The 54763-nt window shown below is 60.1% G+C and carries 59 protein-coding genes and 1 tRNA gene (2 of these 60 only partly in view); 32 read left to right on the forward strand and 28 right to left on the reverse strand.

Features of this window, described 5'->3' with window-relative positions; all coding sequences use genetic code 11:
- Positions 1 to 564, reverse strand: the 5' portion of a protein-coding gene (locus IFT66_RS14810) for a TadE/TadG family type IV pilus assembly protein (RefSeq protein ID WP_113109329.1). 90 nt of this gene lie to the left of the window's left edge; 564 of the gene's 654 nt are visible here — the first part of the coding sequence; its start codon is at positions 562 to 564; its stop codon lies beyond the left edge, outside the window.
- A gap of 157 nt (positions 565 to 721) precedes the next feature.
- Positions 722 to 1120 carry a pilus assembly protein N-terminal domain-containing protein gene (locus IFT66_RS14815; RefSeq protein ID WP_092664131.1) on the reverse strand — a complete coding sequence of 133 codons (399 nt, stop codon included), beginning with the start codon at positions 1118 to 1120 and terminating at the stop codon, positions 722 to 724.
- 415 nt (positions 1121 to 1535) lie between these two features.
- Between IFT66_RS14815 and IFT66_RS14820 the strand changes: the two genes are divergently transcribed.
- The 9 genes from IFT66_RS14820 to IFT66_RS14860 all read left to right on the forward strand — a co-directional run bounded on the left by IFT66_RS14820 (position 1536) and on the right by IFT66_RS14860 (position 10434).
- Positions 1536 to 1706: a Flp family type IVb pilin gene (locus IFT66_RS14820; RefSeq protein ID WP_062454124.1), complete on the forward strand. Its 171-nt coding sequence runs from the start codon at positions 1536 to 1538 to the stop codon at positions 1704 to 1706.
- 102 nt (positions 1707 to 1808) lie between these two features.
- Positions 1809 to 2327 carry an A24 family peptidase gene (locus IFT66_RS14825; RefSeq protein ID WP_192078087.1) on the forward strand — a complete coding sequence of 173 codons (519 nt, stop codon included), beginning with the start codon at positions 1809 to 1811 and terminating at the stop codon, positions 2325 to 2327.
- Between the two features lie 119 nt (positions 2328 to 2446).
- Positions 2447 to 3253 (forward strand): Flp pilus assembly protein CpaB, encoded by an 807-nt coding sequence (cpaB, locus tag IFT66_RS14830; protein WP_062454122.1) that lies wholly within the window; start codon positions 2447 to 2449, stop codon positions 3251 to 3253.
- A gap of 13 nt (positions 3254 to 3266) precedes the next feature.
- Positions 3267 to 4829, forward strand: a complete 1563-nt coding sequence (locus IFT66_RS14835; protein ID WP_062454121.1) for a type II and III secretion system protein family protein — start codon at positions 3267 to 3269, stop codon at positions 4827 to 4829.
- A gap of 13 nt (positions 4830 to 4842) precedes the next feature.
- A complete protein-coding gene (locus IFT66_RS14840; protein ID WP_062578688.1) occupies positions 4843 to 5559 on the forward strand; it encodes a CpaD family pilus assembly protein in 717 nt (238 codons plus the stop codon).
- A 25-nt stretch (positions 5560 to 5584) separates the two neighbouring features.
- Positions 5585 to 6874, forward strand: coding sequence for an AAA family ATPase (locus IFT66_RS14845; protein ID WP_113166918.1), 1290 nt, complete (start codon positions 5585 to 5587; stop codon positions 6872 to 6874).
- 27 nt (positions 6875 to 6901) lie between these two features.
- Entirely contained in the window at positions 6902 to 8398 is a 1497-nt protein-coding gene (locus tag IFT66_RS14850; protein ID WP_062578692.1) for a CpaF family protein, read from the forward strand.
- Positions 8399 to 8433: 35 nt separating this feature from the next.
- Complete coding sequence (locus tag IFT66_RS14855; RefSeq protein WP_113166919.1) at positions 8434 to 9447, forward strand: type II secretion system F family protein; 1014 nt, start codon at positions 8434 to 8436, stop codon at positions 9445 to 9447.
- A gap of 48 nt (positions 9448 to 9495) precedes the next feature.
- Positions 9496 to 10434: a type II secretion system F family protein gene (locus IFT66_RS14860; protein ID WP_062580105.1), complete on the forward strand. Its 939-nt coding sequence runs from the start codon at positions 9496 to 9498 to the stop codon at positions 10432 to 10434.
- A 5-nt stretch (positions 10435 to 10439) separates the two neighbouring features.
- Here the strand turns inward: IFT66_RS14860 and IFT66_RS14865 are convergent, their stop codons facing one another.
- Complete coding sequence (locus tag IFT66_RS14865) at positions 10440 to 10979, reverse strand: hypothetical protein (protein ID WP_156461795.1); 540 nt, start codon at positions 10977 to 10979, stop codon at positions 10440 to 10442.
- A gap of 175 nt (positions 10980 to 11154) precedes the next feature.
- The gene (locus tag IFT66_RS14870; RefSeq protein WP_162734904.1) at positions 11155 to 12006 is read right to left on the reverse strand and encodes a tetratricopeptide repeat protein; all 852 of its coding nucleotides are present in this window, start codon (positions 12004 to 12006) and stop codon (positions 11155 to 11157) included.
- 155 nt (positions 12007 to 12161) lie between these two features.
- Here IFT66_RS14870 and IFT66_RS14875 point away from each other — a divergent pair, with 155 nt between their 5' ends.
- The 4 genes from IFT66_RS14875 to IFT66_RS14890 all read left to right on the forward strand — a co-directional run bounded on the left by IFT66_RS14875 (position 12162) and on the right by IFT66_RS14890 (position 15367).
- Positions 12162 to 13556, forward strand: a complete 1395-nt coding sequence (locus IFT66_RS14875) for a leucyl aminopeptidase family protein (RefSeq protein WP_192078088.1) — start codon at positions 12162 to 12164, stop codon at positions 13554 to 13556.
- 88 nt (positions 13557 to 13644) lie between these two features.
- Complete coding sequence (locus tag IFT66_RS14880; protein WP_184654226.1) at positions 13645 to 13998, forward strand: MarR family transcriptional regulator; 354 nt, start codon at positions 13645 to 13647, stop codon at positions 13996 to 13998.
- Between the two features lie 48 nt (positions 13999 to 14046).
- Entirely contained in the window at positions 14047 to 14895 is an 849-nt protein-coding gene (locus IFT66_RS14885; protein WP_192078089.1) for a C40 family peptidase, read from the forward strand.
- Positions 14896 to 14998: 103 nt separating this feature from the next.
- Positions 14999 to 15367 carry a hypothetical protein gene (locus IFT66_RS14890; protein ID WP_192078090.1) on the forward strand — a complete coding sequence of 123 codons (369 nt, stop codon included), beginning with the start codon at positions 14999 to 15001 and terminating at the stop codon, positions 15365 to 15367.
- A 123-nt stretch (positions 15368 to 15490) separates the two neighbouring features.
- Here IFT66_RS14890 and IFT66_RS14895 read toward each other — a convergent pair.
- From IFT66_RS14895 to IFT66_RS14905, 3 genes are all read right to left on the reverse strand, one after another.
- A tRNA-Leu gene (locus IFT66_RS14895) sits at positions 15491 to 15577 on the reverse strand.
- Positions 15578 to 15668: 91 nt separating this feature from the next.
- The gene (locus IFT66_RS14900) at positions 15669 to 15980 is read right to left on the reverse strand and encodes a SelT/SelW/SelH family protein (protein ID WP_192078091.1); all 312 of its coding nucleotides are present in this window, start codon (positions 15978 to 15980) and stop codon (positions 15669 to 15671) included.
- 16 nt (positions 15981 to 15996) lie between these two features.
- Positions 15997 to 16905, reverse strand: a complete 909-nt coding sequence (locus IFT66_RS14905) for an NAD(P)-binding domain-containing protein (protein ID WP_192078092.1) — start codon at positions 16903 to 16905, stop codon at positions 15997 to 15999.
- 50 nt (positions 16906 to 16955) lie between these two features.
- Here IFT66_RS14905 and IFT66_RS14910 point away from each other — a divergent pair, with 50 nt between their 5' ends.
- The 3 genes from IFT66_RS14910 to IFT66_RS14920 all read left to right on the forward strand — a co-directional run bounded on the left by IFT66_RS14910 (position 16956) and on the right by IFT66_RS14920 (position 17972).
- Positions 16956 to 17144, forward strand: coding sequence for a YegP family protein (locus IFT66_RS14910; RefSeq protein ID WP_062454108.1), 189 nt, complete (start codon positions 16956 to 16958; stop codon positions 17142 to 17144).
- A gap of 126 nt (positions 17145 to 17270) precedes the next feature.
- Positions 17271 to 17564, forward strand: a complete 294-nt coding sequence (locus tag IFT66_RS14915) for a hypothetical protein (protein ID WP_192078093.1) — start codon at positions 17271 to 17273, stop codon at positions 17562 to 17564.
- Positions 17565 to 17720: 156 nt separating this feature from the next.
- Positions 17721 to 17972, forward strand: coding sequence for a hypothetical protein (locus tag IFT66_RS14920; protein WP_062454106.1), 252 nt, complete (start codon positions 17721 to 17723; stop codon positions 17970 to 17972).
- Between the two features lie 52 nt (positions 17973 to 18024).
- On the opposite strand, the gene IFT66_RS14925 is transcribed toward IFT66_RS14920, so the two are convergent.
- From IFT66_RS14925 to IFT66_RS14935, 3 genes are all read right to left on the reverse strand, one after another.
- The gene (locus IFT66_RS14925; RefSeq protein WP_192078094.1) at positions 18025 to 20970 is read right to left on the reverse strand and encodes a PAS domain-containing protein; all 2946 of its coding nucleotides are present in this window, start codon (positions 20968 to 20970) and stop codon (positions 18025 to 18027) included.
- A gap of 219 nt (positions 20971 to 21189) precedes the next feature.
- A complete protein-coding gene (gene lepA / locus IFT66_RS14930) occupies positions 21190 to 23013 on the reverse strand; it encodes a translation elongation factor 4 (RefSeq protein WP_062454104.1) in 1824 nt (607 codons plus the stop codon).
- 72 nt (positions 23014 to 23085) lie between these two features.
- On the reverse strand, positions 23086 to 24333 hold the full coding sequence (locus IFT66_RS14935; RefSeq protein WP_192078095.1) for an MFS transporter: 1248 nt from the start codon (positions 24331 to 24333) through the stop codon (positions 23086 to 23088).
- Between the two features lie 172 nt (positions 24334 to 24505).
- Here IFT66_RS14935 and IFT66_RS14940 point away from each other — a divergent pair, with 172 nt between their 5' ends.
- Together IFT66_RS14940 and IFT66_RS14945 are read left to right on the forward strand one after the other, a co-directional pair.
- Positions 24506 to 25084 carry a helix-turn-helix domain-containing protein gene (locus IFT66_RS14940; protein ID WP_062578713.1) on the forward strand — a complete coding sequence of 193 codons (579 nt, stop codon included), beginning with the start codon at positions 24506 to 24508 and terminating at the stop codon, positions 25082 to 25084.
- 18 nt (positions 25085 to 25102) lie between these two features.
- Positions 25103 to 25624, forward strand: coding sequence for a GNAT family N-acetyltransferase (locus tag IFT66_RS14945; protein WP_062578715.1), 522 nt, complete (start codon positions 25103 to 25105; stop codon positions 25622 to 25624).
- 40 nt (positions 25625 to 25664) lie between these two features.
- On the opposite strand, the gene IFT66_RS14950 is transcribed toward IFT66_RS14945, so the two are convergent.
- Together IFT66_RS14950 and IFT66_RS14955 are read right to left on the reverse strand one after the other, a co-directional pair.
- A complete protein-coding gene (locus tag IFT66_RS14950; protein ID WP_192078096.1) occupies positions 25665 to 26906 on the reverse strand; it encodes an MFS transporter in 1242 nt (413 codons plus the stop codon).
- Between the two features lie 48 nt (positions 26907 to 26954).
- Positions 26955 to 27572 (reverse strand): TetR/AcrR family transcriptional regulator, encoded by a 618-nt coding sequence (locus tag IFT66_RS14955; protein ID WP_192078097.1) that lies wholly within the window; start codon positions 27570 to 27572, stop codon positions 26955 to 26957.
- Positions 27573 to 27714: 142 nt separating this feature from the next.
- Between IFT66_RS14955 and IFT66_RS14960 the strand changes: the two genes are divergently transcribed.
- A complete protein-coding gene (locus IFT66_RS14960; RefSeq protein WP_165699867.1) occupies positions 27715 to 27882 on the forward strand; it encodes a hypothetical protein in 168 nt (55 codons plus the stop codon).
- 93 nt (positions 27883 to 27975) lie between these two features.
- Here IFT66_RS14960 and IFT66_RS14965 read toward each other — a convergent pair whose 3' ends face one another.
- Both IFT66_RS14965 and IFT66_RS14970 read right to left on the reverse strand, forming a co-directional pair.
- Positions 27976 to 29076: a TRAP transporter substrate-binding protein gene (locus IFT66_RS14965; protein ID WP_192078098.1), complete on the reverse strand. Its 1101-nt coding sequence runs from the start codon at positions 29074 to 29076 to the stop codon at positions 27976 to 27978.
- 161 nt (positions 29077 to 29237) lie between these two features.
- Positions 29238 to 30344, reverse strand: a complete 1107-nt coding sequence (locus tag IFT66_RS14970; RefSeq protein ID WP_192078099.1) for a TRAP transporter substrate-binding protein — start codon at positions 30342 to 30344, stop codon at positions 29238 to 29240.
- 254 nt (positions 30345 to 30598) lie between these two features.
- Between IFT66_RS14970 and mbfA the strand changes: the two genes are divergently transcribed.
- Complete coding sequence (gene mbfA / locus IFT66_RS14975; RefSeq protein WP_192078100.1) at positions 30599 to 31582, forward strand: iron exporter MbfA; 984 nt, start codon at positions 30599 to 30601, stop codon at positions 31580 to 31582.
- Between the two features lie 125 nt (positions 31583 to 31707).
- On the opposite strand, the gene IFT66_RS14980 is transcribed toward mbfA, so the two are convergent.
- Positions 31708 to 32322, reverse strand: a complete 615-nt coding sequence (locus IFT66_RS14980; protein ID WP_192078101.1) for a transglutaminase-like cysteine peptidase — start codon at positions 32320 to 32322, stop codon at positions 31708 to 31710.
- Between the two features lie 135 nt (positions 32323 to 32457).
- Complete coding sequence (locus IFT66_RS14985; protein WP_192078102.1) at positions 32458 to 33258, reverse strand: alpha/beta hydrolase; 801 nt, start codon at positions 33256 to 33258, stop codon at positions 32458 to 32460.
- A gap of 219 nt (positions 33259 to 33477) precedes the next feature.
- Here IFT66_RS14985 and infC point away from each other — a divergent pair, with 219 nt between their 5' ends.
- The 7 genes from infC to IFT66_RS15020 all read left to right on the forward strand — a co-directional run bounded on the left by infC (position 33478) and on the right by IFT66_RS15020 (position 39838).
- Complete coding sequence (infC, locus tag IFT66_RS14990) at positions 33478 to 34014, forward strand: translation initiation factor IF-3 (RefSeq protein WP_062454094.1); 537 nt, start codon at positions 33478 to 33480, stop codon at positions 34012 to 34014.
- Between the two features lie 197 nt (positions 34015 to 34211).
- The gene (rpmI, locus tag IFT66_RS14995; RefSeq protein WP_046793986.1) at positions 34212 to 34415 is read left to right on the forward strand and encodes a 50S ribosomal protein L35; all 204 of its coding nucleotides are present in this window, start codon (positions 34212 to 34214) and stop codon (positions 34413 to 34415) included.
- Between the two features lie 42 nt (positions 34416 to 34457).
- Complete coding sequence (gene rplT, locus IFT66_RS15000; RefSeq protein WP_062454093.1) at positions 34458 to 34862, forward strand: 50S ribosomal protein L20; 405 nt, start codon at positions 34458 to 34460, stop codon at positions 34860 to 34862.
- A gap of 152 nt (positions 34863 to 35014) precedes the next feature.
- Entirely contained in the window at positions 35015 to 36097 is a 1083-nt protein-coding gene (pheS, locus tag IFT66_RS15005) for a phenylalanine--tRNA ligase subunit alpha (protein WP_192078103.1), read from the forward strand.
- 26 nt (positions 36098 to 36123) lie between these two features.
- Positions 36124 to 36567, forward strand: a complete 444-nt coding sequence (locus IFT66_RS15010) for a GFA family protein (RefSeq protein WP_244508877.1) — start codon at positions 36124 to 36126, stop codon at positions 36565 to 36567.
- The gene (gene pheT, locus IFT66_RS15015) at positions 36564 to 38999 is read left to right on the forward strand and encodes a phenylalanine--tRNA ligase subunit beta (RefSeq protein ID WP_192078104.1); all 2436 of its coding nucleotides are present in this window, start codon (positions 36564 to 36566) and stop codon (positions 38997 to 38999) included. Before IFT66_RS15010 ends, pheT begins: the two co-directional genes overlap by 4 nt.
- A 221-nt stretch (positions 39000 to 39220) precedes the next feature.
- Positions 39221 to 39838 (forward strand): hypothetical protein, encoded by a 618-nt coding sequence (locus tag IFT66_RS15020; protein ID WP_192078105.1) that lies wholly within the window; start codon positions 39221 to 39223, stop codon positions 39836 to 39838.
- Between the two features lie 107 nt (positions 39839 to 39945).
- On the opposite strand, the gene IFT66_RS15025 is transcribed toward IFT66_RS15020, so the two are convergent.
- The 3 genes from IFT66_RS15025 to IFT66_RS15035 are packed head-to-tail and all read right to left on the reverse strand — an operon-like array spanning position 39946 to position 42226.
- Positions 39946 to 40170: a DUF3072 domain-containing protein gene (locus tag IFT66_RS15025; protein ID WP_062454087.1), complete on the reverse strand. Its 225-nt coding sequence runs from the start codon at positions 40168 to 40170 to the stop codon at positions 39946 to 39948.
- A gap of 54 nt (positions 40171 to 40224) precedes the next feature.
- Complete coding sequence (locus tag IFT66_RS15030; RefSeq protein WP_113109349.1) at positions 40225 to 41220, reverse strand: aldo/keto reductase; 996 nt, start codon at positions 41218 to 41220, stop codon at positions 40225 to 40227.
- A 55-nt stretch (positions 41221 to 41275) separates the two neighbouring features.
- Entirely contained in the window at positions 41276 to 42226 is a 951-nt protein-coding gene (locus IFT66_RS15035) for an aldo/keto reductase (protein ID WP_192078106.1), read from the reverse strand.
- Positions 42227 to 42417: 191 nt separating this feature from the next.
- Here IFT66_RS15035 and IFT66_RS15040 point away from each other — a divergent pair, with 191 nt between their 5' ends.
- On the forward strand, positions 42418 to 43404 hold the full coding sequence (locus tag IFT66_RS15040; protein WP_192078107.1) for a Gfo/Idh/MocA family protein: 987 nt from the start codon (positions 42418 to 42420) through the stop codon (positions 43402 to 43404).
- 1 nt (position 43405) lies between these two features.
- Here the strand turns inward: IFT66_RS15040 and IFT66_RS15045 are convergent, their stop codons facing one another.
- Positions 43406 to 43786 (reverse strand): GtrA family protein, encoded by a 381-nt coding sequence (locus tag IFT66_RS15045; RefSeq protein ID WP_192078108.1) that lies wholly within the window; start codon positions 43784 to 43786, stop codon positions 43406 to 43408.
- Positions 43783 to 44793, reverse strand: coding sequence for a glycosyltransferase (locus IFT66_RS15050; RefSeq protein ID WP_192078109.1), 1011 nt, complete (start codon positions 44791 to 44793; stop codon positions 43783 to 43785). Before IFT66_RS15050 ends, IFT66_RS15045 begins: the two co-directional genes overlap by 4 nt.
- Positions 44794 to 44945: 152 nt before the next feature.
- On the opposite strand from IFT66_RS15050, the gene IFT66_RS15055 reads away from it, so the two are divergent.
- The 3 genes from IFT66_RS15055 to IFT66_RS15065 all read left to right on the forward strand — a co-directional run bounded on the left by IFT66_RS15055 (position 44946) and on the right by IFT66_RS15065 (position 48895).
- Positions 44946 to 46751, forward strand: a complete 1806-nt coding sequence (locus tag IFT66_RS15055) for a hypothetical protein (RefSeq protein ID WP_192078110.1) — start codon at positions 44946 to 44948, stop codon at positions 46749 to 46751.
- A gap of 71 nt (positions 46752 to 46822) precedes the next feature.
- The gene (gene xseA / locus IFT66_RS15060; RefSeq protein ID WP_192078111.1) at positions 46823 to 48436 is read left to right on the forward strand and encodes an exodeoxyribonuclease VII large subunit; all 1614 of its coding nucleotides are present in this window, start codon (positions 46823 to 46825) and stop codon (positions 48434 to 48436) included.
- Between the two features lie 123 nt (positions 48437 to 48559).
- Positions 48560 to 48895 (forward strand): hypothetical protein, encoded by a 336-nt coding sequence (locus tag IFT66_RS15065; protein WP_062578748.1) that lies wholly within the window; start codon positions 48560 to 48562, stop codon positions 48893 to 48895.
- Between the two features lie 43 nt (positions 48896 to 48938).
- Here the strand turns inward: IFT66_RS15065 and IFT66_RS15070 are convergent, their stop codons facing one another.
- The 3 genes from IFT66_RS15070 to IFT66_RS15080 form a co-directional block, all read right to left on the reverse strand.
- The gene (locus tag IFT66_RS15070; protein WP_192078112.1) at positions 48939 to 50192 is read right to left on the reverse strand and encodes an aminopeptidase; all 1254 of its coding nucleotides are present in this window, start codon (positions 50190 to 50192) and stop codon (positions 48939 to 48941) included.
- 92 nt (positions 50193 to 50284) lie between these two features.
- Positions 50285 to 50758, reverse strand: coding sequence for a Cys-tRNA(Pro) deacylase (gene ybaK, locus IFT66_RS15075; protein ID WP_192078113.1), 474 nt, complete (start codon positions 50756 to 50758; stop codon positions 50285 to 50287).
- 5 nt (positions 50759 to 50763) lie between these two features.
- Entirely contained in the window at positions 50764 to 51117 is a 354-nt protein-coding gene (locus IFT66_RS15080; RefSeq protein ID WP_192078114.1) for an ArsC family reductase, read from the reverse strand.
- A gap of 170 nt (positions 51118 to 51287) precedes the next feature.
- Here IFT66_RS15080 and IFT66_RS15085 point away from each other — a divergent pair, with 170 nt between their 5' ends.
- On the forward strand, positions 51288 to 51452 hold the full coding sequence (locus tag IFT66_RS15085; protein ID WP_092663836.1) for a hypothetical protein: 165 nt from the start codon (positions 51288 to 51290) through the stop codon (positions 51450 to 51452).
- A gap of 256 nt (positions 51453 to 51708) precedes the next feature.
- Here the strand turns inward: IFT66_RS15085 and IFT66_RS15090 are convergent, their stop codons facing one another.
- From IFT66_RS15090 to IFT66_RS15105, 4 genes are all read right to left on the reverse strand, one after another.
- Positions 51709 to 52299 carry a YqaA family protein gene (locus tag IFT66_RS15090; protein WP_092663834.1) on the reverse strand — a complete coding sequence of 197 codons (591 nt, stop codon included), beginning with the start codon at positions 52297 to 52299 and terminating at the stop codon, positions 51709 to 51711.
- 65 nt (positions 52300 to 52364) lie between these two features.
- Entirely contained in the window at positions 52365 to 53954 is a 1590-nt protein-coding gene (gene guaA, locus IFT66_RS15095; protein WP_192078115.1) for a glutamine-hydrolyzing GMP synthase, read from the reverse strand.
- Between the two features lie 40 nt (positions 53955 to 53994).
- On the reverse strand, positions 53995 to 54633 hold the full coding sequence (locus IFT66_RS15100) for a 5'-methylthioadenosine/S-adenosylhomocysteine nucleosidase (RefSeq protein WP_192078116.1): 639 nt from the start codon (positions 54631 to 54633) through the stop codon (positions 53995 to 53997).
- Positions 54630 to 54763, reverse strand: the final stretch of a protein-coding gene (locus tag IFT66_RS15105) for a PaaI family thioesterase (RefSeq protein ID WP_092663828.1). It continues 316 nt past the right edge of the window; 134 of the gene's 450 nt are visible here — the last part of the coding sequence; its start codon lies off the right edge, out of view; it ends in the stop codon at positions 54630 to 54632. The genes IFT66_RS15100 and IFT66_RS15105 overlap by 4 nt, the downstream gene beginning before the upstream one ends.

The following is a 54763-nucleotide window of genomic DNA, read 5'->3' on the forward strand; positions in this document are numbered from 1 at the left end:
GTAGGGCCGCACCAGATCGGTGATGACCTCCCATTTGTAATAGGCCCTCAGCATATTGACGGTCTTTGGCCCGCCCGGCGAATAATAGTTGATGGAGGCCGTATCCAGTTCGCCGAAAGCGGTGTTTGCGGGCGTCCGGGGCACTGTCTTCGGGATCGCCGAAAAGCTCGTAAAGCTGCGAACGTCGAGCCAGAGTTTGTTCGGGGTGGCGATTTCCGATGCATCGCATTTGATGAGGATCGAGATCTCGTTGCAGAACGCGGTCCGGAATTTCGTCCGGTCATGGTAGGTTGTCCGGGTCGTATCAGTGGTGGTGATGTTGCCTGTTCTGATCTTGCGGGCCATCGTGTCGACGGCATTGGCAACCAGTTGCTCGCCGGCGAAGGCAACAAAGGTTTCGATGATGGCAAAGACGATCACGAAATAGGGGATGGCCAGGAGCGCAAATTCGATCGCCGCGGCACCATCCGTGGACCGGCTGAACCGGCGCCATGGACGCCGAGAGTGCGTCGCCGGCACGCGCGACGCGCCAGCGCCGTCAGTGTGCCTATCGTTCTGATGCATTGCCGCCCCCGGTCCATTCGAGCTGCGATACTAGGAGGGGAATATTGATATTCCGTTGCCGAATGGGATTAGAGTTTAGGCACCTGTGTCCACGTAGAGCAGGTCGGGCGACGCAGCTGAGCAATTTTCTGTCTGGCGTCGTGTCAGATCAAGGCCGTCAGGGCGTTGCACCAGCCGTATTCTTGAATTCCACATGCTGCTCGCAGTTGGGCGTGCAGGAGAGAACAGAGCGCTCGGTCTGACGGTACACGCGAACCGTATTGCCTTCGTCAATGGAGACGAGAATACGTTCGTCGGCAATTGCATTGCCGTCCTCATCGAGCAGGACGAGATTGGTCGTTCCAAACGCACGGCCCGTCAGGACGATGGTTGTCGGGTCGGCAACGGTCGCGTCGGCGACTTCCGCGTTGCCAACGATCACCTTGGCCACTGGCCTATCCAGTTTCAGCACCCGCGCGTGATTCATGAACACGCGTACAAGGCCGTCTTCCTGCGCCAATGCCGGGCCGCTAAGGCTTGTGGCAATGCCGCAAAGGCATGCGAAGGCAACGAGCATTTTGCGCACAACCATCGTGGTGGCCTTTGAATCGATGAACAGTCGTGTCTCAAAGATGGCGTGGAATGGTGAATGAAGCCTTAAGTAAACATCTCGAGGCTGAGCTTTCCGAAACGTTAACCAATGATGACAGGAGCAAGAGCGGCATTTCCGTGCAAAAATGCGGCTGCAAATATCCCATATCCGCATGTTTATGATATTTTATTAGGTAAATATAATGTTCGGGGACGCAGTTTTCGATTTGAATGATGCTGTTGGTGGGTTGTTTACCCAATGTGCCGTATCAGCGGAGTTAACACTTTGGAAAGGTTCTTCGTTAAGTCGATAGCAATCGTCTAGGGTTAGTTTGGGTTATCCGAACAGCGGAAAACAGTTGTCGGTAAGTGCTGAACCGTAGGTGGGAATAGGAGATTCCATGTCCAAGATTTTTGCTCGTTTTATGAAGGATGAGTCTGGTGCGACCGCCATCGAGTATGGCCTCATCGCAGCTCTCATTTCCGTGGCCCTGATCGCCGGTGCGACCACGCTCGGCGGCGCTCTGAACAACCAGTTCAAGAACCTCGCTACCAAGCTGAACCAGCAGTAAGTTCTTAAGAACCGTGATGTCTATGTGTAGACCGCCCCACCAGGGGCGGTTTTACAGCTTTAGGCCTTGATACATAAGATCGAGGGACGCGGCGCCAAAAGGATGCTTGAAATGGTTGTCATTGTAACCTTGATCGTTCCATTCTGTCTTGCGCTCGCTGCCATCAGCGATCTTTTCACCATGAAGATCCCGAATAAGCTGTCTGCCGCTATCCTCGTTTCGTTTCTCGTCTTCGCACCGCTGGTCGGTCTTGGATGGGCGGACTATGGGATGAGTATTGCCGCAGCTTCCGCCGTGTTTGCTGTGTGCTTCATGCTGTTTGCGATGAACGTGATGGGCGGCGGCGATGCCAAGCTTCTGACGGCAACGGCAATCTGGTTCGGATTTACGCCCGCCCTGATTTCGTTTCTGGTGACCGTCGCCTTCGTCGGCGGATTTATTACACTCATCTTCCTGCTGTTGAGAGCAAACGCCAATACAGCAATGGCAATGGGGATCCGCCTGCCGGCTTCGCTGGTGACAGAAAGCAAGATTCCCTATGGTATCGCGATCGCGATCGGCGGCTACTTGACCTTCCAGCAGTCGCCTGTCGTCAATTTTGTGCTTCTCGCCGCAAGCTAATCGACGCGCACGGCAGGGTAACATTGCGTTAACCCAAATCGTAAGCTTCCTATTAACCATAATTACACCATTCCGGCGCATGCTCTCGAGGATTGATTTGTATTCCTCCGAGGAAGCTCATGAAGCCCGCTCGTCTTATGATTCTCGCAGTCGCAGTTGTAGCGGCAGGTCTTGCCGGCCTGCTGGCGATGCGCCTTACTGGTCAGAAGGGCCCGGACCTCGTCGAGACGGTCATCCAGCGGGAGCCGACGACGAAAGTTCTCGTTTCGGCTGAGAACATTCCCGTCGGCAGCCGGCTCAATGACAAGTCGGTCCAGTGGGTAGAGTGGCCGAACGGCAGCGTCGTCGAAGGCTTTATCACGAGCGACGCCCGGCCGGATGCCATCGCCGATGTCGCCGGCTCCGTCGTGCGCCTGCCGATCTTCAAGGGCGAGCCGATCCGCGCCGAGAAGATTGCAGACTCCTCCAGCCGCATCATGTCCTCGCTGCTTCCGTCCGGAAAGCGCGCTGTCGCGACCGAAATTTCCGTCGCCACCGGGGCTGGCGGCTTCGTGCTCCCCAATGACCGCGTCGACGTGATCATGGTGCGCGAGAACAAGGACAGCGGCAATTTCATCACCGAAAACGTCCTCAACAACGTCCGGGTGCTCGCGATCGACCAGCAGATCCAGGAGGCGCCGGATGGCAGCAAGTCGGTGGTCGGAACGACCGCCACGCTGGAACTGACCCCCGATCAGGCAAAGATCATCACGGTGGCGCAGCAGATGGCAGAGCGCCTGACGCTTGCTCTCCGTTCGGTCGCGGATGCCCAGGAAGCCGATACGGTTGCAGCAGATTATCTGCTGCATGGCGGCGGCAAGGCAGAGGTCCAGGTCATCAAATCAGGGGCGATCGTCAAAAGTTCTGCCTCACAGCAGACGAAGTGAACGGGGCGGGCACATGAGCAAGCTAAGAGCCAGAATTCGTAGGTCCTCGGTCGCCGGGATAGCCCTCTGCCTGTCGGTATCGGGTTTTCCAGGCGGATACGCGCCGGTCGGTCTGTCGGTCCGCGATGCAGTGGCCGCTTCCGATGCCAACCTTATCCGCATCACCGAAGGCGGCCCTGGCGTGAAACGCCGAGTCCAACTCGGTTTGAACAAGGCGCTGGTTGTCGATCTCCCGGCCGATGCGCACGACATCCTGGTCGCAGATCCTTCGCTTGCCGATGCGGTCACGCGAACCTCGCGCCGCATCTACCTGTTCGGGAAGACTGTCGGCCAGACCAATATCTTTGTGTTCGGCCCGAACGGCGAGGAGATCGTCAGTCTCGACGTCGAGATCGAACGCGACATCTCCGGTCTGCAGCAGAACCTTCGCCGGTTCCTGCCGGAATCCGACATCAAGGTCGAGATCATCTCCGACAACATCGTGCTGTCGGGCACGGTGCGCACGCCGCAGGATTCGTCGCAGGCGGAAAAGCTCGCGCGCGCCTTCCTCAAGGGCGGTGAAGCAACCACCCGCAACATCACCGCACAGGGCAATAACGGCGATGCGGATATCTTCGCCGAAAACCGCCAGCAGTCGCAGATCGTCAACCTTTTGACTATCGAGGGCGAAGATCAGGTCACGCTCAAGGTCACGGTTGCGGAAGTCAGCCGCCAGGTCCTAAAACAGCTTGGTTTCAACGGCTCGATCAGCGGCAACAAGGGTAGCTTTTCCTTCTTCAATCCTGCGAATCTGGGGAATGCTGTCAGCCTGGGAAGCCAGGGGGCATTGTCTGGCTCCGTTGGTGCAGCCACTCTCGCCACAACCATGAATGCCATGGAACAGGCCGGCGTCATGCGCACGCTTGCCGAACCAAGCCTGACGGCGATTTCGGGTCAGCAGGCTAAATTCTATGTTGGCGGCGAGTATCGACTGCCAGCGGAGCAGGAAGTCAACGTTGACGACGAAACCCGCAAGACGACGGTCAACCGATCCATCACCACCGTGGACTATGGCATCGAGCTGAATTTCAAGCCGATCGTTCTGTCGCCTGGCCGTATCAGTTTGAATATCGAAACCAATGTTTCGGAGCCGACCTATGAGGGTTCCGTAACGACGGGCAACGGCACAAGCCTGAGCGTTCCGGGCAACACCTACATGTCGATCCGCAAGCGCGAAGCCTCAACCACGGTCGAGCTTCCCTCCGGCGGTTCGATCGTTATCGCCGGCCTCGTGCAGGACAATGTCCGCCAGGCGATGTCTGGACTGCCGGGCATCTCTAAGGTTCCTGTCTTCGGTACGCTGTTCCGCAGCAAGGACTTCATCCGCAACGAGACCGAACTCGTCATCATCGCGACGCCCTATCTCGTAAGGCCTGTGGCCCGCAACGAGATCGCCCGCCCGGATGACAACTTCAATCCTGAGAACGACGCGGCTTCCTTCTTCCTGAACCGCGTCAACAAGATCTACGGCCGCAATGAGCCGGCCAAAAGCGGTGGCAGCCAGTATCATGGCTCCGTCGGCTTCATCTACAAGTAAGCGGGGATCGATCATGACCATCACATCGACATCGGCCTCCGCTGCAAAGCGTCGCCAAATCAGGTCTGCCCTGGGCATTGCGGCACTTGCCGCGCTTTTGTCCTCCTGCGGCAACAACATGACGACCGGCTCGGTTCCAGACGACTACCGCACCCGCCATCCGATCGTTCTGGCGGAGGGTGAATCGTCGCTGGATATTCCGATTGGATCGGGCGACGTTCGCCTGACGATCGGACTGCGCGACACGGTGAAGGGTTTCGCACAGCGGTTCGTATCCTCGCCTGCCGGCGTCATCCAGGTCCAGGTTCCGCAGGGCTCATACAATGCCGGTGCTGCATCGCATCTGGCTGGCGACGTTCGCCGCACCCTGATCGCCAACGGCATCAAGCCGCAGCGCATCCTGATGACGAGCTATGGAGCCTCGCCGACCGGCGATGCGGCCCCGATCCGGCTTTCCTTCGTCACGACAAAGGCGATGACCGGCCAGTGCGGCAAATGGCCGGCAGACCTGTCGAACGATACCTACAACAACAGCAACTGGTACAATTTCGGCTGCGCCTCGCAAAACAATCTGGCCGCCCAGATCGCCAACCCGTCGGACCTGATTGCTCCACGCGGAATGACGCCGATCGATGCCACGCAGCGCGCCGGTGTGATCCGCAGTTACCGCGGCGAGACGACAAGCAGCGACAGTGGCAGCGGCACGACGATCAACATCAACGGCAACTGACGGCGGCCTTGAACCGGAGAGAACCATGAGCGCGATCAACTACGAAATTCGCGGTTCCGGCCAAGAGGACATCTCGGGCGCCGAGCCGGAGCGGAATGGCGACATGGAGGCCCTGCGGCCTCTTCCACGCATTTCCATCCACGCCTTTTGCGAAAGCGACACCATGCAGCGGATGATGGACCGCATGGGCCGCGACCGGCGCATGGCAAAGGTCAATCTGCGTGTCACAAGCGGCAGCGTTGCTGCAGCCGCCAACATGTTTGCGTCGTCACCAACCCCGAATCTGGTCATTCTCGAGACCGATGCGGAGCCAAGAAACCTGCTGCACGAGCTGACACCGCTTGCGGAAGTCTGCGACCCGTCGACCCGTGTGATCGTCATCGGGCGCTATAACGATATCCCGCTTTATCGCGAACTGATCCGCAACGGCATATCGGAATATCTTGTCGGTCCTGTCGAGATGGCGGACATGCTGGCATCGATTTCGGCCATTTTCGTCGATCCGGAAGCCGAACCTCTGGGCCGTTCGATCGCCTTTGTCGGCGCCAAGGGTGGCGTCGGTGCATCGACCATTGCGCATAACTGCGCATTCGGCATTTCCAGCCTGTTCTCCACCGAAACCATTCTTGCCGATCTCGACCTGCCGTTCGGGACCGCCAATATCGATTTCGATCAGGATCCGGCCCAGGGTATCGCCGAAGCGGTGTTTGCACCCGAGCGCCTCGACGAAGTTTTTCTCGATCGCCTGCTGACCAAATGCTCCGAACATCTCTCGCTTCTGGCCGCACCCTCGCTGCTCGACCGGGCCTATGATTTCGACAGCATGGCTTTCCAGCCGATCATCGAGGTCCTGCAGCGCTCGGCGCCCGTGGCTGTTCTCGATATCCCGCATGGCTGGTCGGAATGGACCCGTTCGGTTCTCGCGTCGGTGGACGAGGTGGTCATCTGCGCCGCTCCCGACCTTGCCAACCTGCGCAACACCAAGAACATGATCGATGCGCTGAAGAAGCTGCGTCCCAACGATCGCGCTCCGCATCTCATCCTCAACCAGGTCGGCATGCCGAAGCGCCCGGAGATTGCGCCTGCCGATTTCGTCGAGCCGCTTGAAATCGAACCGATCGCCATCCTGCCTTTCGATGCGCAGTTGTTCGGCAATGCCGCAAACAGCGGTCGGATGATCTCGGAGATCGACGCAAAATCTCCGATGGCCGAAACCTTCTCGCAGATCGCTCACATCGTCACCGGTCGGGTGGCCATGAAGAAGGCGAAAAAGGGCGGTCTCGGCAAGGTCATGCAGATTCTCGGCCGCAAATAGTCAGACGTTTAGGGACTGGATCAAATCATGTTTGGAAAGCGCGGAAACGAAGGTTCTGGGAAGAGCGTCGGCTTGATGCCGCCCGTCTCTGCGCCGCCTGCCATGACGCCGCAATCGGCCATGAAATCCACAGCACCGGAGATTCTGGCCGAGCCCGTGCGCGATACAGGCGGAGTACGCCAAGCCGTCGCACCGCCACCGCTTGCGCCACCGGCCGCCGGCCGTCGTCGCCAGGCCCGCACCGAACAGTATTACGATACCAAGAGCCAGGTTTTTTCAGCACTTATCGATACGATCGATCTGTCGCAACTTGCCAAGCTCGATGCCGAGAGCGCGCGCGAGGAAATCCGCGACATCGTCAACGACATCATCACGATCAAGAATTTCGCGATGTCGATTTCCGAGCAGGAGGAACTGCTCGAGGACATCTGCAACGACGTGCTGGGCTATGGTCCGCTGGAGCCGCTTCTGGCCCGCGACGACATTGCCGATATCATGGTCAACGGCGCCGGCCAGACCTTTATCGAAGTCGGCGGCAAGACGATCGAGTCGGAGATCCGCTTCCGCGACAACGCGCAGCTCCTGTCGATCTGCCAGCGCATCGTCAGCCAGGTCGGCCGCCGCGTCGACGAAAGCTCGCCGATCTGCGACGCCCGTCTGCCGGACGGTTCGCGCGTCAACGTCATCGCGCCGCCACTGGCGCTCGACGGGCCTGCTCTCACCATCCGCAAGTTCAAGAAGGACAAGCTGACGCTCGATCAGCTGGTCAAGTTCGGAGCGATCACGCCTGAAGGCGCAACTGTTCTGCAGATCATCGGCCGCGTCCGCTGCAATGTCGTCATTTCCGGCGGTACCGGCTCTGGCAAGACCACGCTTTTGAACTGCCTGACGAGCTATATCGACAAGGACGAGCGCGTCATCACCTGCGAGGATACGGCCGAACTGCAATTGCAGCAGCCGCATGTCGTGCGTCTCGAAACCCGGCCGCCAAACATCGAAGGTGAGGGCGAGATCACCATGCGCGACCTCGTCAAGAACTGCCTGCGTATGCGCCCGGAACGCATCATCGTCGGCGAAGTGCGCGGACCCGAAGTGTTCGACCTTCTGCAGGCGATGAACACGGGCCACGACGGATCGATGGGCACGATCCACTCCAACACACCGCGCGAATGCCTGAGCCGTATGGAATCGATGATCGCCATGGGCGGCTTCACCCTGCCGGCTAAGACCGTTCGCGAGATCATCACGGGATCGGTCGACATCATCATCCAGGCGGCACGTCTGCGCGACGGTTCCCGCCGCATCACCCAGATCACCGAGGTGATCGGCATGGAAGGCGACGTGATCGTCACCCAGGACCTGATGCGCTACGAAATCGAAGGCGAGGATGCCAATGGTCGCCTGATCGGCCGCCACGCATCGACCGGTATTGCCAAGCCGCATTTCTGGGATCGCGCACGCTACTTCGGCGAGGAGCGCCGTCTGGCGGCAGCTCTCGACGCGATGGAAATGGTAAAATCTTGAGAGCGGATCAGAGATAGGTCTCGCGGGAGCGACGGATGTTCGGACTGGATATGACCGTTGTGTTGATCATCGCTCTGGCGGCCGTAGCCGCCGGTGCGGTCTGCTATGCGCTGCTGTTTTCCCGCATCGAGGTCGAGAAAAAGACCGATGCGCGGTTGAGCCGGGTCAAGAGTGCGGAAACCGACCTGACCCGCATGAAGGCATCGCGGGATCGGGTCCAGGAGCTTTCCAAGCGCCGCAAGTCGGTCCAGGACAGTCTCAAGGACCTCGAAAAGCAGCAGCAGGAAAAAAACAAGAAGATGGGCGACCGCAGCCTGAAGGCGCGGCTGCCGCAGACCGGTCTGTCTCTCACCGTCCCACGCTTCTACGTCTACAGCGCCGTGTTCGGACTTTTCGTCTTTCTCGTGACGTTGATCGCCGGCTTGCCGCTGCTTGGCGCCACCGGTGCCGCGTTTGCGGCGAGCCTTGGGTTTCCGCGCTGGGTCGTCGGTTTCCTGATCAAACGCCGTCAGGCCAAGTTCCTGGACGAGTTCGCCAATTCGCTGGATGTCATGGTTCGCTCGATCAAGTCGGGACTGCCTCTCAATGATGCCATCCGGCTGATCGCGTCGGATGGTCAGGAGCCGGTCAAGACCGAGTTCCGGCGCGTGGTGGACTCCCAGCAGATCGGCCTCAGCATCCCCGAAGCCTGCGCACGCATGCTGCAGACGATGCCGCTTTCGGAAGTCAACTTTTTCGCCATCGTCATCGCCATCCAGAGCCAGGCTGGCGGCAATCTTTCCGAAGCGATCGGCAATCTTTCGCGCGTCCTGCGCGAGCGCAAGAAGATGAAGGCCAAGGTGAAGGCGCTGTCGATGGAAGCCAAGGCTTCCGCGTGGATCATCGGCTCATTGCCCTTCGTCGTGTCGACGCTCGTCTATCTGACCTCGCCGGACTACATATCGATCCTTTTTACAGACCCACGCGGCCATATCATCATGCTCTTCTCCGCAGTCTGGATGGGCATCGGAATTTTCGTGATGCGCAACATGATCAACTTCGAGATCTGAGGAGAACCGCACGTGAAGGATCTCGCCGCCACTTTAACCGATCCGGCCATGTTGTTTGCGCTTCTGGTCGCCGTCGCAGTGTTTGCGACCTGCTACACGCTGGCGATCCCCTTCATGGAAAAGGGAACGCTCGACAAGCGCATGAAAGCGGTTTCGACCGAGCGCGACGCAATCCGCGCCCGTGAGCGCGCGCGAATGAACGATCTGTCGAAGGCATCGCTGCGCACCCAGAACAACCGCTCTGCAAGTCACATCGTCGACCGGTTCAATCTGCGCGAAGCGCTTGTCGATGCCAATACGGTGAACAAGCTGCGCGCCGCAGGTCTGCGCACCCAGAACGCCCTCAACTTGTTCCTGGCGGCGCGTTTCATCCTGCCGTTCTGCTTCCTCGCAGCAGCCGCGGTGTGGATCTTCGTGCTTGGCAATCTGGAATCCAAACCGATTGCCATCCGCATGCTGGCGGCCATCGGGTTCGGCTATCTGGGCTTCTACGCTCCCAACATCTATATTTCCAACCGTATGAAAAAGCGGCAGCATTCGATCAAGAGAGCCTGGCCCGATTCGCTCGACCTGATGCTGATCTGCGTGGAGTCAGGGATCTCGATCGAAGCCTCCATGCGCCGGGCGGCCGAGGAGATCGGCACCCAATCGCCTGAATTGGCGGAAGAACTGGTGTTGACCACGGCGGAGCTGTCCTTCCTTCAGGATCGGCGCACGGCTCTCGAAAACCTCGGCATCCGCACTCAGCTTGATATTGTGAAGGCCGTGGCGCAGGCGCTGATCCAAGCAGAACGCTATGGTACGCCCATCGCGCAGGCTTTGCGCGTTCTGGCTCAGGAAGGCCGTGACGAGCGCATGAATGACGCAGAAAAGAAGGCCGCGGCACTTCCGCCAAAGCTGACGGTCCCGATGATCCTGTTCTTCCTGCCCGTCCTCATCGCCGTCATCCTCGGCCCGGCCGGCATCCAGGTCTCAGACAGGTTCTGAGAAAATTACCTGATCAATGTTTTTGCACGAGCAAGCTGCCAGAGTCTTTCGGCATCTTCGGAGTTGAAGGCTTTCCACGATGCAAACCGCAACCCGCCAGACTTGAGCCTCATGACCAGATGGGCTCGCGTCCTTGTTGCACGTTTGACCATCGACCATGGAATATAGAGCATGGCACCGGCAGCATCACTGGCAGTCATGCCGTTTTCATCAATGGCGTAGGCGATGGCCTTGTTCGCTTTCGGCAAGAACGCCCATTTCACGGTGCAGCAAACCGTTAACAATACAGGGTAACCGATCAAGCCCACGAGAAGGGGTTTCCACGCATTCTGTACAGATAGCCGGATTGCTTCCAACGGGAATTCGGAAATAGGCGCGATGCCGCTGACTGAGTAGTAATACAGTCCAATTCCAAGCACGGGCAAGGACATACAGACAGCAAATATCGCACTGTGGCGAACGATGGTGTGCCTCAGCATGTTCAGGTTATCAGTTTGTGTAAGTGTCGTGGATCCGTGGATTGGTCCAGGCTCGCCATTGTTCAAGAATACCTCCCATCTTCCGTCGTAATCTGTGAGCTTACGGGCTCGCCTTACAGAATTTCAATACGAGAGAAGAATTCGGGACACAATCTCAAATTGGACTTCCATCTCGGGCTGCAAACGTTTCTGAACACGCAATACCAGATTGGATTTGTAGCGTTATTTTGGGTTTCGCGGCTCAATTGACCGCCGTCGTGCCCTTGTCGCTGTCGGCGAGTTTGCGCCAGGAGTTCTGCTGGGAGAGCATGGAGCGCAGGTAGGTCACGTTGGCATCGGCCTGCTGCTGGGAGAGTTCGCGGCGGGCAATGCCTTCAGCCTCTGCGAAGCGACCCTGCAGACCGACGACGAGCGCCAGGTTCTGGCGAACGCGGCTGTCGGCACCCGGCTGCTGCGAGGCGTTCTTCATGTAGCTTTCGGCAGTCTTCAGATCGCCGGAGAGAACGTAGGACATGCCGAGGTTGGACATGACCGTCGGCTCGTTCGGCCGTGTGTTCAGGGCCTGGCGATATTTCGCGCGAGCTTCCTGCGAGCGGCCGAGCTGATCGAGAACGGCACCTTCCGCCGAATAGAGGCGCCAGTCGGGATGGTCAGGCGTCTGCGCGCGGTTGATCGTTGTCAGTGCCTGTTCGAGCTGGCCGGCACCTGCCTGTGCCTTGCCATATGCGGAAAGGACATCGCGATCTGCAGGATGCGCAATCGCCACCTGCTGCATTACGGCGAGTGCCTGGGTGTTCTTGCCGGTCATGCCGAGAACGTTGGCATAGCGCAGGCCGATATCCTTGTTGCTCGGGTTCTTGACATAAGCAGCGCCGATGGAGCGTTCCGCTTCAGCGAGTTCGCTTGCGTTCATGCCATCCAGCGGCGCAGCGGAGATCCTCTGGGGAATCGAGCCCGTCGTCAGCGTGTCGCGCTTGCTCGTGGTACACCCCGTCACAGACAGTGCCAGAAGAACGATCGCGGTTGCCTGCGCAAGCGGCGCGAGCGCGAACAGCCGGGACGAGCGAGACGGGGTGGCGACAGATGCAGTCATCGATGGCGATCTCGTTGGGGGCGTCGTTCAATCGTCGTCCGGTCTAGCAGCCGATTGTCGTCGGCGCTTTGCGAACACATTTGAAAGAAAGGAATAAACTGTTAACCCTAACAGACCGTTAAAATGAACGTTTCCAGATCCTTGCGAAGGTTGCCATGACCCCATACCAGCATACCGTCCGTCCAGCATTGTTCAGCCAGAAGGGCGCTACGACCCGGCCCGTCCACGCCGTCACGCCCGCGGATCTGGAGAACGGTCGTCTCGACGCGGCGGTCACCGACTGGGCGAAGGCTGCAGGCTTCAAGGCCGAAGCCGGCGCATTCACCTTGCTGCCGGGCAAGAACGGCGGCGTCGCCGGCGCGCTGTTCGGACTGGGCAAGAACGCGTCGGAGCAACCGTTCGTCGCGGGAAAGCTGTCAAAGCTGCTTCCGCCAGGTGATTGGCATCTGGAAGGCGAGGGCGTCTCGCCCGAGCAGTTCGCGCTCGGATTTGGTCTCGGCAGCTATTGCTTCAGCCGTTACAAGACTGAAAAGTCGAAGGATGTCCGCCTCGCCATTGGAGCTTCTGCGGATGCGGCAGATCTCGAGCGCCAGCTTGCCGGTGTGTTCCTCGCCCGCGATCTCGTCAACATCCCGACCAACGAGATGGGGCCGGACGAACTGGACGCAGCCTTCCGGGCGCTCGGCGCGCAGTACGGCGCAACCGTCACCACGATCGTCGGTGATGACCTGCTGACACAGAACTTCCCGCTCATCCACACGGTCGGTCGCGCCAGCGCCTCGCAGCCGCGTCTCCTCGAGATGCGCTGGGGCAAGAAGGGCGATCCGCGAGTCACGCTTGTCGGCAAAGGCGTATGCTTCGATACCGGCGGTCTCGACATCAAGGGCGCCGCCAACATGGCGCTGATGAAGAAGGATATGGGCGGTGCCGCCAATGTCATGGGTCTTGCGCTGATGATCATGGATGCAGGCCTGGCGATCGATCTTCAGGTTCTTGTCCCCGCGGTCGAAAACTCGATCTCATCCAACGCCTTCCGTCCCGGCGACATCTACAAGAGCCGCAAGGGCATCACCGTCCAGATCGACAATACCGATGCGGAAGGCCGGCTCGTGCTGGCCGATGCGCTCGCCTATGCGGACGAGACCCCGCCGGACCTGCTGATCGACATGGCGACCCTGACGGGTGCCGCACGCGTCGCGCTCGGCACCGAACTCGCCCCCTATTTCACCGATGACGAGGATCTTTCCACCAGACTTTCGGCAGCAGCAGGATCGCAGGCGGATCCGATGTGGCGACTGCCTTTGTGGATGGGCTACGACAAGGACATCCGGTCCCGCGCCGCCGACATCACGAACGCGCCTTCCGGCGGCATGGCCGGTGCGATTACCGCGGCGCTGTTTCTCAAACGCTTCGTCACGGCCGCAAAGAGCTGGGTGCATTTCGATATCTATGCCTGGGTTGCAGCGGACAAGCCGCATGCCTCCGTCGGCGGCGAAGCATTCGCGATCCGGGCGCTCTACAAGGTCATCAAGGACATGGCGGCGAGGTAAGGTCGCGGGCGCGGAAGATGCGGTGCCAAACGAAGCGGTAAGATCTCGCACCTAAGATGGACGCGACACAAGCAATCTTGGAGGCGGGATGGCCGCAGACTTAACCGCAACGCAGGCACTCGGCCTCTGGCATCGCGTTTCGCTGGAACAGGTGAAGCGCGACGAGCGGGATCTCACCTTGCGCCAGTTGTCGATCCTCCTGCATATATATCTCGTGCCGCCGCCCCACACGGTGCGTGGCTTGGCCGCCACCCTCGCCGTCACCAAGCCGGTAGTCACCCGCGCACTCGATACGATGGGTGCGCTCGGTCTTGTCGATCGAGTGAGAGACGAGCGCGATCGCCGCAATGTCGTGATAAAGCGGACCGTGGCCGGCGCCCTCTACCTCGAAAATCTCGGCGACCTCATCATCCGTGAAAGCCGCCGCACGGCTGCCGCATAGTGCGACGAACCTGCTGATAACTCCGATCTGACCTTGGAACACACAAAGATGACCGATCTCGACAAACGCCTCCATGCCTACCGTGCCGACCTTGCCGATGCGGCGCTCGAAGGTCGCGTCCATTCCGATCGATTTGTGCAGGGCGTCGCGGCACAAATCGCCGTGCCCGTTGCCCCGCTTCGACCTTCACCGAATCTGGAAAGTGGAATCGACACGCAACTTCTGTTCGGCGAAACCGTGCGCGTCTTCGACCGCAAGGACGGCTTCGTCTGGGTCCAGGCCGATCAGGATGGCTATGTCGGCTACCTGCCGGACGTGATGCTCGATGTCGTCGAGCAGGCGACGCACCGTATCGTGACGCAGCGCACCTTCGTCTATCCAGGCCCGGAATTGCGCAAGCCGCCGCTTCGCGCACTGTCGATGGGCAGCCGCGTGACGATCGTCGGCAAAAGCGAAACCCGCGGCACCCACTATTTCACGCTGGCCGGCGGCGGCGCCGTAATTGCCGACCACTGCCTGCCGATCTCGGAAGTTGCCGGCGACGACTATGTCGCGGTCGCTCTCCGGTTCCTGGAAACGCCCTATCTCTGGGGCGGCCGAACAGGCTTCGGCATCGACTGCTCCGGCCTCGTCCAGCTGTCGATGGCGATGATCGGCAAATCGGTACCGCGTGACAGCGACATGCAGGCAGCCTTTGGTGAGAGAATCGATGCGGAGGATCTCCGCCGCGGCGATCTCGTCTTCTGGAAGGGCCATGTCGGTATCATGGAAGACCCGGAAACCCTGCTCCACGCCAACGGCCACACGATGACTGTGGCGCGCGAAAATTTCAAAGCCGCTGTGGAGCGGATAGGCTGGCTCTATGGACAGCCGACAGATTACCGCCGCTTTCCATGATCCGGGCGCAACGATCACGCAAATGTGGGATCGCATCCGCTGGCACCTTGGCGATGCACCTCTTATTTCGTGAAAGCGATAGAGTGCCGACAGGGACAGAAAAATGCTGAAGGGTGCATGGATTTTACCAGCCGCGATGCTGATGGGGGTCGTCGTAACGGCCCTTGTTCCTGATGACACGATGGCTGCGGAAGGCGACGTGTTCACCCAGTCGCCCCAGACCTTCTTCAAGAACCTGCCCGGCGTGAAACCGACGGAGAGCCTCGTCAAGTCGGATCCCGATTCCTACTCATGCACCAGTGATATCGGCTACGTCTCGGAACTGAGGTCAGGGCAGGGCGCCCGCTTCTGGGATGACGTGCCGCGGCGGCTGTATCACTGCGAAACGAACAACGGCATTCGCTATACGGGCACGCAGATGCCGAATACGCACTGGGTCCCAGGCATCAACCCGCGGCATCTTCCGAAGTAGAGCGGAGGTGTTTACGCGTTCATTCCACCCGCAGGAACTACTTGAGATCCGAAAATTTCAACAGCAGAAAAGCCGCGTGTGAGGATCTCACACACGAGCTAACTGCATATTTCTAAATGGGAATGGTGCCCAGAAGAGGACTCGAACCTCCACACCCTTTCGGGTACCAGCACCTGAAGCTGGCGCGTCTACCAATTCCGCCATCTGGGCGACGGAGAGCGATGTACGAGGGACACCGGGTCAAGTCAACAGGGTTTTTGAAGTTTTCATGTCAGGCCCCGAAAAACTTTCAAAAACCGTCCTAACCCGCGGTGTCGACTTCGGTTTTGGCTTGGTGTCGGTCGATATGGCCAAGGTCCCGGTCGGGGTCGAGGATATCGCGAACCCGCTGCTTCAATTCCTGGGGACCAGGAAAACCGCCATCGCGTTTGCGCTCCCAGATCAACGCGCCGTCGATGCGGATTTCGAATGCACCGCCGGTGCCTGGGATAAGCCCGACCTCGCCCAGCGAATCACCGAATGTCTGCAGCAGTTCCTGCGCCATCCAGCCGGCCCGTAGCAGCCAGTTGCACTGGGTGCAGTATAAAATGGTGATATGCGGTTTGTCGGTCATGCAACTGAACTCCTGTTTAATCCGCGTCGGCAACCAGTTTGACCATGGTCGCAAGGTCTGCGGCGCCATAGCCTGCGGCGAGCGCCGCCTCGAAGCTTGCAAGCGACGCCGAGATCGCAGGGATGGAGATCCCGAGCTCCTTTGCGAAATCTCGCACCAGCCGCGCATCCTTCACCGCACCCGACACAGGAAACCCGACCGTGTCCGTCTCACCTGAAATGACAGGAAGCCTGCTCTTCATCGCCGGGCTCGCAGCCGGGCTTCCCGCAAGGATTTCGAGGATCTTCGCTGAAGAGAGGCCGGCGCTCTTGCCTAGCAGCAGTGCCTCCTTGAGATTCTGCCACAGTCCCATCAGCATCATGTTGTTGACGAGCTTGGCCGATGCGCCATCTCCGAGTTTTCCCACATGCAGCGCACGGTCGGAAAGCGTTTCCGCAACGGGCCGAAAGCGCTCGTGGTCTTCAGGCGAGCCGCCGATATAAAGCCCGACCTTTCCCTGAAGCAGCATCTCCGGGCCGCCGGCGATCGGCGCGTCGAGGAGGCCGGCACCCGATCGACCGATGGCCTCTTGGTGGCTCCGCAGAGTCATAGGGTTGACCGTGCTGGTATCGACGATCAGCTTGCCCGTAAGGTCCGTAGCCGCGAGTGTGTTAAGCACATCATGCACCGCCTGATCGTCGATCAGGGCAAGAATGATGACGTCGGAACGCTCTGCTAGGGAGGAAAGGTCTTCAACGGCATCAATGCCGAGAGCCCTCTGCCGCGCACCAAAAGCGTCGCTTCGGCTCCATCCGGTGACAGTGAAGCCCTGTTGTGCAAGGCGCGTCGCCATGGCGCTTCCCATCCGTCCAAGACCGACGATACCGACACGCTCTTTGTTCAAATCCGTTTCCTTCATGGCAGGCGCATATCCCTCTTGTTCCATCCCTTATCCAGTGGCATCTTCTTGTTTAGGGTCAGCTGAGGGAGGCTAAATTGTACAAGTTTCAGGTCTACAAGGACAAGACTGGCGAGTTCCGTTTCCGCTTCAAAGCGTCGAACGGCGAAACGATGTTTATCTCTGAAGGATACAAGCAGAAAGCGTCGGCAATCAACGCGATCGAATCGATCAAGAAGAATGCGCCTGGTGCCACAACCGAAGACGGTACAACCGCCACCGTTTGACGGTTTGAACGTTCGTCTGCCGCATTCCAACGTAAGGTTTTAGCGCAGACACAATGTCCGATCCGCAGATCTTTGGAACAAATTCCCTGTGGTCGCATTGTCTCTGCTGAAACGGAGGAAACAAACATGGCTTACGATCCAAACTCGAATAACACCCGCCCTGACCTTCGCACCACCCCGGAGACGCGCAAAAGCTCTTCCTGGATGGGCTGGGTAGCCATTCTGGCAGTTATCGTCGTCGGCGCGTTTGTCTGGTCGCAGATGGGTGGCTCGACCACCGATCCTGCCACGACATCCTCGACCGCAACGCCGCCTGCTGTCACGGAACCGGCAGCACCTGCTCCGGCAACGCCAGCCGCACCTGCTCCGGCCGCACCGCCTCCTGCTGCACCGGCAACAGGCGGTACGACCCAGCCGTAACAGGCAGGGAAAGACCATCGATCGAACCGCTCGTCCGCAAGGACGGGCGGTTTTTCGTTTGCGGGGGACGCCCCCCGCGTCGTTAACCCTTTGTTAACCAAATTTGCCGACCCTTCGATGACGCCTCAACCCCATCCGTCAGTCGAAGGAGAGAGCATGAAGCTCGTTACCATCGAAAACAAAATCGTCGAGAACAGCCATCATACGTTAATCGTGATGCGGGATGGCCCCACCTGCCAGGCGGTCCGGGTCCTCAACGATGACGGAATCGGCAGCGTGCGATCAAAGCTCTCCCTGATGGAGACGATCGCCAGCCGCAAACTGGACCATGGGGAAGTGGCATTCGACGGCTGCGTCTGGATCACACCGGCGGACCTTCCGCATCCCTTCCTCCCGGCGAAACATTGAAGGCGCCGGGGCGTGATGCAGGCAACAGGCCCCGGCCATGCGGGGATCCGTACTACGAACCCGCGTTGACGCCTGCCAGAACCGCCGCAAGGTCCATCTCGTTATAAGGCTTCTGCAGAAGGCGGGAGCCGGGTGGCGCGTTGTCCGGCTTGTGGCTCTCTCCCGTTGCGAACACGACGGTCAGGTCGGGCTTTTCCGCCACGGCACGCACCGCCAGATCACCGCCGACTGTATCCGGCAGGCCGATATCGGTGATCAGGACATCGATCGAATTGCTTTCGAGCTCGACCAGCGCTTCTTTTCCTGTCCCAGCCTCGATTACCTGATGGCCGAGTTCGGCAAGCATCTCGGCCGTGTTTCCCCGGATCAGAAAGTCGTCTTCGACCAGCAGGATCGTCAGCGTTTTTGGCGTCGCGGCGGCAACTTCGGCAACGGGCTTGACTGTTTCCGCCCTGGGGGCGGTCGCCTGGTCCACCTGCTTCTGGTTGGCGATGACATGGCGAATACGGCGCGCCAAAGCCTCGCGGGTATAGGGTTTGGACAAGAGCTCGACACCGGCATCCAGAATGCCGCCGTGGACGATGGAATTTTCAGTGTAGCCGGAGGTGAATAGCACCGCGAGATGCGGCAGGCGCTCCTTTGCGCGACGCGCCATTTCGCGGCTCTTCAGAGGGCCCGGCATCACGACGTCGGTAAAGATGACGTCGATTGGAATGCCGCTCTCGACCACGTTGAGGCCGGCCTGTGCATCCTTTGCCGTCAGGACGCGGTAGCCGAGATCGGTCAGCGTCTCGAAAACGGTGTTGCGTACCGCCTCGTCGTCTTCCACGACCAGCACGGTTTCCGAGCCGCCGACGACCGGGCCGGCCTGGACGACCACTTCGCGGTCCTCATCGGCGACGGACCGCGGCAGGTAGACCTTCACGGTCGTGCCCTCGTTCACCTCGCTGTAGATCTTCACATGCCCGCCGGACTGCTTGACGAAGCCGTAGACCATGGACAGTCCCAATCCGGTTCCCTTGCCCTCTGGCTTGGTGGAAAAGAACGGCTCGAACACTTTATCGAGAATATCTGGCGCCATGCCGGCGCCCGTGTCCGTCACGGCCAGCATCACGTATTGACCGGGCGTGACTTCAACATGGGTGCGGGCGTAATCCTGGTCGAGAAAGGCGTTACCCACCTCAACCGTCAACTTGCCGGACCCCTCCATCGCATCACGTGCGTTGATTGCGAGGTTCAGAAGCGCGTTTTCGACCTGCGTCGGGTCGGCATAGGTGTTCCAGAGCCCGCCGCTGGCAATTACCTCGACCTCAACCGCCTCACCGAGCGACCGGCGCAGCAGATCGTCCATTCCGGCAATAAAGCGGCTGATGTTGATGACGCGTGGCTCCAGCGCCTGCCGGCGGCCGAAAGCCAGCAACTGGCTGGCAAGCTTTGCACCGCGGCTGACGCCGGCAAGCGCATTGCCGACACGCCGTTCCGCCTGTGCATTGCCGACAATGTCCTTGGCCAGGAGCTGAAGATTGCCGGCAACGACCTGCAACAGGTTGTTGAAGTCATGCGCAACGCCCCCGGTCAGCTGACCGATCGATTCCATCTTCTGCGCCTGCTGCAATGCCCGTTCGGCCTGGCGCCTCTCCGCGATCTCCGATTCGACGCGCGCTTCCAGGCTTTCGTTCAGCTGTCTTAGCTGTTCCTCTGCCCGCAGGCGGTGGCGGACCTGCCGCTCCAGGTTGCTGGCATGGTCCTGCAGGTTCGATTCGGCTTCCCGCTGCTCGGTGATATCGGTATGGACACCGACCCATTCCTCGATGTCGCCCGAGGAACCGATGATCGGCACGCCGCGGATGGCAAAGGTACGATAGAGGCCGTCATGGCGGCGGACGCGATGTTCCCAGACATAGGTGGATTTGGACGCGACGGCTGCCTGCCAGCTGGCGACCGAACCTTCCCGATCGTCGGGATGCACGGCATCTGCCCAGCCGTAGTCCTGGTATTCCTCGAAACGCTGGCCGGTCAGCGTGGCCCAGGCCGTCTGTTCGCCCAGCATCCGGCCGTCGGCGGTGTTGGTCCACAGCACGCCATGGATGGCCGCGACCGCGGCCCGGAACCGTTCATTGCTGCGACGAAGTGCGTTCTCGGATTGTTTGCGGTCCTCGATATCGATGATCAGCACATAGATGCCGTCGATCTCACCCTTGGAGGTAAAGCGCGGAACGTAGCGGATTTCGGCTGTCCGTTCTTCTCCGTCAGGACGTTTGATCACCGTGTCCGTGATCACCCGTTCGCCGGAGAGCGCTTTTTGAAGCAATGGTATGCGGGCAGCGTAATAGGCGTTGCCGATCACCTCCGCGGCATGCTTGCCAATCACGTCGCTGGCGGCTAGTCCGAACCACTCCTGATAACCGTCATTGGCGAAGCGATAGACATGGTCGCGGTCGAGGAACCCGACGAGGATGGGGAGCGCGTTGGTAAGGCGGCTGAGCTCTTCCTGGCTCTGAGCCAAGGCGTTCAGCGCGTGCACCTTCTCGGTGTTTTCAAGCACCGTGCACAGGACACCGTCTACCTTGCCGGTTTCGTCGTAGATCGGCGTGTAGAACAGGTCGAAGACGACATCCTCAGGCGATCCATGACGGTTCAGCACCATGACTTGGTCGCGGAAGGACTGGACCTCTCCCCGAAAGCCGGCTTCAAGGATTGTCTTGTTCCATTCCCAGATTTCCGGCCAGACAGCGGAAACCTTGTCACCGAGCGCGCGTGGATGATAATCCCCGGCAATCTCCTTGTAGCCGTCATTGTAGATCATCACATGGTCGTCGCCCCACATCAAAACCTGCGGGATCGGCGAATTGACCATCGAGTTGACCTTGATCCGCAGATGCGAAGGCCAGTCTTTGATCAGCCCGAGAGACGTCTTCGTCCAGTCGAACTGGCGTATGAGCTCGCCGGTCTCGCCTCCGCCAATAGGCCAATGCGCGGATACGACCTGATAGTTCATGACGTCACCAAATGCGTGTGATGGAATAGGCGCCGGTAATATGCCGTCAATCGGCGGTTTTCAAAGCAATTTTTGCAGATTATCAAACTTTGGACGGCGCGATATGTTCGTTTATTGCGGTCCGGCCCAGATCTTTTGATTCCTGTCCCGAAATGATCCGGCTGACCGAGCATTCGGCGAGTAAAAGGGCCGGTTCTTTCGAACCAGCCCCTGTGCAAATCAATCGTCTTTCATCTTCAGCGCTGCAATGAATGCTTCCTGCGGAATGTCGACTTTGCCGAACTGCCGCATGCGCTTCTTGCCTTCCTTCTGCTTGTCGAGCAGCTTGCGCTTGCGGGTGGCGTCGCCGCCGTAGCACTTCGCCGTCACGTCCTTGCGCATCGCAGAAATCGTCTCGCGGGCAATCACGTTGCCGCCGATGGCTGCCTGGATCGGGATCTTGAACATGTGCCTTGGGATCAGATCCTTCAGCTTCTCGCACATGTCGCGGCCTCGCTTTTCGGCAGCAGTCCGGTGCACCAGCATCGACAGCGCGTCGACAGGCTCGCCATTCACCATGATCGACATCTTTACGAGGTTGCCCTCCTGATAGCCGTGCAGGTGGTAATCGAACGAGGCATAACCCTTGGAGATCGACTTCAGGCGGTCGTAGAAATCGAACACCACTTCGTTGAGCGGCAGTTCGTAGGTCAGCATGGCGCGCTTGCCCACATAGGTGAGCTCGGTCTGGATGCCGCGCCGATCCTGGCAAAGCTTCAGGATGCCGCCGAGATAGTCGTCCGGCGTCAGGATCGTCGCCTTGATCCAAGGTTCGCGGATTTCCGAGATCTTGACGACATCAGGCATGTCGGCCGGGTTGTGCAGCTCGCGCTCGGAACCGTCGGTCATGGTCAGCTGATAGACCACCGAAGGCGCGGTTGCGATCAGATCGAGGTTGAACTCGCGTTCCAGACGCTCCTGGATGATTTCGAGATGCAGCAGTCCGAGGAAGCCGCAACGGAAACCGAAGCCCAGAGCCGCAGACGATTCCATCTCGAACGAGAACGAAGCGTCGTTGAGGCGCAGCTTGCCCATCGCGGCACGCAGGTCTTCGAAATCGGCCGCATCGACCGGGAACAGGCCGCAGAACACGACCGGCTGCGCAGGCTTGAAGCCCGGAAGTGCCTTGGCGGTCGGCTTCTTGTCTTCGGTAATGGTATCGCCGACGCGCGTATCGGCCACTTCCTTGATCGAGCCGGTGAAGAAACCGATCTCGCCCGGGCCGAGACTATCGACGGCCAGCATCTTCGGCGTCAGAACGCCGACGCGTTCCACCTGATACTTGGCATCGGTGCCCATCATGCGGATGGTCTGGCCCTTGGTCAGCACGCCATCAAGGATGCGAACGAGAACCATGACGCCGAGATAGGTGTCGTACCAGCTGTCGACCAGCAGCGCCTTCAGCGGACCCTTGTCGCCCATCTCGCTCTTCGGCGGGGGCAGCTGGTGGACGATGGCTTCCAGAACGTCGGGAATGCCGAGGCCGGTCTTTGCCGAGATCAGCACGGCCTGGCTGGCGTCGATGCCGATCACTTCCTCGATCTGGTCGCGGATGCGGTCGGGCTCGGCGGCCGGCAGGTCGATCTTGTTGAGGACCGTGACGATCTCGTGATTGTTGTCGATCGCCTGATAGACGTTGGCAAGCGTCTGCGCTTCGACGCCCTGTGACGCATCGACGACCAGCAGCGAACCTTCGCAGGCCGACAGCGAACGCGACACTTCGTAGGCGAAGTCGACGTGGCCGGGCGTGTCGATCAGGTTGAGAACGTAGGTCTCGCCGTTGTTCGCCTTGTAGTGCAGGCGCACGGTCTGTGCCTTGATGGTGATGCCGCGCTCGCGCTCGATATCCATCGAATCGAGAACCTGCTCGGACATGTCGCGTTCGGCAAGGCCGCCGGTCGTCTGGATCAGACGGTCGGCGAGAGTCGATTTGCCGTGGTCGATATGGGCCACGATCGAGAAATTGCGGATATGGTCAAGCGGCGTGCGGGAATTGGTGCTCATGGCTCGCGCATATAGCAGCGCCCGTGTCTGCCGCAAAGAGGGAAGATAACCTTTCGTTGAGGATGAAAGGCGTTAATTTCCGGGATTTACGGCGCCGGGTTCGGTCAGCGCCGCTGCATTGGGAAGCTGGGCGCTGCGCACTTCATGGCTCTCACGCTCCGCCTCGGGTGCCGGACCGCGTTCTTTCAGGCGCTGCAGCACGAACAGGCCATAGACGACAGCCACCGCCATCGCCGCGACGATGAAGGTTTTTCCGCCGAGAGTAGGTGTCAGCATCGTGACCGCGAGCGGCACGATCGTCGCGGCCGTCGACCATGCAACGAGAAGGGTCGAGGAGAGCGGCACGAAATCGCCGGGGTCGGCGCGGTCGTTGGCGTGGGCGTTTGCCACCGAATACACCGTCTCGACAGAACCCCCGAAGATCAGGAACATGATCATCAGGAGATAGAGATGCGAGAAGGAGGAGAAAAACGCTCCGAAACCGGCAAACACGATGAGCACGCAGGTGATTAGAAGCACATAGCGTCGGTCCATCCGGTCCGACAGGATGCCGAGCGGATACTGCACGAACAAAAGCCCGGTCTGCATCACGAACATCAGCATCGCGACATCGGTCTGCGACACGTTGTTGGTCGAGGCATAGATCGGCAGGAAGCCCTGCACCACCATCGAAAGACCGCCCGAGGCAAGCACGCCGACCAGCCCGACCGGCGAGATCTTCCAGGCCATCTTGATATCGACATTGACGCGCGCCGGGGCCGGCGGGTTCGGCAGGCGGGTCAGCCCGATTGGCAGGATCGCAAGCGCGGTAAAGAAAACCACCGCCAACGGCGCAAGATTGCCGTCGGTCGGGATCTGGCCGAAGATCCAGTTGCCGCAGCCGAGGCCCAGAACATAGGCCATGTAGAAGAACGACATCGCCTTACCGCGCCACTCGTTGGAGGCAGCGTGATTGAGCCAGCTCTGGGCGATGATGAAGTTGACGTTGGCAGCGGCGCCATAAATGCCGCGTGCAAAAATCCAGATATAGGCCGGAAGGTCGGCGGCAATCAGCACGGCTGCAATGATGACCATTGCCATCGAGCAGGCAAACAGCCGCGCATGTCCAACGCGCTTGATCAGCGGTCCGCCGAGCACGCAACCGACGAGCCCGCCGAATGCGACGGCCGTCACCGCAGCACCTGCCGCCCAGGGCGTTTCCGACCTTGTCAGCATGAACGGCACATAGGCGAACATGATGCCGCTTCCGATCGCGGCGATCGTCATCGAGACGACGATGCTGGCGATTGAAAAGGGCGAGACAGCCGCTTGTCCGTTCATTGCGAAATCCCTGATTTTAGTGGACCCTCGGCGCTTCCGTCGCGGCTGCCTTGGTCGACGATCCATAGCGTATCGAATAGGACATTCGCTATCGCGGAAACGCCATCACCTGTAAAATTCATCCGGCCTTCGCAATTCGCTTGATTCCATTAAAAGAGAATTTATATCTTTGATGATGGAAAATTTAGACGGCGAAATCGAACTGGCAATTGGCGAAAGGCTGAAGGCGCTGCGGGCTTCCGCAGGACTGACGTTGGACGAACTGTCGCTGCGGTCCGGTGTCAGCCGAGCGATGATCTCGCGCATAGAACGGGCGGAGGCGAGCCCGACGGCGGCGCTTCTGGCACGGCTCTGCGAAGGCTTGGGTCAAAGCCTCTCCACCTTCTTTGCGCCAGACGAGCCGTCATCATCACCTCTGTCGAAGAAGACCGAGCAAAGGCTGTGGCGCGACCCGACGACCGGATATCTGCGTCGCTCCGTCTCGCCGCCAGGCATGCCGACACCGGTCGATATCGTCGAGGTGGAATTTCCGGCCGGCGCACGTGTGAGTTTTCCGCCGCGGGAGGAAAGCCGGATCATGACCCAGCATGTCTGGCTGTTCGAGGGGGAACTGAACATGGTGCTTCCGGACGTGACCCACCGTCTCATGCCCGGCGACTGCCTGTTCATGGATATCGGCGACGCCTTCGAATTCCACAATCCGAGTGATCGCCCCGCCCGCTACGCGGTGATCCTCAACCGCGGCCGCTGACCGCCACAGGAGCAAACAATGACCCCGACCATCCGTATTCTCGATGCCGACGCCACCCGCGAGGCGATCCCCGATCTCAGTGACATCCTGTCCGACTGCATCAATGGCGGCGCATCGCTGGGCTTCATGCTGCCATTCGCGCCTGAGGATGCCACCGGATACTGGAATGGTATCGCAGACGAGGTGGAAAAGGGTGCCATCATTCTGGCTGTCGCAGAGGTCGAGGGGCGGGCGGTCGGCACCGTCCAGATCGGTCTTGCGTCGAAGCCGAACCAGCCGCATCGGGGCGACCTGATGAAACTCCTCGTCCATCACGATGCCCGCGGCCTTGGCCTTTCGCGCAAGCTGATGGAGGCCGTCGAAGCGGAAGCTGCACGGCAGGGACGCACGCTTCTGGTGCTGGACACCGCAACCGGCAGCGACGCGGAACGCATCTATCCCCGGTTCGGCTGGGAACGCGTCGGCGTCATTCCCGACTACGCCCTGTGGCCGCAAGGCGGCCTCTGCGGCACGACGCTGTTTTACAAGCGGATCGGGTAAGCGCCATGAGTGGCCCGCAAAACACGCGGGCCATATCTCGTCATCGTTTTTCCGTGAGGAAATAAGCAAAGGCTGCGGCCGGCAGGGCGAGGCCGATCGCCGATGCGGCAAGCCAGCCGCCTTGCGCATAGGCCCAGGCGCCGATTGCCGAACCCAGTGCTCCGCCGACAAAGAAGGTTGCCATGAACAGGCCGTTCAAACGGCTGCGCAGCTCTGCATCAAGGCCGTAGATTGATCGCTGGCCGATCACCAGCGTCATCGACACGCCGAAATCGAGCGCGATGGCAGCCAGACCCAGCATCATCAGCGCAATGGTCGAACCTTCAGGCGCAATATGCGTCATCAGGAAGGCGGCAACGACGGCGAGGATGCCGAAGGCGGTTGCCGGCCTGCCAAGTCCGCGGTCGGCCAACCGTCCGGCGATCGGAGACGCAACGGCACCGGCGACGCCGACAAGCGCGAAGATTGCGATGGCGCCCTGTCCCAGCTGGAAAGCGGGCCCTGCCAGCAGCAGCGGCGTCACCGTCCAGAACAGGCTGAACGCGAAGAACTGGGCGAACTGGTAGAAGGACCGTCGGCGCAAAAGCGGCTGCGTCGTATAGATCCGTCCCATCGACGCGATCAGGCCCGGATAGCGGAGTGTCGTCTTCGGCATGCGTCTCGGCAGGCGGACGGACAGCACCAGACCGACGGCAACCATCACCGCAGCCGACAGGAAGAACACCGTATGCCACGACGAGAAGCCCGCGATAAAGCTCGCGACCGGCCGCGCCATCATGATGCCGATCATCAGCCCGCTCATGATGTTTCCGACCACCCGGCCTCGGCTCTCTTCCGGTGCAAGGTTTGCAGCAAACGGCACGATCATCTGGACCGCAGTGGAGGTGATGCCGATCGCAAGCGATGCCGCGAGGAAGGGAAGCGGCGTCGTCGAAAGCCCGGCCGCGATCAGGGCAACGCTCGTGGCGGAAATCATCAGGATGATCAGCCGGCGGTTCTCGACGAGATCACCGAGCGGCACCATGAACAGCAGGCCGAGACCATAGCCGATCTGCGTCAGCGTCACGATCAGGCCGGTGGCGCTTTCGGAAAGGCCGATCGATGCGGCAATCGGGCCTGCAAGCGGCTGCGCATAATAAAGGTTGGCGGCGATCAGACCGGCCGCGGCGGCCATGGTGAAGGCCATTACCGGGGAGAGGGTGGGCGCTGCGCTTGGCGATGTGGCCGCCGTTTCGGCGTCCGGCGAAGCCCGACGAGCGGGAGAAGAAACTGGGGATGTCATGGCTGGCTCTTGGGAGGAGAAAAGGGGAGGGAGAAAACAGACGTGCTGTCAGTCGAGAATTCTGAGCGCGGTTTCCACGGTGGCGATGGCGCGTTCCTGGCCCTGTCCGGCCTTTCCCGCGATCCGCAGTCCCTGGATCACGGCGTAGAAGAACTGCGCCGTCACCTCGGGATCGCTCCGATCCGAAATCGATCCGTCCGCCTGGCCCTCCCGAACCAGGTTTTCGAACAGACCTTCAATCCGGGCTTGCGATAGTTTCACGCGCTGATCCGTTTCGAGATCGAAAAGCGCAAGTTCGACGGCAGCGCCGACGACGAGGCATCCGCGTCGGCCTAGCTCGCCATGCGCCGAGTTTGCATAGTGATGCAGCGCAAGACGCATGCGGTCGCGGCCGTTGCCGCCAGCCGATATTGCCTCCGCAAGAGCTGCGTTGCGCACCTGCTTGTAGCGATCAAAGGAGGCGAGAAAGATCGCCTTCTTGTCTTTGAAAGCCTTGTAGAGACTTCCGGCCGTCAGCCCCATCGCGTCCTTGAGGTCCGCAATCGACGTCGCGTGATAACCCTGCTCGGAAAACACGACGATCGCTTTGTCCAGCGCCGCCTCGATTTCGAACTCGCGCGGGCGGCCTGCCATTCGCGCTGTATCGGTGAGGGTTTCGGTCGTCATAGCGGATTGCCTAATTAGGAAATGATCGTTTCCAAATGGGATCGGATTATGTTGTCGTCAAGCGAGATGTCGGTTTTTCGGGAACAGATCTTTGAGAGTTGAGTTGGAAACACCGTCACCACCCCAAAAGCTGGAGGACATTATGAGCAAGAGTGACGTAGAACAGACCGTAAAGCGCGCAGAACGCCAGGTGGAAAACACCAGTTCCGGCGGCCACCTCGGTGGTACCTATTACGGCCAGACCGCCGACGGGAAGACCGCGTCGACAAATACCAATGTCGGCAGCAATCGCCCCAACACCGGTAGCTAAGGTCATACAGGCCCATCTGAAGAGATAGGCCGAAGCTCTAAAAAGTTTTGAAAGCCCCGTCGCGCGCGGGGCTTTCGTCGTTTGGTCGGATGCTTAGAGCGTGCCTGCCCGCTGCTGCATCATCATGAACGTGTCGTAGCTGTATTCTGCCACCTGCGCCCAGAGATAGGAATCCTTCTTGAACGCCTGCTGGTGATCGTAGATCTTCTTGAAGGCCGGGCTCTTCTGGGAAAGCTCGGCATAGGTTTCTATCGCGGCCTTGAAACACACATCCAGAATGTCGCGGTTGAACGCTTTCAGGATCGCGCCTTCGCCAACCAGCTTCTTCAAAGCGACAGCGTTATGGGCGTCGTAATTGGCAAGCATGCTCATGTTGGCTGCCGCGCAGGCATCGGTCAGGATCTGCTGGTAGCTCTTCGGCAGGCTGTTGAATTTTTCGAGGTTGAAGAAGGCATGCATGGCCGGGCCGCCTTCCCACCATGCCGGGTAGTAGTAGTATTTGGCGACCTTGACGAAGCCGAGCTTCTGATCGTCATACGGACCGACGAATTCGGTCGCATCGATCGTGCCCTTTTCGAGCGCTGCATAGACATCGCCGCCGGCAATCTGCTGGGGCGTCACGCCGACCTTCTGCATCACCTGGCCGGCCAGGCCGGCAATGCGCATCTTCAGACCCTTCAGGTCGTCGATCGTGTTAATCTCCTTGCGGAACCAGCCGCCCATCTGCGTGCCGCTATTGCCGGCCGGCAGCGCATAAAGGCCGCGGGGCGCCAGGAACTCGTTGATCAGGTCGTTGCCGCCGTTCAGGAACCAGGCATTCGTCATGCGGGCATTGAGGCCGAACGGAATGGCGGTACCGAGCGCAAAGGCTGGATCCTGGCCGATGTAATAATAGGAGCATGTATGCGCCATCTCGACCGTGCCGTTGGCAACCGCATCGGCGGCCTGCAGAGCCGGCACCAGTTCACCGGCGCCATAGGTCTGGATGGTGAAATTGCCGTCCGTCGAGTTCTTGACGCTGTTGGCAATCTGGGTCGCCGCATCGAAGATGATGTTCAGGCTCTTTGGAAAGGACGAGGTCAGCCGCCAGGTGATCTTCGGACGCTCCTGGGCGATTGCCGGCGTGGCCAACGCGGCAGCCGCGGCGCCGATGCCGGCAGTGGTAGCATTGTGCAGGAAACGTCTGCGATCCATGAAATATCCTCCTGAGATGTCTGAAAAATCTCGTTCAAGCCGTCTTGGTCTTAAAGCTCTTTTCCCGGCTCCGACAAGAGGAATCGACAGTGTTTGCCTTGCCGCAAAAGGAAAACCCCGGGCTGGGCCGGGGTTCTCGATTGAGCAGGTGCGCTTGATGATCAAAGCTTGCCGTTGCGCTGCTGGATCATCATGAACGTGTCGTAGGTGTAATCGGCGATCTGCGCCCAGAGATAGGCATCCTTCTTGAAGGCCTGCTGGCTGTCGTAGATCTTCTTGAAGGCAGCGTTCTTGGCCGTGAGTTCCGCATAGGTTTCCTGCGCCGCAGCGAAGCTGGCATCTAGGATCTGCTGGTTGAAGGCCTTCAGCACGGCACCTTCCGACACAAGCTGGCGCAGCGCCTTGGCGTTGCTGGCATCGTAGCGAGCCAGCATGTTCATGTTGGCGTTGGCGCAGGCATCTTTCAGAATGCGCTGGTAGCTCTTCGGCAGATTGTTGAACTTGTCGCGGTTGAAGAAGGCGTGGACGGCCGGGCCACTTTCCCACCATGCGGGATAGTAGTAGTATTTCGCGACCTTCACGAAGCCAAGCTTCTGATCGTCATAGGGACCGACGAATTCGGTCGCATCGATCGTGCCCTTTTCCAGGGCCGCATAAACGTCGCCGCCGGCGATCTGCTGCGGCGTGACGCCAAGCTTCGTCATCACCTGGCCGGCAAGACCTGCGATGCGCATCTTCAGACCCTTCAGGTCATCGATCGTGTTGATCTCCTTGCGGAACCAGCCACCCATCTGGGCACCCGTATTGCCGGCCGGCAGCGCATAGAGATTGTAGGTGCCGAGGAATTCGTTGAGCAGGTCGTTGCCGCCGCCGATCGAGAACCAGGAGTTCGTCTGGCGGGCATTAAGACCGAAGGGCACCGACGTCCCGAGCGCGAATGTCGGATCCTTGCCAATGTAATAGTAGGAGCAGGTATGCGCCATTTCGACGGTTCCGTTGGAAACAGCGTCTGCCGCCTGAAGGCCGGGCACAATTTCGCCGGCCGCGAATGTGTGGATGGTGAAGTTGCCGTCCGTCGCTTCCTTGACGCTTTGCGCGATATCGGTGGATGCGGCCCAGAGGATGTCGGTGTTCTTGGTAAAGGAGGATGTCATCCTCCAGGTGAGCTTGGGGCTTTCCTGCGCGATCGCGGGAGCGGCCAAAGCCCCGGCTGCAACTGCGCCGATTCCGGCGGTCCCTGCCTGCCGAAAGAAATGTCTGCGGTTCATACGGGTCATGCCTTTCTGACTGGCCCTTGACGGCCGGTAACTTCATTTCACCGGTCCTCACCGGCGTCTGCTCTTAATCCGATCATTTCGTCACCGGCAAGTAAAAAGTGCAGGAAGTTGCGCTGCGCTGCAGCATTGGTTTGCGAATATTGCGCGCGAATTTTTTTCTCAAACGGATCAAAGGGCACGGTTTGGAGTGACTTGAACTTTCACACAAAAAAGTTAGGTTAGAATTATTCTAATAAGGAGCTTCGATGTTCACTCGTTTGGTGCCCGGGTCCCGCCGGGCGTTTTTGTCGCTGAGCGAAGAGGAAATCCTCGCTCTTGCCATCTCGTCGGAAGAGGAGGATGCGCGCATCTATCTCTCCTACGCGAAGAACCTGAAAGAGGCATATCCGAGCTCCGCAAAGGTGTTCGAGGACATGGCCGAGGTCGAGCAGACGCACAAGAACATGCTGATCCAGATGTTTCGCTCCCGCTTCGGCGAGAACATTCCGCTGATCCGCAGAGAGCATGTGCAGGGATTTTACGCCCGCAAGACCGACTGGCTGATGCGCAATCTGCCGCTCGACAAGATCCGCGAACAGACGGAAGCGATGGAGCGCCAGGCGGCACGGTTCTATCGCGAGGCCGCCAAAAGGGTATCGGATGCCTCGACGCGGCAGCTCCTGGGCGATCTGGCCTTGGCGGAGGACGGGCATGAAGACATCGCCCGGATGCTCGGCGAAAAGCACGTACCCGAGGAAACGCGTTCGGAAGAAGACCTGTCTGCCCGGCGTCAGTTTATCCTGACCTATGTCCAGCCAGGGCTTGCCGGCCTTATGGACGGTTCGGTTTCGACACTGGCGCCGATCTTTGCGGCAGCATTCGCCACGGGCGATACCTGGTCGACCTTCCTGATCGGTCTGTCCGCATCGGTCGGTGCGGGTATCTCGATGGGCTTTACCGAAGCGGCACACGACGATGGCAAGATTTCCGGTCGCGGCTCCCCCATCAAGCGCGGATTTGCCTCAGGCATCATGACCGCCATCGGCGGGCTTGGCCATACGCTGCCCTATCTCATTCCGCATTTCTGGACGGCCACTATCGTTGCGGCGATCATCGTCTTCTTCGAACTCTGGGCGATCGCCTTCATCCAGAACCGATACATGGAGACACCGTTCTTCAAGGCTGTCTTCCAGGTCGTGTTCGGCGGCTCGCTGGTCCTGGCCGCCGGTATCCTGATCGGCAACGGATAAGGCGCAGGTTATCGGTTCGCCGCAGCCGGCGCATCGACAGCAAAAAAGAAGACCCGCCGCTGCAAAAGCAGGGCGGGTCTTGTCATTTCGACCGGTTGATACGGCCCGTCGTCTGCAAGCCGGCTCTACCGGAGAGCGCCGACGAGAAGGTCGCGGCCATTTTCGATGGTGACCCAACGCCCTGCGTTGAACGAAGCCTGGCGCTTCAGGAACGTGTAATGCGTGGCTGTCCAGGGCAGGACATCGTTATCAAGATTGTCGAGAATGAAATCTCCATCCGCAGTGCGAAGCGTCAGAACGGCGTGACCTTCTCCATCCGGCTTGCGCACGACCGTCATCATAAGGTCGGAATAACTGAAGCCTGCTTCGGCCAGTTCCTTGCGCTTCTGCAACGCGAAATCCTCGCAGTCGGCGAAGATGGTCGGATAGGTCCAGAACTCTTCCCGACCGTAAGCATCCATGTCGGTCTTGGCGATATAGCGCTCGTTGACTTCCAGGTTGATCCGGCGAACCGTTTGCCAGCTGTCTTCGTTGAGTTTGGGAGCGGGCGCCGACCGGCTCTTCAGAGAACATTCCGCGGGCAGGCGCTGGCAGAACTCGAAATGGCCGATCGGTTGCGACGTCACGTCACCGGTCACCATCGATGCAATCGACCGCGGAGCCGGCATTGCGGCGCCCGCAGGCACCAGCGCGCACAAAAGGATCACCGCAAAGCGCCGTACCAGCAAGGCTTTCATCATGACCCGTCCCTTAAAGTCCTAACGAAAAGTTAAGGGCCGAATGGGGGTCAAGTCAATCGTTCAGGTTTTGTTAATCTTCATTAAAACTGCTTTATGGTTAACAATGCTGCATTCTCGCATCAGCCCAAAATTTACTCATTTATTTATTAGGCCCATGATTGCACCCCTCATTTTTTCGATATCCTGAGGTCTGGAAAGGCGGTGATCACCGTCACGTACAAGCGTCAGCGTCACGTCGTCGGCAGGCAGGAATTCCATGAGTTTCAGCGCGTGTTCATAAGGCACGTCGCGGTCGTTCATTCCCTGAAGGATATGCACGGGGCAACCGGTTTCGATAATGCCGGTCAGTACTCGGTTGCGTGCTCCATCCTCAAGCAGGTCGCGGGTGTAGATATCAGGTTCGCTGCTATATTCGGAGGGTTCCTCGACATAGCCGTTGACTGCAAGCGACTGCCGCTGCTCATCCGTCAGGTGTGGCTCGATCAGCTCCCCCGTAAAATCGGGGGCGGGGGCAATCAGCACCATACCCTCGACTTTGGGCGACCCGCCACGCTTGTTAAGCTCTTGAGCCACACGAAGCGCGATCCAGCCGCCCATCGACGAGCCGACCAGCACTACGCTCTTGGGTTTCGTGTGGTCGAGCACGGCAAGAGCCTCCTCCAGCCAGCGGGAAATCGTGCCGTCGCGAAACGCGCCGCCGGAGACGCCGTGGCCGGAATAGTCGAAGCGGATGCACTCGGTGCCGAGCGTCTCGGCCAGCGCGTCGAGTTCGACGGCTTTGGTGCCCGTCATGTCCGATCGGTAGCCGCCGAGCCAGACGAAAGCCGCGTTGTCGTTGGAAGCGGATGCCGGCCTGACGAGAATTGCGATCTCGCGCATTGTCTCTGCGGTGCCAACCGGAATGCGGATAAGGTCTGATGGGGCGGTCGCTGACATGTGGGTCTCCTTGACGTCGCAGCCTCCGATTGCGTCAAACAGAGGCATCCTGAAAGGCGGGCATCTATAAATCACATTGTCAGACGATTGCAGCAGGTGATTTTTCCCCGCGTATATGGTATTGACATCTATCCAGTGATGACGACATTCCGCTTTCGGCTGCAGCCAAGCGAGGAATTGTCGTTGCTGCGTGCTGAAATTATCTAGGAGAACACGACCATTCGCAGACCATTCAAAGCCGATGCCCCCGTCAAGGAAGGCCCGCGCTCAAACCGGGAAATCCGCGTTCCCAAGGTCCAGCTTATCGATGCCGAAGGCTTGAATCTCGGTGCGATACCGACCGACCAGGCCCTCAAGATGGCCGAGGACGCCGGACTCGATCTCGTCGAGATCTCGCCGAACAACGATCCGCCGGTATGCAAGATCCTCGATCTTGGTAAGCTGAAATACGCGAACCAGAAGAAGGCGTCCGAAGCGCGCAAGAAGCAGAAGATCGTCGAAATCAAAGAAATCAAGATGCGCCCGAACATCGACACCCATGACTATGAGGTGAAGATGAAGGCGATGAACCGGTTCTTTGAGGAAGGCGACAAGGTAAAGGTGACGCTGAAGTTCCGTGGCCGCGAAATGGCCCACCAGGAACTCGGCATGAAGCTTCTGCTGCAGGTCAAAGAAGACACTGTCGAGATCGCCAAGGTGGAAGCCGAGCCCAAGCTCGAAGGCCGCCAGATGATGATGGTGCTGGCGCCGAAGTAAGCGCCACGCCAATCGCCCCGTGCCTTTAGAAGGTCAGGGTATCGGCGTTGTCACGCCATTCTTCTTATCCCATTGCGCTTTCGATCCTCTGCGGTTATAAGCGCGCGTCCGAACGGTCCGGCAGGGCATGCCGTGGCAGTTCAAAATGCTTGGAATTCGCATCGTCTGCGGTTCCGATACAATTATGGAGTAGCAAAATGCCCAAGATGAAGACGAAATCGGCTGCCAAGAAGCGATTCAAGGTAACCGCGACCGGTAAGGTCGTTGCCGCCGCTGCTGGCAAGCGCCACGGCATGATCAAGCGTTCCAACAAGTTCATCCGCGATGCACGCGGCACGATGATCCTCGCTGAGCCTGACGGCAAGAAGGTTATCAAGAACTACCTGCCGAACGGTCTCTAAGACTCATTCGACGATTTGGAACAGTTTTAAGGAGATCATGACATGGCACGCGTAAAACGTGGCGTAACTTCCCGCGCCAAGCACACCAAGACACTCAAGGCAGCCAAGGGCTTCTACGGCCGCCGCAAAAATACCATCCGCGCCGCAAAGGCCGCAGTCGATCGTTCGCGCCAGTTCGCAACGCGCGACCGTCGCGTCAAGAAGCGCAACTTCCGCGCTCTCTGGATCCAGCGTATCAACGCCGCTGTGCGCGAATCCGGCCTGACCTACGGCCGCTTCATCGATGGCCTCAACAAGGCTGGCATTGAAGTCGACCGCAAGGTCCTGTCCGACCTGGCAATCCATGAGCCTGCAGCATTCGGCGCTCTCGTCGAAGCTTCCAAGACGGCTCTGGCCTACCTCAAGGACGCCGGCACGAAGAACGAGTTTGAAAGCGCGGTCAAGTAACCAGCGCTTCCCAAGCTTGTAGCTGATAGATTTTGGGGAACCCGCGCTGGCAGTGAGCTGGCGCGGGTTTTTCTTTTGTCGGCTTTCATGTTTTGTCTGCCAGCAGTCGCATTCGAATCCGCTTCATTGTCCGAGCATCAACGGAACACATCATGTCCGATCTGGAAAATCTGAAAACCTCGCTTCTGGCTGAAATCGAAGGTGCGAGCGATGAGGCGTCGATCGAAGCCGTGCGCGTCAACGCGCTTGGCAGGAAAGGCTCCGTCTCCGAGCTCCTGAAGACACTCGGTGGCATGTCGGCGGAAGAACGCCAGACCCGCGGCGCGGCGATCAACGCGCTGAAGACTGAGGTCACCGAGGCGATCACGAGCCGCAAGACGATGCTGAAGGACGCAGCGATCGACGCGCGTCTGAAGGCCGAGACGCTCGATGTGTCGCTGCCGGTGCGCTCTTCTCCTGCCGAGCGCGGCCGTATCCATCCCATCAGCCAGATCACCGACGAAATCACCGCGATCTTTGCAGACATGGGCTTCTCGATCGCCGAGGGCTCTGATGTCGAGACCGACTACTATAACTTCACCGCGCTGAATTTCCCCGAAGGCCATCCCGCCCGCGAAATGCACGACACGTTCTTCTTCCAGCCGGATGAAAAGGGTGAGCGCAAGGTGCTGCGCACCCACACCTCGCCGGTCCAGGTTCGCACCATGGAAGCGCAGGACCCGCCGATCCGCATCATCATTCCTGGCAAGACCTACCGCCAGGATTCCGACGCGACCCATTCGCCGATGTTCCATCAGGTCGAAGGCCTCGTGGTCGACAAGAAGGCGCATGTGGGCAATCTGCGCTATGTGCTGGAAGAGTTCTGCAAGACCTTCTTCGAAGTTCCGTCGGTGACGATGCGGTTCCGCCCATCCTTCTTCCCGTTCACCGAACCGTCCTTCGAAGTCGATATCCAGTGCGACCGTTCAGGCCCGATCGTGAAGTTCGGCGAAGGCACCGACTGGATGGAAATCCTCGGCTGCGGCATGGTGCATCCCAATGTGCTCCGCGCCGGTGGGCTCGATCCGGACGAGTATCAGGGCTTTGCCTGGGGCATGGGCCTCGATCGTATCGCCATGCTGAAATACGGCATGCCGGACCTGCGCGATTTCTTCAATGCCGATGTCCGCTGGATGAACCACTACGGTTTCCGTCCGCTCGACATGCCGACATTGTTTGGTGGGTTGAGCCAGTAACCGGAACCATTGCGGACGGAATTGCGATGAGTGAGATGGTGACGCGACAGGGGAGGGTGCACCGCGGTGGCTGCCGCTGCGGCGCGATCCTCTTTGCGGCCAGCGCTGACCCGATCTACGCCAGTTACTGCCACTGCAGCGACTGCCGGAAAGCAACCGGTTCGCCTGTCGCGGCCTTTGTCGGGTTCAAAACCGACGACGTGACTTTCGCAGGCGAGCCCGGCTCGGCCTACGGCATAGCACCCGTCAAGCGCAGCTTCTGCGCGACCTGCGGCGCACCGATCGCGTATACCGATGAGCGGCTCGCCGACCGGATCTACTTTATGCTTGGCGCCATGGATGCGCCGGAAAACTATCCGCCCAGCGTGCACGGTTACGTGCGCGAAGAGCTTCCTTTCTTCCATGTCGATGACGGCCTGCCACGGATGGAAACGATGACCGTGCAGAGACCTTCAGGAGAAAACCGATGAAATTCACGCTTTCCTGGCTCAAGGATCACCTTGAAACCGATGCCAATCTCGAGCAGATCTGCGAGCGCCTGACGGCGATCGGGCTGGAAGTCGAGGATGTCGATGACAAGGCAGCCTACAAGCCTTTCGTCATCGCAAAAGTCCTGTCGGCGGAAAAACATCCGGAAGCGGACCGCCTGAAGGTTCTTTCCGTCGATGCCGGTCCGGATGTCAACGGCGGCAAGCCGCTGCAGATCGTCTGCGGCGCGCCGAATGCCCGCGCCGGTCTGGTCGGTGCGCTTGCGCGTCCGGGCGATTACGTTCCGGGTATCGATGTGACGCTTGCCATCGGCAAGATCCGCGGCGTCGAAAGCCACGGCATGATGTGCTCCGAAAAGGAGCTGAACATGTCGGAAGATCATAACGGCATCATCGATCTTCCCGACGATGCGCCGGTCGGCACCTCGTTCGCCTCCTATGCCGGCCTCGACGATCCGATGATCGAGATCAACCTGACGCCGAACCGTCCCGATTGCACTTCGATCTATGGCATCGCCCGTGATCTTGCCGCATCCGGCCTCGGTACGCTGAAGCCGCGGGTTCAGCCTCAGCTCAATCTCGAAGGCAAGACACCGGTCGGCCTGTCGATCGATCTCGATGACGAAAACCTGTGCCCCGGTTTCGGCCTGCGCCTCGTGCGCGGCGTGAAAAACGGCGCAAGCCCGGCCTGGATGCAGACGCGCCTGAAGGCGATCGGCCTGCGTCCGATCAACGCGCTCGTCGACATCACCAACTACATGACCTTCGACCAGGGCCGGCCAATGCACGTCTTCGATGCCGCCAATGTCAAGGGCGATCTGGTCGTTCGCCGCGCCAGCGAAGGCGAAACGATCCTGGCGCTCGATACCCGCGAGTACAAGCTCACGCCCAGCAACGTCGTCATCGCCGATGACAACGGCGTCGAATCGATCGGCGGCATCATGGGCGGCGAACATTCCGGCTGCGACGAGAACACCGTCGATGTCCTGATCGAATCAGCTCTGTGGGACCCGATCAACATCGCGAAATCCGGTCGCGCTCTCGGCATCATCACCGATGCCCGCTACCGGTTCGAACGCGGCGTTGATCCTGACTATATGCTTCCCGGCCTCGACCGCACCACGCAACTGGTGCTGGAACTCTGCGGCGGCACGGCTGCCGAAGCAAAGGTCGTCGGCTACAAGGCATATGAGCCGAAGGTCGTCGATTTCCCCTTCACTGAAGTTAAGCGCCTCACCGGCCTTGAGATCTCCGCCGACGAAAGCCGCCAGATCCTCGATCGTCTGGGCTTCAAGGTCGAAGGCACTGGCGAGCGCGTATCGGTGAAGGTCCCGTCCTGGCGTCCGGATGTCGATGGCAAGGCTGATCTCGTCGAAGAAGTCATGCGCATCCACGGCGTCGATCACATCAAGCCGGAGCCGCTCGAAAGCATCGGCAGCGTCAACGGCAAGATCCTGACCACGTTGCAGATCCGCACTCGCACGGCAAAGCGTGCACTCGCTGCCCGCGGCATGCTGGAAGCGGTTACCTGGTCGTTCATTCCGGAGGCGCAGGCAAAGCTGTTCGGTGGCGGCGCGCCGTCGCTGAAGCTCGCCAACCCGATCGCCGCGGATATGTCGGATATGCGTCCCTCGCTGCTGCCGGGTCTGTTGACCGCTGCCCAGCGCAATGCTGACAAGGGTTTGGGCGATGTGGCGATCTTCGAAGTCTCCGGCACCTACGAGAACGACACGCCGGAAGGCCAGCGTCGCGTTGCCGGCGGTATCCGCCGCGGCACGGCCTCGATCAATGGCGCGGGGCGCCTCTGGTCGAACGGTGCCAAGGGCGGCGGCAAGCCGGTGGATGTCTATGACGCCAAGGCCGATGCGCTGGCCGTGATCGAAGCCTGCGGCTTGCCCATGTCGAACGTGCAGGTCGAACAGGGTGGTCCCGCCTGGTATCATCCGGGCCGCTGCGGCACGATCAAGATGGGTCCGAAGATCGTGCTCGGCACTTTCGGCGAATTCCATCCGAAGACGCTGTCGGCGCTCGATGTGTCAGGCGCACTGTGCGGCTTCGAGGTCTATCTCGACGCCATGGCCGAGCCGAAGAAGAAGGCGACCCGCACCAAGCCGCCGCTTGAGCTATCGCCCTTCCAGGCCGTCAAGCGCGACTTCGCCTTCGTGGTTGAATCCACTGTCGAAGCCGGCGCCATCGTCAAGGCCGCAACCAGTGCCGACCGCAAGCTGATCTCGGGCGTCAACGTGTTCGACGTCTTCGAAGGCGCGTCTGTGGGCGAGGGCAAGAAGTCGGTCGCGATCGAGATCCTGATCCAGCCGGTCGACAAGACGCTGACGGACGAGGATTTCGAGGCACTCACCGCCAAGATCGTCGCCAACGTCGTCAAGGTCACCGGCGGCGTGCTGCGCGCCTAACCGGCGCGCTGGTAACGCCATTCCTTTGTCCTGCCGCCATATCCATAGAATGCGGCGCGGACGTCCTGAACATAGATGTAGCTCTCCTCATGCAGATCGCCGAGGAGAGCCGCAAATCCCTGAAAGGCCGCCTGAATAAAGGCGGCCTTTTCGATTTTGGTATGGTTTTGTGGGTTTCAAACGGGCGTGGTAACTTCACAAGAATCGTGAAGGAAGGGCCGGTGCTCAAGCCAAATTCCATGAAGGGGCTGGAGGAGCTTGGCAGGGTCAGGCTGTCGGAAAACTTCTTCTTCCGCGATTTCCTGTTTTCCGAGATTGCCGCAGTCTATGGCATGGCCAATGTCCCTGATGATCCTGATCTCGCGATCGAGGCAGGGCGGCACCTCTGTGAGGAGCTGGTGGAACCGCTGCAGGCGACATTCGGCCGGCTGCATGTGCGCTCCGGTTACCGCGCAGCAGCGGTCAATGCCTTCGGCAATGTCAGGGGATTGAACTGCGCCACCAACGCCGCTTCGTCTGCAGACCACATCTGGGATCTTCGCGATGCTGATGGCTGCATGGGGGCAACGGCCTGTATCGTCGTCCCATGGCTAATTGACAATGTCAGCGAGGAGGGCGACTGGCGAAAGCTTGCCTGGTGGATCCACGATCACCTGCCTTATGCCTCGCTCTGCTTTTTCCCGAAACTCTGGGCCTTCAATATCCAGTGGCATGAGCGGCCGGTGCGCCGGATCACGAGCTATGCCCAGCCCCGCGGGCTCCTGACCAAGGAAGGAATGGCCAACCATGGCGGCGACCATTCGGAATGGTACCAGGGCTTTCCGAAGTTGAGGCGATAGTGCCTCATCGAGATAGGAATGCACGACCGATTGCACTGCCTGTTCTTCAGACTCGACGAGACCCTCCCCAGGCTCTGCAACAACAGAACCTGCGGAGGGCTAAATACTCACATCTTCATCTTTTCGCGGAGCGCATCAATGCGTTTGGAGGCTTCGGCCTTGGACAAGTCCTCGGCGAAAGCGTCAGGCTCTTTCGCCTGCTCGCTGAGGGTCTTGAGATAGGAGCCCTGGGCGCCGGTCATTGGCTCGTCACCGGTGACCCAGTCATCCGGGTCCTTCTCGGTGTTCGATGCGGGATCCGGGTCAGTCTTCGGGTTGTGTATGTCGCTCATAGTTTCCTCACCGTTTGGATGTTCCTTAAACGTTCTCGGTGAAACGAAGTTCCATCAACGGCGCGGTGTCCATGCTGCCTGTCCACCATAACGGGCGCCGGCAATCTTGTCGGGAGACAGCATGTCGTCGAGGCGCTTCACATCGTCGGCGGTAAGCACGACGTCGGCCGCTCCGGCATTCTGCTCCAGATTGGGGATTTTGCGGGCACCGGGAATAGGCACGATGAAGTCACCCTTGGCGAGTACCCAGGCAAGAGCAAGCTGCGCCGCCGTGATGCCCTTCTTCGCCGCCATCTGTTCGACAAGCCTAACAAGCGCCAGGTTCGCCTCCATGTTCTCAGCCTCGAAGCGCGGCATGGTGCGGCGAAGGTCACCTTCGCCGAATTCCGACGTGTTCTGGATCTTGCCGGTGAGGAAGCCACGGCCGAGCGGGCTGAACGGCACGAAGCCGATCCCCAGCTCACGGCAGGTATCGAGCACGTCGCCCTCGGGATCGCGGGTCCACAGAGAGTATTCGCTTTGCAGCGCCGCAATCGGGTGTACGGCATGGGCCCGCCGGATGATCTCAGGGCTTGCCTCCGAAAGCCCGAGCGCGCGCACCTTGCCTTGTGTCACCAGCTCGGCCATCGCCCCGACCGTCTCCTCGATCGGCACATCAGGATCGACGCGGTGCTGGTAGAAGAGGTCGATCACGTCGATGCCGAGGCGTTTCAGCGAGGCTTCGGCAACTGCGCGCACCTGCTCCGGCCGGCTGTCGAGACCGGACATCGCGCTTGAATCCTTCTTGGTGGGATCGATCCTGAACCCGAATTTGGTGGCGATCACCACCTTGTCGCGGAACGGTCGCAACGCCTTGCCGACCAGTTCCTCGTTGACAAAGGGGCCATAGACTTCGGCCGTGTCGAAGAAATTGACCCCGATCTCGACGGCGCGGTGCAATGTCTTGATCGATGTCGCCTCATCCTGCCCGCCATAGGCATGGCTCATGCCCATGCAGCCAAGGCCAATCGCCGAGACCGTCAGTTCAGTTCCAAGCTTGCGTGTCTGCACGGGAATTCTCCTGGTTGGCTCAAAGAGGGTCCGGCGGGGTCGCCGGAAGGATCGATCAGGCACCGGCCTCGTTTAGCAGCGCCATCTGCGCGTCGGTGAGCGTGAGTCTGCCGGCCGCAAGGATCGCCTCAAGCTGCTTCAGGCTGGTGGCGCTGGCGATCGGCGCAGTAATGCCCGGCCGTGCGGCAACCCAGGCAATCGAAATCGCAGCCAGGCTTTCGCCGGTTTCCGCGGCCACTTCGTCGAGTGCTGCAAGCACCTTCAGGCCCCGGTCGTTGATGTAGTCGGGCATGCGGTTGCCACGCGTCTTGCCTTCTGCATCTTCGGGTTTGCGATACTTGCCCGTCAGGAAGCCAGCTGCCAGCGCGTAGTAGCTGATGACGCCGATGTCTTCGGCGATGCAAAGGTCCGCAAGCGGGCCCTCGAACTTGTTGCGGGTGTAGAGATTGTATTCCGGCTGCAGCACATCGTAGCGGGGCAGGCCGTTTTTGTCAGCGGCATTGAGCGAGGCCCGCAACTGTTCGACACTGAAGTTCGAGCAGCCGATGGAACGCACCTTGCCGGCATCCTTCAGCTTCGCAAGCGCGCCAAGCGTCTCCTCATGCGGCGTGTCGTCATCGGGAAAATGCGAAAGGTAGAGGTCGATATAGTCGGTCTGCAACCGCTGCAGGGATTTGTCGACGGCTTCCACCACCCACTTCGCCTTCAGCTTCTTGTCGTCGCCCATGGTGGGATAACCGAATTTCGTGACGATGACAGCCTTGTCGCGGGCCACCGTGCCGCGCTTCAGCCAGTTGCCGATCACGGTCTCACTTTCACCACCCTGATGGCCGGGCGCCCATGCGGAATAGACATCGGCGGTGTCGATCGTGTTGAACCCGGCCTCGAAGAACGCGTCCAGCATCTCGAAAGAGGTTTTTTCGTCCGCGGTCCAGCCGAACACGTTGCCGCCGAAAACGACGGGCGAGATGGAAAGTCCGGTACGGCCGAGCAAGCGCATGTCCATGATGGTCTCCAGATAGATGACGTGGGGAAGCGATGAGTGCTGAAGGATGAAACTAGGCTGATTGGATCGACTGTCAAACCGACAAGCGGGCACAAGGTTTCAGCACTGCCGACAACGACAGTTGCCCGCCCGACCAAGCGGCCCTAGGTTAGCCTCCCAATGACTGTCTGTGAACGTGTGGAGGCACTGCTATGTTGCGTTTTGGAATCCTGTCGACGGCGAAAATCGGACGGGACGCTGTCGTTCCCGCACTGCTAGACGCCGAAAACTGCGTGGTCAGCGCCGTTGCCAGCCGTGACATTGCCAAGGCGCGCGCTTTTGCTGATCGGTTCGGCGTGCCGCATGCGTTCGGCTCCTATGACGAGATGCTGGCCTCCGACACGATCGATGCCGTCTATATCCCGCTGCCGACCAGTCAGCATGTGGAATGGTCGATCAAGGCGGCCGAGGCCGGCAAGCATGTTCTCTGCGAAAAGCCGATCGCGCTGAAGGCGAGCGAGATCGAGCGACTGATCGCAGCACGGGATGACAACGGCGTTCTGATTTCCGAAGCCTTCATGGTCACCTATGCGCCCGTCTGGCATAAGGTGCGCGACCTCCTCAAGGAAGGCGCAATCGGCGATCTCAAGCATGTCCAGGGCGCCTTCAGCTATTTCAACCGCGATCCTGACAACATGCGCAACATTCCGGAACTCGGTGGCGGCGCGCTGCCGGATATCGGCGTCTACCCGACGATCGCGACCCGCTTTGCGACCGGCCTCGAACCTCTACGCGTCCAGGCCACGGTAGCGCGCGATCCCGACTTCGGCACGGATATCTATGCAAGCGTCAAGGCAGCGTTCGAGACATTCGAAATGAGCTTCTACATCTCGACCCAGATGGCGGGTCGCCAGCTCATGGTCTTCCACGGCACAGAGGGCACGATCGAGGTCAAGTCTCCCTTCAATGCCGACCGCTGGGGTGCCGAAGAGATCGAACTCACCAACCAGAAGCACAATGTCTCGCAGATCTTCCGCTTCCCCGACAGCCGCCAGTATCGCCGCCAGGCCGAAGCCTTCGCGAAGGCAGCCATGGGCGAGGCGGCGGAAATCGTGACGCTCGAGAACTCGCTTCTCAACCAGCGCTTTATCGACGCAATCTACCGCGCCGGCGAAACCGACGGCTGGGAGACGGTCTGACCTAGTTCTTGTGGCGGAAGACGAAGCGGGAATATCCGAAATAGCTGTAGGCCGTTGCTGCAGCCGAGGCGAACACGATCGCCGCAATCGGCTGCAGGAACGGCGCCCGCCACATTAGCAGGGAATAGACGGCGTAATTGATACAGGCCGAGGTGATGCCCACGGCCCAGTATCGAAAGCCCTCCTGCGCAAGCGAGTGCGGTGACGGCTCGAACGTCCTGTTGCGGTTGATCAGCCAAGTAAAGCTCATCGCGACCATGATCGCAGGAATACGGGCTGCAAACGGACCGAACCCGGCAACCGCGATCAGAAAATACGTCAGTCCGGCATCGATGACGAAGCCGCAGCCGCCTGCAGCCAAGAACCAGAAAAGTCGCTTCATGCGGCGCTCTTGGCGTCCTTGGCAGTCTTGCGGCGGCCACCAGCAGATTTCTGCAGCGAGACCGGAGCATGGACGCGTTGCGGCATGCTCATATAATGGATACGCAACTGCTCTGACCGTGCCCGCGATAGGGAATCGAGGATGAGCCCGGCCGTGAACACCAGAAACGAGATCAGCATCAGCACCAGCGAGAAGACCCAGGTCGGCATCCGCTCGACCAGGCCCGTCTCGAAATACTCGACCAGCACCGGCGCCATGAAGGCGAGGCTTGCCGCCATGAAGGCAGCGCTGATCGTGCCGAAGAAGGCGAAGGGCCGGGTTTCCTTCATCAGCATCGCAAACATCCAGAGGATCTTTGCACCATCGCGGAAGGTCGAAAGTTTGGAATGCGATCCTTCCGGACGCCGACCATAATCCAGCTCGATCTCGCAGATCGGTAGCTTCAGACGCGACGCATGCACCGACATTTCCGTCTCGATCTCGAACCCGCCGGATACGGCCGGAAAGCTCTTGACGAAGCGACGCGAGAAGGCGCGGTAGCCGGAAAAGATATCGGTAAAGTCGCGTCCGAAGATCGTCCGGTAGAGAATGTTGAACAGCCGGTTTCCGGTCGCGTGGCCCTGGCGCCCCGCATCCGCATGAACGCCCCGACGGGAGCCGACAACCATATCGGCGCGCTCGGTCAACAGGGTGCGGATCAGCTCTTCCGCGTCTTTCGGGGAATAGGTGCCGTCACCATCCGCCATCAGATAGATGTCGGCGTCGATATCGGCAAACATGCGGCGCACCACATGGCCTTTGCCCTGGCGTCGTTCCCGCATCACCTCGGCACCGGCCAGCATGGCTTTCAGCGCAGTGCCGTCGGTCGAATTGTTGTCGTAGACGTAGATGCGCGCATCGGGCAGGGCCTGGCGAAAGCCGTTCACCACCGCTTCGATCGTCGATGCTTCGTTGTAGCAGGGCAGAAGAACGGCGATCTTCAGATCACCCGTCAGGGCATCGGTCATGGTTTTCACTCGATACAAAGAAGACCGCAGACGGCACGCGCCGCTTCACCGCTTTACTATTTCTTGGGAAGGTTAAGGCTAGGTTTCGGGCTGGAATATTTCGGGGCGAAAATGCGAAAGCCCCGGAAATCATGGTCGGAGGTGGGGAAGACATGCAGGTCGTTAGCGGGCGCGGTGCGATATCGTCGAGGCTTGCGCCCGTGGTGATGATCTACTGGCTTGCAATCTCGATCATGGCATTGGTCATCAAGCTGCCCACCGCGACCGATCTGATCGGTGCCGACAACGACGACATCATGCGGCTGGTCGAAGTCCGCGATCTCCTTGGCGGTCAGAGCTGGTTCGACATGATGCAGTACCGGCTCGGCCTCGCCGACGGCACGCTCATGCACTGGTCACGTCTGGTCGATCTGCCGATCGCGACATTGATCAAGTTTTTCTCGCTGTTCATGGCAATGCCGCTGGCCGAAGGCGTCGCGGCAACGGTCTGGCCGCTTCTCGTCTCGCTCCTCCTGTTCGTCCCGCTCGGCCTTGCCGGCCGCCGCATCGGCGGGGTGGTCACCCTGCATCTGGTGCTCGGCATCGGCGCGATCTTCGTCTTCACCAACATCAAATTTCAGCCGGGCGCGCTCGATCACCACAATGTCCAACTGGCGCTTGCCATGTGGGTCACAGCCATGCTGGTCGATCCGCAATATCGCCGGTCAAGCTATGCCGTCGCCGGCATTGCAGCGGCGCTGGCGATCGCCGTCGGTGCCGAAACGGTCCCTTTCGTCGCTGCCGCCTGCATCTGCGTCGTGCTGCAATGGGCCTGGCACGGCAGGTCGTTCGCCGGGGCCGCCAAAGCGTTCGGCCTCTGCCTCACGCTTGCGATCTCCGCCGCCTTTTTCGCCACCGTGCCGCCCTATCGCTATGCGGTCGTCACCTGCGATAATCTTTCCTTTGGCTTTTATTCGCTGACGGCGATCGGTGGCGCCGGCCTGTTCATTCTGGCAAGCCTGCCCTTGCCCGATAAACGGTTGCTGCGTTTCGCCATGCTGGGGGCGGCCGGCGTCGCCCTTCTTGCTGCAGCCCGCGCAATTGCGCCGGAATGCCTCGGCAATCCGCTGGCAAACCTTGATCCGCTGCTTGTCGAACTCTGGCTGAACGGCGTATCCGAGGCACGCTCGATCGTGGCTGAAATGCGCGACACGCCCGAGCTCGTCGGCGGCTTCTATGCCGTGGGCCTTTTCGCCATTCTCGTCTGCCTTGCCCGCATCGCCTGCCGCAGCAAGGTCGAAACCCACGTCGTGCTTCTCGTTCTGCTCCTGGTTTCCTTCGCCGTCGCTGCCATTCAGGTGCGCGGGACGATCTTTTCCAACCTCCTCAGCATCCTGCCGCTGTCTCTGCTGATCGCCGATATCCGCGTCCGGGCCAATGCGGACCGCAACAATCCAGGTCTTGCCGCGGCCTATATCGTCACGGTCCTCGCGTCCGTTCCGGTCGTCTGGGGCGTCGTGGGCATTCTCGTGAAAGAGGGCGTCGGCGCCGTCGACCTCAATATCCTCTCCACCGATAACGCAGGTGAAGAAGGAGAATGCGGCGGGCCGCAGACATGGTCCGCGCTGAATGCCCTTCCGGTCGGCGTTATCGCTTCTCCCTCCAACAGCGGCGCGGAGATCATTCGCTTCACGCGACATCGTGCATTGTCCGCGCCCTATCACCGCAATCAGGGCGGCATGCTGACCGAACTGCATATCGGCCTCGCGCAACCGGCCGAATCCAAGGCCTTTATCGATGGTGCCGGTGTCACGGCTCTCACCTTCTGCAAGAGCGATCCGCAGACCGAGCGGCTGATCGCGATGAAACCTGACGGCCTCTATGCCGCGCTCGCCCGGAGTGACGTCCCACCATACCTGCAGCCTGTGGCCACAGGCCCGCTGGATGGGTTCATGATCTATCGGGTTGTTCGAGACTAGCGCGAGATTAAGCGTCGGATGATCCGGAAAGACGGATGAAATCGGCGCAGCCTTCGGTTAGAACAAAGGGCATGACGAGCCCTATCGCCCAAGAATCGCCGACGAACCTCACCGAATTTTCCGTGTCGGAGCTTTCCGGCTCAATCAAGCGCACGATGGAAAATGCGTTCGATCATGTGCGGGTGAGGGGAGAAATTTCCGGTTATCGCGGTCCGCACTCTTCCGGTCATGCCTATTTCTCGCTGAAGGACGACCGCTCGCGCATTGATGCGGTCATCTGGAAGGGCACCTTCTCGCGCCTGCGGTTCCGGCCGGAAGAAGGCATGGAAGTGATCGCGACCGGCAAGATCACCACATTTCCAGGCTCGTCGAAATATCAGATCGTCATCGAAAACCTCGAGCCGGCAGGCGCCGGCGCGCTCATGGCGCTGCTTGAGGAGCGCCGCCGCAAGCTCGGTGCCGAAGGCCTGTTCGATCAGGACCGCAAGCAGCCCCTGCCTTATCTGCCGCGTGTCATCGGCGTGGTGACCTCGCCAACCGGCGCCGTCATCCGCGATATCCTGCACCGCATTTCCGATCGCTTTCCCGTCCATGTGGTCCTATGGCCCGTCAAGGTTCAGGGCGAGGGGTCCGGCGAGGAAGTCGCCGCTGCCATCCGCGGGTTCAACGCGCTCGGGCCAGGTGACGCCATCCGAAGACCAGATGTGCTGATCGTCGGCCGCGGTGGCGGCAGTCTGGAAGATCTCTGGAGCTTCAACGACGAGATCGTCGTGCGCGCTGCAGCCGAAAGCCGGATACCGCTGATCTCGGCCGTGGGCCACGAGACCGACTGGACGCTCCTCGATCACGCCGCCGATGTTCGCGCACCGACGCCGACAGGCGCCGCCGAAATGGCTGTTCCCGTGAAGGCGGATCTCGAAGCTCAGCTCGCCAGCCTGGCCGCCCGGCTGCGGGGCTGCGCAGCGCGCCAGATGGACCACCGCAAACAGTCGCTGCGGGCGCTCGTCCGCGCGCTTCCGTCGCTCGACCAGCTGCTGGCACTTCCGCGCCGACGGTTCGATGAAGCCGCGGCTGGCCTCGGCCGCGGGCTGGAGCGCACGACGGTCGTCAAGCGCCGCGCGTTCGAGCGTGTCTCGTCCGGTCTGCGCCTCGATCTCCTGACGGGCAGGCTCCAGCAACAACGCCAGGCTTTGAACGACCGGCTGCTACGGGCCGATCGTTGCCTGGAGAGAAGAGCGTTGAGCGAACGCGGGCGTCTGTCGCGTTTCGAAGCGTCGCTGAAATCTCTGCCCGCGCGGCTGCTCGGCCAGATCCAGCGCGAGCGTCAACATCTCGTATCGTTCGGGCGCCATGCCGATACCGCTATGTCGCACACGCTCGCGCGCAGCCGTTCGGCCATCTCGGCGCAGGATCGCGTCCTGCAGTCGCTCTCCTACAAGAACGTCCTGCAACGCGGTTTTGCGGTCATTAGAGATGAGAACAACCACCCCCTGACACGGGCCGCTGGCATCGGCGAGGGCCGGGCGATTTCCGTGGAATTCGCTGACGGTCGTATCTCGGCCGTCACGGGCGGCGAGGCACCCGTTGACTATCCGTCGCCCTCCGCACGGCCATCTCAGCCGAAAAAGAAGCTGCCGAAACCGGAAGGTGCCGACCAGCCTGCCAAGCAGGGCACGCTGTTCTAACCCTTGGGCGGCAGCCCATTCAAATCCCCGCCAAGACTTCCTATCTTCTCCACGAAGAGACCTCTCTGGAACACGGCGTTGCAAGCCGCGTTTCCTCGGCAGTTGCAAACGGAGACCATGGCCATGAAAAAAGCATTCGCGACCTCGTTGCTGATCCTCTCGGCGGCAGCTTTCGGCACTCCGGCACTGGCCGGACAGACGAGGGCATCGGAGATCATCTTCGGCAAGGCTTATGACGATAACGTCATCGCGATCCAGTCCGGCTCGCTCACCAGCCGCAAGGACGGATATTCCGAGTGGTCGGGTTCCGGCAACGAACTGATCATGCGCCGTGCCCAGGCGGAAGTCAGTGCCGACGGCAGCCTGATGCGCTCGCTCGAAGCCCGCGGCATTGCCATCCACAACGTCCTGTCGGTGGAAACCGCTGCCAACGGCGGCAAGGTCGTCTATTACCGCTGATGGCGGCAAGGGCCCGGTCCAGCCGGGCCCTGTTTTTTGTGCGTCAGGCCCACTCGCCGGCGCGCATCACAGGCACTTTGGAACCGTCGGCCCTGATGCCGTCGATATCCACCTTGTCGGATCCGATCATCCAGTCGATGTGGATGAGGCTCGAATTGCCGCCCTGCGTCCTGATCTGCTCCGGCGTCAGCGACGCTCCGTCGAGGAAGCATTTCGAATAGCACTGGCCAAGCGCGATGTGGCAGGACGCGTTTTCGTCAAACAGCGTGTTGTAGAACAGGATGCCGCTTGCCGAAATCGGCGAGGAATGCGGCACTAGCGCCACTTCGCCCAGCCGGCGGGCACCAGCATCCGTGTCCAGAACCCGGCTCAGCACTTCCCCGCCCTTGGCAGCATTTGCCTCGACGATGCGGCCGCCCTCGAACTTCACCCTGATATCGTCGATCAACGTGCCCTGATGCGACAGTGGCTTGGTGCTGGAAACATAGCCTTCCACCTTCAGCGCGTGCGGAGTCGTGAACACTTCCTCGGTCGGAATGTTCGGATTGCAGGTGATGCCGTTTTTCGCGACGGACGCACCGCCATGCCATTCATGGCCATCAGCCAGGCCAACCGTCAGGTCCGTGCCGGGGCCGGTGAAGTGAAGCGCTGAAAAACGCTCGCCGTTCAGCCAAGTCGAGCGCTTCTTGAGGTTCGCATTGTGCGATGCCCAGGCAGCGACGGGGTCGTCGAGATCGACGCGGGAAGCGGCAAAGATCGCATCGGCCAGCTTGCGCACCGCCACTTCTTCGGCCACGTCCGGAAACACCTGCCGTGCCCAAGCCGGGTTGGGATAGGAAATGATGTTCCAGTTGATGTCGAAATTGGCGATCTTCTCGAGCGCCGGCTTGTAGGCCATCGAGTTGGCCTTGTTGGCCCGCGCCACCTTGGTAGGATCCTGTTCGGAGAGCATCATCGGGTTGTCGCCGGAGATCGCCAGACGCGCCGCACCATTGGCATAGGCCTTCGCCATGCCCTCGTAGAGCCAGTCCGAGGCCTTGTCGAAACTCGCATCGGGCGCGAACTCGTAGCGCGCAAGCGTCGTCTCTTCGTCGGAATAGAACGTGGTAACAAGACCGGCACCGGCCTTATAGGCGTGGCGGGTCAGGAACCGAACCAGCGGCAAGGCCGCAATCGGCGCTGTGATGACGAGATCCTGGTTCTTCGCGAGTCCAAGGCCAACCTTGACCGCCACTTCGGCAAGCTTTTCGAGTTTCTGCGGATGGATGGCGGTCTGGAAATTCGGCACGATTGTCATAATGGCCTCTGTTCTTGGAATATCTGCTGACACGACTTAGGGTAACTGAGGTGAATTTGAAGTCGATCGGTCACGATCGTAGTCCCCTCGCTTCACGCAACAAGGGCCGCCGCTATCGCTTTCAACGCCGATTGTGCGTCTTTTGGGGCAAGACGAACCTGAAGCCCTCGCTGGCCACCATTGACGAAAATATGGACCTCCTCGAGAGCCGTCGCTTCGATCGCCGTTGGCACGGGCTTCCTCTGTCCGAACGGGCTGATGCCGCCGACACGATAGCCGGTTATCCGTTCGGCATCAGCCGGTTTCATCATGGCCGCAGACTTGCCACCGAAGGCCGCGGCAAGCCTCTTCATCGAGACTTCTCTATCCGACGGGATGACAACGCAGACCGCCTTGCCGTCCACCTCCGCCATCAACGTCTTCAGGACACGGCAAGGATTTTCGCCGATGGCCTCGGCTGCCTGAAGGCCGATGCGTTCGGCGTTCGGATCATAGTCGTAGGTGACCGTCGTGAAGCTCACGTCAGCCTTCTCGAGGACTTCGGTTGCGCGGGTCGCCTTGGACATGAAATTCAGGTCTCGGTGAATGTCGCGGCGTAGGTTTCCGGTTTGAAGCCGACAACCAGCTCGCCATCCGCTTCCAGTATGGGCCGCTTGATCATCGAAGGCTGAGCCGCCATCAGCGCGATCGCCTTCTCCCGGTCGAGATCCAGCTTGTCGGTCTCGGGAAGTTTCTTGAACGTGGTGCCTGCGCGATTCAGCACCTGTTCCCACCCGGCGCGCCCCGTCCAGTCGTCAAGATGATCGGGGTCGATACCGAGCGCCTTGTAGTCGTGGAAGGTGTAGGCAACGCCCTTCTCATCCAGCCAGGCGCGGGCCTTCTTCATCGTGTCGCAATTCTTGATGCCATAGATGGTGATCGCCATGAAAACCTCTTCAGTTGATGACGATCGATAGCAACGACACCTCGGTTTAGGCAAGGCATGGATGCCGTGAGGTCCGTGCCATGTGATTGGCGCATGCCTCCTCTGTGAGCTTGTCGATTGTATAGGCACAATCAGAAGCCTATTTTAGCAACATCACAAGGAGAGATCAAATGTCTGCATCTATCAAGAACCGCGTTGGCGCATTCGGTCGTGCATTTGCACTGTTCGGCGCTGCCGTCTCCGCATCCGCTGCTGTCGAGAACAACCGTCGTCCGCACGCCCGTGACCTCGAGATCCTCGGCATCGATCCCCAGGCTTTCCGCAAGGTTCGCTAATCATACTTCCAAAGACCGCCCGGCGGGAAAGTTCCTGCCGGACCTGTGTGGCGTAGTCCTTCGCCACACCACGAGCGCTGATGACATGACCCGGCTGAGACCTTCAGCCACAGCAGGCCACCATCCTGCTCACTGCATGGCTTGTGTCGCAAGCCGATAGGCGATCAAGCCACAAACTTCCCCGCAGAAATAATGATACAAGGTTAGGCGTGCACAAACTGCCTGATAACACAGCCGCAGCTGGCGTCGCGCCAACTCAGCTCATCAGCATCTTGTAGGCGCAATAGACGGCGATCAGCACGACGGCGCCGATCAGTGCCAGTTTCCCGAGCCGCTTCTCGATGAAATGCCGGATGCTCTCGCCGTGGCGGCGCAGGAGCCATGCGAGGAGAAAGAAGCGGGCTCCGCGGGTCACCACGGCCGCTGCGATGAACAGCCAGATATTGACATGCACGGCACCGGACAGGATCGTGACCACCTTGATCGGCGGCAGATGCGCAAAGCCTGACGTGACCAGCATCAGCAGGATCGTCTCGTAGGTGATGCCGGATTTCAGCTCGTTGAACGTATCGAGCTTGCCCCAGAATTCGAGAATCGGCACGGCGATCGCATCGAAAGCGAAAAACCCGATCCACCAACCGGCAATGCCACCGAGGACGGAAAACGTCGTGGCGATCAGGGCGTAGCGCCAGGCGCGCTCAGGCCTTGCGAGCGCCATAGGCAGAAACAGCACATCCGCCGGCACCAGAAAGACCGAGCTTTCGACGAAGGCGATGACCGCAAGCCACACGCTTGCGGACTTGCGGGCGCTGAGCGCCATCGTCCAGTCATAGAGGCTGCGGAGCATAGGGATATCCGGGAAGGGATTGGGAGGTGACAGGCCGCTGCGTGATGCGGCCGGTCACTAAAGGCCTATTCCCACTCGATCGTGCCGGGCGGCTTGCTCGTCACGTCGTAGACGACGCGGTTGATGCCGCGCACTTCGTTGATGATGCGGGTTGCCGCACGGCCAAGGAAGTTCATGTCGTAGGGGTAGAAGTCCGCCGTCATGCCGTCGACCGAGGTCACGGCGCGCAGCGCACAGACGAAGTCGTAGGTGCGGTAGTCGCCCATCACGCCGACGGTCTGCACCGGCAGAAGCACGGCGAATGCCTGCCAGATCGTGTCGTAGAGACCGGCCTTGCGGATTTCGTCGAGATAGATTGCATCCGCCTTGCGCAGGATATCAAGCTTTTCGCGGGTAATCGCACCGGGGCAGCGGATGGCAAGGCCTGGGCCCGGGAACGGGTGGCGGCCGATGAAGCTTTCCGGCAGGCCAAGCTCACGGCCGAGCGCGCGCACCTCGTCCTTGAACAGTTCGCGCAGCGGTTCCACCAGCTGCATGTTCATGCGCTCAGGCAATCCACCGACGTTGTGGTGGCTCTTGATGGTAACCGACGGGCCGCCGGAGAACGAAACGCTCTCGATAACGTCAGGGTAGAGCGTGCCCTGTGCGAGGAAGCGTGGAGCGCCCTTGCCGTCGGAGGCGATCTTGGCGGCTTCCGCTTCAAAAACCTCGATGAACAGGCGGCCGATCGTCTTACGCTTGACCTCGGGGTCGGAAACGCCGGCCAGCTGCGTCAGGAAGAGGTCGGATGCATCCACGGCCACGAGCGGGATGTTATAGGCATCGCGGAACATGCCGACGACCTGTTCGGTCTCGCCCTGGCGCATCAGGCCGTGGTCGACATAGATGCAGGTCAGCTGGTCGCCGATCGCTTCGTGGATCAGGATAGCGGCAACGGATGAATCAACGCCGCCGGACAGGCCGCAGATGACGCGCTCGGTGCCAACCTGTTCCTGGATCTTGCGGATCATTTCGGCCTTGTAGGCAGCCATGGTCCAGTCGGACTTCAGGCCGACGATCTTGTGCACGAAATTGGAGAGCAGCTTGGCCCCATCAGGCGTGTGCACCACTTCCGGATGGAACATCGTCGTATAATAGCGACGGCTCTCGTCGGCAGCGATCGCGAACGGCGCGTTTTCGGATGTGGCGATCACTTCGAAGCCATCAGGCAACTGCGTGACGCGGTCGCCGTGGCTCATCCACACGGGATAGCGGCCGCCCTGTTCCCAGAAACCATCAAACAGCGGGCTGGATTTCTTGATCTCGACGTCGGCGCGGCCGAATTCCGCGGCATGGCCACCCTCGACGACGCCGCCGAGCTGGGTTGCCAGCGTCTGCTGGCCGTAGCAGATGCCAAGGATCGGAACGCCGCTGTCGAACACGGCCTGCGGTGCGCGCGGGCTACCCTCAGTCGTGACCGATGCCGGGCCGCCGGAAAAGATCACGCCCTTCGGCGCCATCCTGTCGAAGGCGTCCGATGCACTTTGAAACGGGTGGATCTCGCAATACACACCCGCTTCGCGCACGCGGCGCGCAATCAGCTGCGTCACCTGGCTGCCGAAATCGATGATGAGAATGCTGTCGGGATGAGCTACCAAGGGCGTTGTCTGGGTCATGGCGAGCCTTTAGAGAAAAACTGGCTTTTGTGCAACTGCGTCAGAGCGCCAAATCGCCGCTTTCGAGGGCGTTTTCAAGCCGGTCGATAACCGCGGCAAGCTTCTCGTCGATGACATGAAGATATTCCGTCCAGTTGTCGACATGCTTCAGCTCCGCCTTGCCGTCGGAAATGCCCCGCAGGCCGATCAGCGGAAGACCGAAAAGCTGACAGCATCGCAGCACCGCAAAGGTCTCCATGTCCACCATGTCGGCTGCCACGAGATCATAGGCTGCTCCCGAAACGATATTGCCGCCCGTTGAAAGCGACGCTTCCGCAATGCCGGGGATGCGTAGCGGCATGGGGACGATTGCCGGGTGATCGAGAAACGGCGTGCGTCCCTTCTCGAAACCAAGCGGGGAGGCGTCCATGTCGCGATAGGCAGCGGACGAGACCTGATAGACTTCTGTCTGCTCGAGACTGCGCGAGCCGGCGGACCCGAGTGAAACGACCAGATCCGGCAACCGGCTTTCCGCCTCCAGCCGTGTCAGCGCGCGCGACAGGACGACCGCCGCCTCGACGGGGCCGACGCCGGTCATCAGCGGCTTGATACGGGTTTTGAGATGCGGACCATACTCGGCATCGACGGCCATGACGAACATGACCTGCCTGCCCGCGACCGACTTCAGTTCGAAATTCATCCGACGATATCCTGCCTGCCGCGAATGACCATCATCGATGCGGTCATGGACGCGATGAGTTTTGCCGGCCCGTCACCGATCGCATAACCACGCCCGTCCGCGACGATGATCGTAGACCCCGGCTTGGTGA

This window comes from Rhizobium sp. CFBP 13726, assembly GCF_014841925.1.
Classification (GTDB): domain Bacteria; phylum Pseudomonadota; class Alphaproteobacteria; order Rhizobiales; family Rhizobiaceae; genus Neorhizobium; species Neorhizobium soli.

What these genes read in the sequence shown, in the direction of transcription:
- IFT66_RS14815 (WP_092664131.1), bottom strand. Translation starts at nt 1,120, where the DNA reads ATGCTCGTTGCCTTCGCATGCCTTTGCGGCATTGCCACAAGCCTTAGC.
- IFT66_RS14820 (WP_062454124.1), top strand. Translation starts at nt 1,536, where the DNA reads ATGTCCAAGATTTTTGCTCGTTTTATGAAGGATGAGTCTGGTGCGACC.
- IFT66_RS14825 (WP_192078087.1), top strand. Translation starts at nt 1,809, where the DNA reads ATGCTTGAAATGGTTGTCATTGTAACCTTGATCGTTCCATTCTGTCTT.
- cpaB (WP_062454122.1), top strand. Translation starts at nt 2,447, where the DNA reads ATGAAGCCCGCTCGTCTTATGATTCTCGCAGTCGCAGTTGTAGCGGCA.
- IFT66_RS14835 (WP_062454121.1), top strand. Translation starts at nt 3,267, where the DNA reads ATGAGCAAGCTAAGAGCCAGAATTCGTAGGTCCTCGGTCGCCGGGATA.
- IFT66_RS14840 (WP_062578688.1), top strand. Translation starts at nt 4,843, where the DNA reads ATGACCATCACATCGACATCGGCCTCCGCTGCAAAGCGTCGCCAAATC.
- IFT66_RS14845 (WP_113166918.1), top strand. Translation starts at nt 5,585, where the DNA reads ATGAGCGCGATCAACTACGAAATTCGCGGTTCCGGCCAAGAGGACATC.
- IFT66_RS14850 (WP_062578692.1), top strand. Translation starts at nt 6,902, where the DNA reads ATGTTTGGAAAGCGCGGAAACGAAGGTTCTGGGAAGAGCGTCGGCTTG.
- IFT66_RS14855 (WP_113166919.1), top strand. Translation starts at nt 8,434, where the DNA reads ATGTTCGGACTGGATATGACCGTTGTGTTGATCATCGCTCTGGCGGCC.
- IFT66_RS14860 (WP_062580105.1), top strand. Translation starts at nt 9,496, where the DNA reads ATGTTGTTTGCGCTTCTGGTCGCCGTCGCAGTGTTTGCGACCTGCTAC.
- IFT66_RS14870 (WP_162734904.1), bottom strand. Translation starts at nt 12,006, where the DNA reads ATGACTGCATCTGTCGCCACCCCGTCTCGCTCGTCCCGGCTGTTCGCG.
- IFT66_RS14875 (WP_192078088.1), top strand. Translation starts at nt 12,162, where the DNA reads ATGACCCCATACCAGCATACCGTCCGTCCAGCATTGTTCAGCCAGAAG.
- IFT66_RS14880 (WP_184654226.1), top strand. Translation starts at nt 13,645, where the DNA reads ATGGCCGCAGACTTAACCGCAACGCAGGCACTCGGCCTCTGGCATCGC.
- IFT66_RS14885 (WP_192078089.1), top strand. Translation starts at nt 14,047, where the DNA reads ATGACCGATCTCGACAAACGCCTCCATGCCTACCGTGCCGACCTTGCC.
- IFT66_RS14890 (WP_192078090.1), top strand. Translation starts at nt 14,999, where the DNA reads ATGCTGAAGGGTGCATGGATTTTACCAGCCGCGATGCTGATGGGGGTC.
- IFT66_RS14900 (WP_192078091.1), bottom strand. Translation starts at nt 15,980, where the DNA reads ATGACCGACAAACCGCATATCACCATTTTATACTGCACCCAGTGCAAC.
- IFT66_RS14905 (WP_192078092.1), bottom strand. Translation starts at nt 16,905, where the DNA reads ATGGAACAAGAGGGATATGCGCCTGCCATGAAGGAAACGGATTTGAAC.
- IFT66_RS14915 (WP_192078093.1), top strand. Translation starts at nt 17,271, where the DNA reads ATGGCTTACGATCCAAACTCGAATAACACCCGCCCTGACCTTCGCACC.
- IFT66_RS14920 (WP_062454106.1), top strand. Translation starts at nt 17,721, where the DNA reads ATGAAGCTCGTTACCATCGAAAACAAAATCGTCGAGAACAGCCATCAT.
- IFT66_RS14925 (WP_192078094.1), bottom strand. Translation starts at nt 20,970, where the DNA reads ATGAACTATCAGGTCGTATCCGCGCATTGGCCTATTGGCGGAGGCGAG.
- lepA (WP_062454104.1), bottom strand. Translation starts at nt 23,013, where the DNA reads ATGAGCACCAATTCCCGCACGCCGCTTGACCATATCCGCAATTTCTCG.
- IFT66_RS14935 (WP_192078095.1), bottom strand. Translation starts at nt 24,333, where the DNA reads ATGAACGGACAAGCGGCTGTCTCGCCCTTTTCAATCGCCAGCATCGTC.
- IFT66_RS14940 (WP_062578713.1), top strand. Translation starts at nt 24,506, where the DNA reads ATGATGGAAAATTTAGACGGCGAAATCGAACTGGCAATTGGCGAAAGG.
- IFT66_RS14945 (WP_062578715.1), top strand. Translation starts at nt 25,103, where the DNA reads ATGACCCCGACCATCCGTATTCTCGATGCCGACGCCACCCGCGAGGCG.
- IFT66_RS14950 (WP_192078096.1), bottom strand. Translation starts at nt 26,906, where the DNA reads ATGACATCCCCAGTTTCTTCTCCCGCTCGTCGGGCTTCGCCGGACGCC.
- IFT66_RS14955 (WP_192078097.1), bottom strand. Translation starts at nt 27,572, where the DNA reads ATGACGACCGAAACCCTCACCGATACAGCGCGAATGGCAGGCCGCCCG.
- IFT66_RS14960 (WP_165699867.1), top strand. Translation starts at nt 27,715, where the DNA reads ATGAGCAAGAGTGACGTAGAACAGACCGTAAAGCGCGCAGAACGCCAG.
- IFT66_RS14965 (WP_192078098.1), bottom strand. Translation starts at nt 29,076, where the DNA reads ATGGATCGCAGACGTTTCCTGCACAATGCTACCACTGCCGGCATCGGC.
- IFT66_RS14970 (WP_192078099.1), bottom strand. Translation starts at nt 30,344, where the DNA reads ATGAACCGCAGACATTTCTTTCGGCAGGCAGGGACCGCCGGAATCGGC.
- mbfA (WP_192078100.1), top strand. Translation starts at nt 30,599, where the DNA reads ATGTTCACTCGTTTGGTGCCCGGGTCCCGCCGGGCGTTTTTGTCGCTG.
- IFT66_RS14980 (WP_192078101.1), bottom strand. Translation starts at nt 32,322, where the DNA reads ATGATGAAAGCCTTGCTGGTACGGCGCTTTGCGGTGATCCTTTTGTGC.
- IFT66_RS14985 (WP_192078102.1), bottom strand. Translation starts at nt 33,258, where the DNA reads ATGTCAGCGACCGCCCCATCAGACCTTATCCGCATTCCGGTTGGCACC.
- rpmI (WP_046793986.1), top strand. Translation starts at nt 34,212, where the DNA reads ATGCCCAAGATGAAGACGAAATCGGCTGCCAAGAAGCGATTCAAGGTA.
- rplT (WP_062454093.1), top strand. Translation starts at nt 34,458, where the DNA reads ATGGCACGCGTAAAACGTGGCGTAACTTCCCGCGCCAAGCACACCAAG.
- pheS (WP_192078103.1), top strand. Translation starts at nt 35,015, where the DNA reads ATGTCCGATCTGGAAAATCTGAAAACCTCGCTTCTGGCTGAAATCGAA.
- IFT66_RS15010 (WP_244508877.1), top strand. Translation starts at nt 36,124, where the DNA reads ATGAGTGAGATGGTGACGCGACAGGGGAGGGTGCACCGCGGTGGCTGC.
- pheT (WP_192078104.1), top strand. Translation starts at nt 36,564, where the DNA reads ATGAAATTCACGCTTTCCTGGCTCAAGGATCACCTTGAAACCGATGCC.
- IFT66_RS15025 (WP_062454087.1), bottom strand. Translation starts at nt 40,170, where the DNA reads ATGAGCGACATACACAACCCGAAGACTGACCCGGATCCCGCATCGAAC.
- IFT66_RS15035 (WP_192078106.1), bottom strand. Translation starts at nt 42,226, where the DNA reads ATGGACATGCGCTTGCTCGGCCGTACCGGACTTTCCATCTCGCCCGTC.
- IFT66_RS15040 (WP_192078107.1), top strand. Translation starts at nt 42,418, where the DNA reads ATGTTGCGTTTTGGAATCCTGTCGACGGCGAAAATCGGACGGGACGCT.
- IFT66_RS15045 (WP_192078108.1), bottom strand. Translation starts at nt 43,786, where the DNA reads ATGAAGCGACTTTTCTGGTTCTTGGCTGCAGGCGGCTGCGGCTTCGTC.
- IFT66_RS15050 (WP_192078109.1), bottom strand. Translation starts at nt 44,793, where the DNA reads ATGACCGATGCCCTGACGGGTGATCTGAAGATCGCCGTTCTTCTGCCC.
- IFT66_RS15055 (WP_192078110.1), top strand. Translation starts at nt 44,946, where the DNA reads ATGCAGGTCGTTAGCGGGCGCGGTGCGATATCGTCGAGGCTTGCGCCC.
- xseA (WP_192078111.1), top strand. Translation starts at nt 46,823, where the DNA reads ATGACGAGCCCTATCGCCCAAGAATCGCCGACGAACCTCACCGAATTT.
- IFT66_RS15065 (WP_062578748.1), top strand. Translation starts at nt 48,560, where the DNA reads ATGAAAAAAGCATTCGCGACCTCGTTGCTGATCCTCTCGGCGGCAGCT.
- IFT66_RS15070 (WP_192078112.1), bottom strand. Translation starts at nt 50,192, where the DNA reads ATGACAATCGTGCCGAATTTCCAGACCGCCATCCATCCGCAGAAACTC.
- ybaK (WP_192078113.1), bottom strand. Translation starts at nt 50,758, where the DNA reads ATGTCCAAGGCGACCCGCGCAACCGAAGTCCTCGAGAAGGCTGACGTG.
- IFT66_RS15080 (WP_192078114.1), bottom strand. Translation starts at nt 51,117, where the DNA reads ATGGCGATCACCATCTATGGCATCAAGAATTGCGACACGATGAAGAAG.
- IFT66_RS15085 (WP_092663836.1), top strand. Translation starts at nt 51,288, where the DNA reads ATGTCTGCATCTATCAAGAACCGCGTTGGCGCATTCGGTCGTGCATTT.
- IFT66_RS15090 (WP_092663834.1), bottom strand. Translation starts at nt 52,299, where the DNA reads ATGCTCCGCAGCCTCTATGACTGGACGATGGCGCTCAGCGCCCGCAAG.
- guaA (WP_192078115.1), bottom strand. Translation starts at nt 53,954, where the DNA reads ATGACCCAGACAACGCCCTTGGTAGCTCATCCCGACAGCATTCTCATC.
- IFT66_RS15100 (WP_192078116.1), bottom strand. Translation starts at nt 54,633, where the DNA reads ATGAATTTCGAACTGAAGTCGGTCGCGGGCAGGCAGGTCATGTTCGTC.